Here is a 54,297-nt window from a genome sequence, read left to right as displayed (position 1 = left end):
GTCGTCGCCCCGGTCCTGGCAGCTGGCCGGACTGCTGTCCGCGCTGTCCACGGTCACCCTCCCGGTGGCCCGGGTGGTGCAGCAGGCCATGCTGCCCGGCTCGTCCCGCAGCGAACTGGCCGAGGTCTTCCTCGGCGGGATGCTGCACCGGGCCGAGGAGACGGCCGACGACACCGAACGCGGCGAGCCGCGCTTCGAGTTCACACCCGATGTCCGCGACGCGCTCCTCAACGCCCAGTACCACAGTGACGTGAGCAGGGTCCTGGAGCTGCTGCGCACTGTGGCGGCCCATCTGGAACCCCGGATCGGGCATCCGCACACGTTCGACGCGGCCCTGGTGGGGGTGCGCCGCGAGCAGGCGACCGTGGCCGTGGCCGGGGCGGCGTTCGCCGCGCCCTCGCCTGCGGGGGTGACACGGCTCGGGCACGTCCTGTCGCCCGCCGGGGACGAGAGGCCGGACGGTATCGCGCCTGCGCGCGTCCTGATCAGCCATGCGGGCAGGGACCGCGCTTGGGCCGAGTGGGCCGGCTGGCATGTGCAGGACGCGGGCTACGAGGTGGTGCTGGACGAGTGGGGGCAAGAGCCGGGGCACGACCTGGTGGGCCGGCTGCGGCACGAGCTGGAGCGGCCGGGGACACGGGTGGTCGCCCTGTTCTCACGGCACTATCCCGGCCCTGACCGGCCGCTCTTTCCGAAGGGCCTCGACTTTCTGACCCTGATCGGCGACGTGGTCCCGATCGGCCTCGACGACACCTCGTACCCTCCGCTCGGACGGCCCCTGCCGACCCTGTCCGGACTGGACGAGCGGGACGCCCGGGGGACCCTGCTGAATGCGGTGCGAAGTCCGTTCGGCGGCCGGACGGCATTCCTCCCCTCCGCCCGGCCGGGCCGGCTGAAGCGGGCGGGGGACGGCGGGCCCCGGCTGCCCGGGACGCCGCCGCGGGTGTCGAACCTGCCCGAGCGTGACTCCGGGTTCACCGGCCGGGAGAGCGAGCTCGCGGACATCCGGGTGCGGCTGGCCCAGGAGGGACGGGTCGCCGTCATCGCCCTGCACGAACGCGCGGGCGGCGGCAGGAGCCGGCTCGCCTTCGAGTACGCGCACCGCTTCAGCGGCGAGTACGACGTGGTCTGGTGGGTGTCGGCCGAGAACCTCGTACGGATCCCGGAACAGCTCGGGAAGCTGGCGCGGGCCATGGGCGTCGCCCGCGCCGGCACGTCTCCCGGGGCCGTCCTGCCCGCCCTGGCGGCCGAGCTGCGTTCCCGGCCGCGTTGGCTGCTCGTCTTCGACAGCGCCGACGACCCGGCCGTCGTGACCCACATTCCCGACGGGCCGGGGCACGTCCTGGTCACCTCCCGCGACCCGAACCTGCGGCTGAGCATCCCGGCCGTTTCCCTCGACGTGCTGTCCGTCAGGGCATCCGTGGCGCTGCTGCGCAGCCGCCGTCCGAAGCTGTCCCACGACGACGCCGTACGGCTGGCCGAGTCCCTGGGCCATCTCCCGCTGGCGTTGGAGATGGCCGGTGCTCTGCTCTCCACCATGAGCGTGGAGGTCTTTCTGCGGGGCCTGTCACGCGAGGTCGCGGGACTGCCCGGGTGGACGCCGCCCGTGGTCGCCGTGATCCGGCAGAGCGCCCTGCGTCTGCGCCGGCAGGACCCCGCGGCGGCCGACCTGCTCGACGCGTGTGCGCTGTTGCCGGCCGCCGAGCCCTTTCCCCTGTACGCCTGCGTCCCCGCCGGGAAGAACGCCTCGCGTCTGGGGCGGGCCCTGGCCGATCTGCGGGCCCGGCACCGGATCCTGAAGGAGGTGAGCGAGGTCGGGCTGGCCCGGGTGTCCGACGGCACCCTGCAACTGCACCAGCTCACCAAGGCCGTACTCCGGGGGGATCTGTCCGCCGAGGAGCGCCGGCGGGCCGCCGGGAACGCCGGTCGGCTGCTCACCTCGGCGTTCCCCAGTGGCGTGCCCGACCCCGCGATCAGGTCCCACTGGCCGGCGCTGCTGGCCCACCTGCTGGCCGTCGCACCCCGGGATCTCACGACGTCGGCCGCCCGGGACGCCGCGGGCGAGGCCTGCCGCTATCTGTACGACCGGGACGAGACCGAGATCGTCCTGCGGCGCCTGCGGGAGCTCCACGAAGGCTGGACGGCGTCGCTCGGGCCCGATCATCCGGACACCCTGCGGGCCGCCTCCCACCTCAGCGTGGTCCTGGCCGAGGCGGGGCGCCTGGAGGAGTCACGGGCCGTGGCCGAGGACACCTACGAGCGGCGGCGCCGGACACAGGGCGCCGACCACCCGCGCACCCTCGGCGCGGCTTCCCATCTCGCCGACCGCCTGGCACGTCTCGGCCGGTCCGAGAGGGCGTTGCGCCTGACCGAGGACACCTACCAGCGGCGGCGCCGGACACTCGGCGACGATCACCCGGACACCCTGCGCACGGCGTCCGTCCTCGCCAGGCGCCTGATCGACAGCCCGCGGCTGGGGGAGGCACGGGGAGTGGCCGAGGAGACGTACGGGCGACAGCAACGGGTCCTCGGTGCCGAGCACCCCGACACACGGCGTACCGAGTCCGTCCTTGCCGCGCTGAGGCATCGTGCGACGGGCGACGGTCAGCCCGAGGCCTGATGGCGGACGGTGGGGGCCGGTGGTGTGACCGGTTCGAGGGGCTCGGCCTCGCGCGGCGGGAGCAGGAGATCCTCGTACCGCCCCAACGCCAGCACCACACCAAGCATCAGAAGCGGGAGAAGCACGGCGAGCAGTGCCATGGCCTTGTCCTTCTTCCCCGGATCGTTCGTGGGGGGGGTGCCGGTCCGAGTGTCCGTTCTTCCGCAGTGCAAACCCTGTGTCGGCCCTCTCTCATCGGGTACGCGGACCGCAACCCCGAAGATCTGGAGGGAGTCATGCAGCGAGGCAGTGACCGGCTGAGCGTTCACCGCGACGACGAGATGAAGCACGAGCTCCAAGGGCTGCTGCGGTCCGGGCACCCCACGCGGACCGAGGAGTGGCACGATCCGGAGCCGTCCGCCGAGGACGATCCGCAGGTCGCGGGCGGTCCGGTGACGCCGGGGACGTCGGCGGCTTCCCTGGCGACGGTACGGCTGGAGCTGGCCCGGATCCTGGGTCGCAACGCCTTCCCGGCGAGCCCCCGGGAGCTGATCGGTGAGCTGCGGCGCGAGTACGCGCCCGATGCGCTGGTCGAGTCGTTGGAGCGGCTGCCGCGCTCGTCGCGCTATGCAAACGTCCAGGAGCTGGCCGAGGCCGTGACCGGGGGACGGCGGTCGCCCGGCGCCCGGCGGAGGAACACGTAACGGCCCGAGGCGGTGGCCGGCGGCCGAGCGGTCGGCCGCGGTACCCGTGTGCCGCGGCTGATGCGAGCGCAGGACGTCGGCGATGTCGCAGGGCCGCGGAAGGACGTTGAGGCACCATGCGTATCGCTTTTCTGACCGCCCCTGAGGGCGTCGAGCAGATCGAGCTCACCCGTCCCTGGCAGGCGGTGGTGGAGGCGGGGCACGAGCCGGTGCTCGTGTCGACGAAGCCCGGCACGATCCAGGCCTTCCACCATCTCGACAAGGCGGAGAAATTCCCCGTGCAGGCGGTCGTGGGCGAGACGTCGGCCGACTCCTTCGGCGCGCTGGTGCTGCCGGGCGGGGTCGCGAACCCGGACTATCTGCGGATGAACCGCAAGGCCGTCGCCTTCGTGCGGGACTTCTTCGAGCAGGGCCGGCCGGTCGCCGCGATCTGCCATGCCGCGTGGACGCTGGTGGAGGCGGACGTCGTGCGGGGGCGGGTGCTGACCTCGTGGCCGAGCCTGCGGACCGATGTCCGAAACGCGGGCGGCACCTGGGTCGACGAACAGGTGCGGATCTGTGACCAGGGCCCCAACACACTGGTCACCAGCCGCAGGCCGGACGACCTGAAGGCGTTCTGCGAGACGTTCCTCGAGGTGTTCGCGAGGGAGTCCAAGAGGGAGACCGTCTGATTCACCCAGGTGGGGTGGCAGGCGTCGGACTGCCCTGCCTCCGGTCGCGGGCGCCCTCCCGGGTTCGGCCCGCGGCCACCGTCCGGCGCGGATTGCGGCGAAGGTACTCGCCCTCCAGCTGCGCCATCCGATCGTTGTGGGCCCGTAGCGCGTCGTTCGAGCCGTACAGCAGCGTGTCGTGGCGCGTCCGGTGGATGTTCTCCAGCTCCTTCATGAGCTGCTGGTCATCCAGCCGGCTGGGGTCGACTCCGGTCATGGTGGTGCCCCGCTCGTCGTGTCCGACCATGCGGTCCCCGTACCCGCCCGTGGAGCGCAGAGCTCCCGAGGGGGTACGGGAGACAGCCATGGATCTCGCCTCTCTGCATCCACTGTACGAACACCAGGGCGCTCGGGCCTGCGAGCACCGGATGGGGAGCCTCGTCAGCGGGCCCGCTCCACCCTCCGCTCGTCCCACACCGGCTCCGGCGTCTCCCGTACCCGTCCGTCGCTGCCGAAGACGAGGTAGCGGTCGAAGGAGCGGGCGAACCAGCGGTCGTGGGTGACCGCCAGTACCGTGCCCTCGAAGGCCTCCAGCCCCTCCTGGAGGGCCTCGGCGGACTCCAGGTCGAGGTTGTCGGTCGGCTCGTCGAGGAGGAGGGCCGTGACGCCCTCCAGCTCCAGGAGGAGGATCTGGAAGCGGGCCTGCTGGCCGCCGGAGAGGCGGTCGAAGGTCTGCTCGGCCTGGTGGGTGAGTTCGTAGCGGCGAAGGCGGGACATCGCGGCGCCCCGGTCCTGGGCGTGCTCCTTCCACAGGATGTCGAGGAGGGTGCGGCCGATCAGCTCGGGGTGTGCGTGCGTCTGGGCGAAGTGCCCGGGCACGACCCGCGCGCCCAGCTTCCACTCCCCCGTGTGCGCCACGTCGTCCCCGGCCAGCAGGCGCAGGAAGTGCGACTTGCCGGAGCCGTTGGAGCCGAGGACGGCGACCCGCTCGCCGTAGAAGACCTCCAGCGAGAACGGCTTCATCAGACCCTTGAGCTCAAGGTTCTCGCAGGTCACGGCACGTACGCCGGTGCGTCCGCCCTTCAGCCGCATCCGGATGTCCTGCTCGCGCGGCGGCTCCGGCGGCGGCCCCGCCTCCTCGAACTTGCGCAGCCGGGTCTGGGCCGCACGGTAGCGGGAGGCCATGTCGGGGCTGTTCTCCGCCGCCTGCCGCAGTGCCAGTACGAGCTTCTTCAGCTGCGCGTGCTTCTCGTCCCAGCGTTTGCGCAGCTCCTCGAAGCGGGCGAACCGGGCCTGGCGGGCCTCGTGATACGTGCCGAAGCCACCGCCGTGCACCCAGGCGTCCGCACCGGCCGGCGAGGGCTCGACGGAGACGATCTTCTCGGCGGCGCGAGAAAGGAGTTCGCGGTCGTGGGAGACGAAGAGCACCGTCTTGCGGGTCTCCTTCAGACGCTCCTCCAGCCACCGCTTGCCGGGCACGTCGAGGTAGTTGTCGGGCTCGTCGAGCAGCAGCACCTGGTCGTTGCCGCGCAGCAGCGCCTCCAGGACCAGGCGTTTCTGCTCGCCTCCGGAGAGGGTCCGCACCTGGCGCCACTGCGCCTTGTCGTACGGCACTCCGAGCGCGGCCATGGTGCACATGTCCCACAGCGTCTCGGCCTCGTATCCGCGCACCTCGGCCCAGTCGGAGAGGGCCTGCGCGTACTTCAGCTGGGCGGCCTCGTCGTCGACGGTCATGATCGCGTGCTCGGCGGTGTCGACGGCCTGCGCGGCCGTGCGGATACGGGGCGGCGCGACCGACACCAGCAGATCGCGGACGGTCGTCTCGTCCCGTACGGATCCCACGAACTGCCGCATCACCCCGAGGCCGCCACTGACGGTGACGGTGCCGCCGTGCGGCTTCAGCTCGCCGGAGATCAGCCGCAGCAGGGTCGTCTTACCGGCGCCGTTGGGTCCGACCAGCGCCACCGCGGCGCCTTCGCCCACCCGGAAGGACACGTCGCCGAGCAACGCCCTCCCGTCGGGGAGGTAGTACTCGAGGTGCGCGGCTTCCAGATGTCCCATGGAGCCGAATTGTGCGGGGCACCGCGGAGCCCGGGCAAACCGTTATCCGCGCAGGCGGGCGAGGGACGGGCCCTCGGGGTCCTTCGGCCGCTACGGGAGGTCCTCTTCCACAGCCTGCCCGGCCGGTCCGCTCTCCCCTGTCGGCGCCACGACCGCGCCCGCCCACGACAGCGCCTTCCAGCCATCCGCCGGCGACCCCTCCAGGACCACCACACCGGTGTTGTCGAGCGGATGCGCGGCGGCGAAGGCGACATCGACGTTGGCGGCCCGAGCCGCCGTCCACATGCGGATCGCGGCGCCATGGCTGACCAGGGCCACCGCCGCGGCCCCGCTCCCGGCGGCCTCCGCGACCACGGCGTCGAAGCGCCCCAGCGCCTCAGCACCGCTCTCGCCGCCCGGCATCCGCAGCTCCGTGTCGCCCGCCGCCCAGGCGAACACCGTCCTCATGTAGACGTGCCCGGCCTCGGTGTCGCCCGGCAGCATCTCCAGGTCACCCGCGAACACCTCGCGGATGCCGGCGCGGACGATCACGTCGAGGCCGCGGGCGGCGGCCAGCGGGGCGGCCGTGAGCTGGGTGCGGATCAAGGTGGAGACGTAGATCGCCTCGATGTCCTCGCCGGCCAGCGCGGCGGGCAAGGCGGCCGCCTGCCGTTCGCCGAGCTCGGTCAGACCGGGGCCCGGGACTGCCGTGTCCAGGAGGTAGTCCACGTTGGTCGGGGTCTGGCCGTGGCGGACGAGGAGCAGGCGCATCTACGGGTTCCTCCGTGTGTCGGTCACCGCCGGCGGGACAGCAATCGGCCACTTCAGGGTACCCAGCCCTGTATGAGCCCAGACGTCGACCTCACCGTCCTCAAGCCCGGCCGGCACGCCCTGCGCGACCGGTTCCTCTCCCTCGACTCCCGGCTGTTCGAGTTCGCCGCCGATCAGCACTGGCCGTATGCCGAGCGGATCCTGCCTCGGCTGAGCCGGAGCGCGAACCACGGCCTGCTGTGGTTCGCGACGGGGGCCGTCATCGCCGCCAGCAGCACGCCGCGGGCCCGCCGGGCAGCGGTCCGGGGCCTCGCCTCGCTGAGCCTGGCCTCGCTGACCATCAACACGCTCGGCAAGCGGTCGGTGCGTCGCCCGCGCCCGGTGCTGGATCCCGTACCGCTGGTCCGGCAGCTGAAGCGGCAGCCGATCACCACCTCGTTCCCGTCCGGGCACGCCGCGTCGGCGGCCGCGTTCGCCACCGGTGTCGCCCTGGAGTCGCCCGCCTGGGGCCTGGTGGTGGCCCCGATCGCCTGGTCGGTCGCGCTGTCGCGGGTGTACACCGGCGTGCACTTCCCGAGCGACGTGCTGGCGGGCGCGGCGCTGGGGGCGGGTGCCGCGTTCGCCGTACGGGGCATGGTGCCGACGCGTGACCGGGTGGTCCCGGCCCGGCCGCGTACGGACGTGCCGGCGCTGACGGAGGGGGAGGGCCTGGTCGTGGTGGCCAACACGGGGGCGGGCACCGTCGACCGGGTGCATACCCTCCTCGACCTGTTGCCGCGCGCCGAGCTCGTCGAGTGCGAACCGGCCGATGTCCGGGCCGAGTTGGGCAAGGCGGCGGCCCGCGCCCGGGTGCTCGGGGTGTGCGGCGGCGACGGCACGGTGAACACGGCCGCCGAGGTGGCGCTGCGGCACGGGCTGCCGCTGGCGGTGCTGCCCGGCGGCACGCTGAACCACTTCGCCTACGACCTCGGCGTGACGGACGAACGGGATCTGAGCCGGGCCGTCCAGCGCGGCGAGGCGGTGCTCGTGGACGTGGGCCGGTTCAGCTCCGACGGACAGCAGGGGCTGTTCCTCAACACCTGCAGCCTCGGTGTGTATCCGCAGCTGGTGCGCGAGCGCGACCGGGTCTCGCCCCGGGTCGGCGCCTGGCCCGCCGGAGTGCTCGCGGCGCTGCGTGTCCTGCGCAGCGAACGCCACCCGCTGCACGCCGAAGTCGCGGGCCGCAAGCACCCGTTGTGGCTGCTGTTCGCCGGGAACGGCACCTACCACCGGATGGGCCTGGCCCCCGCCCGCCGGCTGAATCTCGCGGACGGGGTGCTCGACGTACGGGTCGTGCACGGCGGCCGGCGGCCCGCGCTGCGCCTGCTCGCGGCGGCCGTCGCGGGCCCGCTGACCCGCTCCCCGGCCCACGCGGCGGTCCAGGTCGGCCGGCTGCACCTGACGGGGGTCACACCGGGGGCACTGCTCGCCTACGACGGTGAAGTCACCGAGGTGGGGGGCGAGGTGACGCTGGAGAAGCTGCCGGAGGCGCTGACGGTCTATCGCCCCCTGTCGGGCTTCTGATCCCTCGTCAGTCCACATAATAAAACGCAGGTCTCACCATTCGACATGCGGGCGTACGGTGTCGCGTACCGCCCGGCGGGGTCACGTGCCCCGTGAGCCGGTACGACGAGACGAGGGGACAGCCATGTCGAAGGCCCAGGAGACCGCCGTCTACACGCACGGGCACCACGAGTCCGTGCTGCGTTCGCACACCTGGCGCACAGCCGCCAACTCTGCGGCCTACCTGCTCGACTCGCTGAAGCCGCACATGAGGATCCTGGACGTCGGCTGCGGCCCGGGCACGATCACCGCGGACCTGGCGGCCCTGGTTCCGGACGGGCATGTCACGGGCGTCGACCGGGAGCCCGGGATCCTGGAGCAGGCCCGGGCCACGGCCGCCGGGCGGGGCGTGCGCAACGTCGACTTCGCGGTCGCGGACGTGCACGCCCTGGACTTCCCGGACGAGACGTTCTGCGTGGTCCACGCCCACCAGGTGTTGCAGCATGTCGGCGATCCGGTGGGCGCGCTGCGCGAGATGGCACGGGTCACGAAGCCCGGCGGCTTCATCGCGGTCCGCGACTCGGACTACGCGGCGATGACCTGGTATCCGGCGTCCCAGGGCATGGACGACTGGCTGGACCTGTACCGCCGGGTCGCCCGCGCCAACGGCGGTGAGCCCGACGCCGGGCGCCGGCTGAAGTCCTGGGCGCTGCGGGCGGGGCTCACGGACGTCACGGCGACGTCGAGCACCTGGACCTTCTCGGCCGAGGAGGAGCGGATCTGGTGGAGCGGGCTGTGGGCGGATCGCACGCTGGCCTCGGCGTATGCCGAGCGGGCCACGGAGGGCGGGCACGCGAGCGCGGAGGAGTTGCGGGCCGTGTCGGAGGCCTGGCGGGAGTGGGGGCGGTGCGGCGACGGCTGGTTCAGCGTGCTGCACGGGGAGATTCTGTGCCGTAAAGAGGCCTGAATCGCGGATTATTGGAAACCCGCCGAGCAGGAGGTTGGACTATGATTCCTATTCTGCTCGTGCTGCTGCTGGCTCTGATTCTCTTCGGTGCCGGATTCGCGTTGAAGGCCCTTTGGTGGATTGCGGTCGTCGTTCTCATCGTGTGGCTTCTGGGATTCGTGATGCGTGGCACGACCACGGCGGGCGGCAGGGGACGCTGGTATCGGTGGTGAATTGATTTCACTCCCGGGGAAGCAGTGGTCCCAGCGGCCCGAGGTCCAGATTCAGGTCCTCGGGCCGCAGCCCGTAGCGCTCCCGCAGTTCGGTCATACGGTCGTCGAGCAGCATCAGCGTCAACCCGATCCGCTCCTCCTGCTCCTCGCTCAGGTCGCCCTCGTCGAAGCGGCGCAGCGCCTGGCGTTCCATGAGCTGGCGGAGCAACTCGACGACGGTCAGGACGAGTTTCACGAGGTCGCGTTCCACGGTGTCGGGGTCGAGGTCCATCCGGTTGCGATGTGACGTCATGTCAACTTCCCCCAGGGCGAAGGGACCTGCTCGTTGACAGAGCTGATCAGCGCGTTCAGGTCAATGCGTACGAGGTCCACGTCGGCGATGCGCAGGGTGATGTCCCCCGTGACGACGACCCCGCCGGCGAGCAGCCGGTCGAGCAGGTCCACGAGGGCGACCTGACGGCGTTCGATGACGGTCACCGCTCCACCTCCGACTCCTCGGCGAACTGCCCGGTGAAGGAATACGCCGCCCAGGGCCCGGTGAGTTCGACCCGAATTCCTGGTGCGTCATCCTTCTCCCGGTCCACCAGTTCCACGAATTCCTCGGAATTCGCGCGCGGCACCAGATAGGAGGCGTTCAGCACGTTCTGCCCGGACGCGCCGGAAAGCGTGGCACTCTGCGGGGCGTGCAGCCGGGCGTCCTCGGCGAAAGCGGAAAGCGTCTCGTGCAGCCGGCCGGCGAACTCGGCGGCCCGCTGCCACACGCCCTCGTGAGCGCGCGTCTGCAGACGGCGCCGGCGCAGATAGTCACGGCCCGACCCCGTCCCGTGCTCGGGCGGGCCGGGCTCCGAGGGCTCGGCGGCTTCCGTCGGCTCTGTCTCGACGTACACCTTGACGCCCCACTCCACCCGCCCCTCCAGCCGGTCGAGGACGCGCCGAAACTCCTCCTCGCGCGCCTCCATCATGGTCCGTAGGCCGCTGTCGTCCCGGAAGACGGTGGCGAGCCGCAGCGGCAGCGGGGTGGTGACGGCGGTGAGCGCGTCGATGACCTGCTGATGGGCGCGGGCGGTCACGGCGAGCCAGTCGAGGTCCTCCAGATGGGCGCGCAGCGGCGCCTCGGCGAAGTCCGCCTCCGGCACGGTACTGACGACGGCGACGAGGCCGTGGTGGGTCAGCTGTTTCGGCGGCGCCCCGGCGACCCCCGACAACTGGGCCTGGAGGGCGGAGCGAAAGGGGCGGCACACGGCATAGACGTAGCGCAGTCCGGTCATGGGGCCTCCTCCGGTTCCCGAGCCGGCTCGAGCTGGGCCAGGCGTTCGCGCAACTCCGCGTTCTCCCGGGCGAGTTCCTTGCGACGGGCCCCGGACGACAGCGCCGGATCGTCCTCCCACCAGTCGATGCCCATCTCCTTCGCCTTGTCCACCGAGGCGACGATGAGACGGAGCTTGATGGTGAGCAGTTCGATGTCGAGCAGGTTGATCCGGATGTCGCCCGCGATGACCACGCCCTTGTCGAGGACCCGTTCCAGGATGTCGGCGAGGCTGGAGCCGCTTTCATGGCCGTAGGGCTGGGGCAGCCGGCTGGAGGTCGTCATCGCCGGCTCCCTCCGGCGGTGTACTCGGCCTCGTCCTCGGATTCCTCCTCGGGCTCCTCATCGGCCTCGTACTCGTCCTCGGCCTCGTACTCGTCCTCCGGTTGCTCCGCGTCCTCCTCCGAGTACTCTCCGTTCTCGTCGCCTTCCTCGTCCTCCTCGGCGTAGGGCGCTCCCTCCTCTGTTTCCTCCTCCTCTCCTTCGTACGCCTCCTCGTCCTCCTCCGCGACCGCGTCCTCGTGGCTGCGGACGACCTCGCCGTCGCGGATCTCGCCGCGCCAGCTGTCCTCGGCCTCTCCCTTGAGGGTGATGAAGCGGACGTAGTTCTTGAGGTCGAGACGGGCGCGACGGCCCTGGGCGCGCCAGATGTTGCCGGTCTTCTCGAAAAAGCCCGCGGGGTAGTACTCGATCACCAGCAGGACGCGGGTGAGGTTGTCGGCGAGCCGGTGGAAGGAGACGACACCCTTCGTAGTGCCCTTGGCACCCTCCGAGGTCCAGGAGATCCGTTCGTCGGGCACCTGCTCCGTGGTCTGCGCCTTCCAGCTGCGGCTGGACCAGAGGACCTTCAGCTGCCAGTCGGAGGTCGTGTCGTCCGCGCGGCTCGCGCTCTTCACGCCCTTCGCGAAGGTGCTGAAGTCCTGGTACTGGGTCCACTGGTCGTACGCGGTGCGCAGCGGCACGCCGACGTCGACGTACTCCATGATGACGGTGGGCTTGTTGCCCGACTTGCCCTTGCGTTTGCTCTTGCCGCCGCCGATCTTCTTGAACGCGCCGACCACGCTGTCCTTGGCGCGTGAGGCGCCGAGCTCCAGGGCGCTGCGCAGCGGCCCCTTGCCCTCGGCGAGCCTGCGGCCGCCGTCGAGGGCGAGCTGGGCGAAGCCGGGGCTGTTGCCCTCGGCGATGTCGTTCAGCTTGCCGGTGGTCTCGCCGAGTTTGCGTCCGGCGCCGGTCAGCAGCCGCGTGGCCTGTACGGTGAGATACTCCCGCAGTTCGGCCTTCAGCCGCTCGGCCGCCTCGCTCTGGGCCACGCCACTGAGTGATCCCGTAGCTCCACGGGCCGCGGAGGTCGCGGAACCCGCTGCGGATCCGACTGTCTCGGTCATCGCTCACCACCGCCCTTCGACTGGCGGGCCCGCGCGCTGCGGGCGGCTCCCCGCGCGGCGGACGTCTTCTTGGCGGGCGGCTTGCCCGCCGACTTCTTGGCCGTCGCCTTCTTTGCCGTCGCCTTCTTGGCGGGCGCCTTCTTCGCCACCTTTCGACGCGGCCTCTCCTCGGGCTCGGGCTCGGGCTCGTCGGACTGCTCCTCATCGAAGTCCTCGGGCTCCTCGGGCCCCTCGGGCTCCTCGGGCTCCTCGGGCTCAGACCCCAGATCCGGCGCCTCTGGAACCACGCCCTCCAACTGGTCGCGCACCTCGGCGGTACGTCCGTGCAGCCGGTCGGCGAACGCGTCGAGCTGCCGCTCGACCATGGCGCCCGAAGCGGCCTGTCCCACACCCCGCAGGTCCTCGCGGAGCTGGTTCCCGATCTCCTTGAACTGCGGGTTGTCCTGCAGCTGTTGCGACACCAGGTCCGCGAGCGCCCGTGGGCTCAGGTGCATCCGCTTGCCGGCCACCAAGGTGCCGAGCGCGAACGCCAGTTTCATCTTCTTCGTACGTCCGAGGACGTAACCGGCCCCTACCGCGAGGCCAAGTCCCACTCGGTTCATAGTGCCGTTCCCTCGCTGTTTCCAGGCCCTGTCCCCAGGGCGGTCTCAAGCCGGTCCAACAGCTCGTCCTCCTGGCGATCGAACTCGTCCTCGTCGATCTCCCCCGCCGTCAACCGCTCCTCCAGCGCCGCCAGTTCGGCGCGCACGGTGGCGGGGTCGTAGTAGATGCGTTCCGCCTCGTCGACGACCTGTCTGAGCACCCATCCGGCCCCGCGCACCGGGGCGAACGGCAGCAGCAGTACCTCTCCGATCAGTCCCACGTCCTCACTCCTTCGCGCTCTGGGTGCCGCTCGTGGTGCCGGCGGGCTCGGCCGGGCCGGGCTCGACGAAGCTGTACGGCGGCAGCGGGCCGTTGACGCGCACCTCCAGGTGCGGATGGCCCTTGCGAAGCTGTTCCACCGCGGTGAGGAAGTTCTCGGCTCCGTCGCGCTCCACGAGGAAGGACACGTTGGCGAGCCAGCCGCTGGAGTCGGGGCCTACGCTGACGGCGTCCGCGGCCGGTTCCAGGGTGTGCTGCACGTCGGTCGCGTCCTCGGCCTCCTGGGCCTGGATGGCGGCGACCACCATCTCGCCAAGCCGGAGCCGCTCCTCATGACTGCCGCCGCCCGCCTGCCGGTTGGCCTCCGTCATGGCCCGCAGCTCCGTGTTCTCGGCCAGGACACGGTGCAGCACCGCCTCCTCGACATGGGAGGCCTTGACGTTGTACTCGACCCTGCCGTCCAGGGCCGTCAGGCGCTCCCGGTAGTGCTCGGCGCGCTCGGCGAGCACGGAGGTCACCGTGTCGTCGTCGGGGGCGACACTGCCGAACCGCATGGGCAGCACACAGCCGGCCGCGCCCGCCTCGGCGAGCACATGGGAGTGGGCGAGCAGTTCCCTGCGCTTGGGGCGCAGTCCTTCGGGTGCTTCGCTGACGAGAGCGGCCAGCTCACCCTGCTTCAGCACCCGCACCGGGCGGGCCGGGTCGCCGACGCCGCCCATGTCCTGCGGCAGCGCAGGATGGGAGCTCGCGGTGATGCCGTACACATAGGTGCTCACTCCTGCTCCTCCTTCCTGCGCGATGTCGTGGACTTACGGGCGCGCGGCCTGGGTTCGCGCTCGCCGTCGTCACGTCCCTGCTTGAAGGCGTCCGAGATGGTCTCGGCGGCACCCGACAGCGCCCCTTTGGACTTGCCGCGCGCTCCGGACTCGGTGATCTCGCCGACCAGGTCGGGCAGGCCCGGGTCCTTGCGCGGCCCGGCCTCGAGGTCGAGCCGGTTGCACGCCTCGGCGAAGCGGAGATAGGTGTCGACGCTGGCGACGACGACCCGGACGTCGATCTTCAGGATCTCGATGCCGACGAGGGAGACCCGTATGAACGCGTCAATCACGAGCCCCCTGTCGAGGACGAGCTCCAGGACGTCGTAGAGGCTGCTGCCGCCGCCTCCGCCGCCGGATTGCTGTGCTGGTACAACGGTCATGCCGGCCGATCCTCCTTGTCTGGGATTGGTGTTCCGGGCGTGCGCGGGCGGCCTAGCGGCCGCCGGGCCGATGTGCGTCGGACCGTCCTCGTTCGTAACGGCGGACGCGCCGGTAGCCGGTGAGCTGTCCCTCTGGATCGAGTTCGACCTGGTAGCTCGCCAGCAGGCTCATCGTGTCGGGGACGCGGGTCAGCTCCAGGACCTCGATCTCGAGCGTCCAGCCGTCCTCCGTCTGCTCGAAGGACGACACCGTCTCCGCTTCCATGCCGGTGAGCTCGGCGAGCTGGGTCCGTGCCTGACGCAGGATCTCCATGACGGTCGGCCGTTCCTCCGCCCGGCCCGTCGGCCGTCTGGATGATTTGCGCGTGTTCTGTGAATCATTCATGGGCTCCTCCGAAGCCGAGTGGCCGGGAAGGCGCCGCATCAAACCCGCAGCTCGGCTTCTTCCGCCGCGCGATTCCTGTCAGATTCGTCAGCCGCGCAGTGCGTGGACCTGCGCCGGGCCGGTCCGGGGGCGCCGGGCCGGGGGCGCGCACGCTGTAGGGCGCGAGGGTGGTCCGGGCGTAGGCGTTGCGGTGCACGTCGAGGTAGAGGCGCTCGCCGCGGTCCTTCTTGCGGGCGGCGGTGGTGAGCCGGTCCGGTTAGTACTCGGGGCTGTTCTTCTGCATGAACAGGGGCCCGCCGAGCCCGTCGGGGTGCCGCTCCAGCATCAGCGGGCGGCCGCCGGTCACCGTACGACCGCCTCCTCCACCAGCAGCTTCCCCGCGGCGGCGATGGACGCGGCGTCGATCCCGGCGGCGTGCAACTGCTCGTCCGGGGACGCCGAGCCCGGCATCCTGCGCACGGCGAGCCGCACCAGGCGCGGCACCGGGCGCCCGTCGAGGAAGGCCTCCAGGACGGCGTCGCCGAGGCCGCCCTCCTCGTGGTGGTCCTCGACGGTGAGCAGCAGGCCGGTCTCCTCGGCGGCCTGGCGCAGGGTGAAGTGGTCGACGGGCTTGACGGAGTACAGGTCGACGACCCTGATCCGGATGCCCTCGCGCTCCAGGACGTCGGCCGCGACGAGCGCCTCGTGCACGGTGACGCCGGCCGCGACGACGGTCAGCCGGTCGCGGTCACCGGCGCGCAGCACCTTGCTGCCGCCGACCGGGAACTCCTCGTCGGGGCCGTAGATCACCGGTCCGGGGCCGCGCGAGGTGCGCAGATAGCGCACGCCCTCCAGCCCGGCCATGGCGGTGACGAGCCTCGCGGTCTGGTTGGCGTCGCACGGGTACAGCACGGTCGAGCCGTGCACGGCCCGCATCATCGCCAGGTCCTCAAGGCCCATCTGGCTCGGCCCGTCCTGCCCGATGGCGACGCCGGCGTGCGAGCCGACGAGGTTGACGCCGATGCCGCTGACCGACGCCATGCGCACGAAGTCGTAGGCGCGGGTCAGGAAGGCGGCGAAGGTGGACGCGTACGGCACCCGGCCGCGCGTGGCGAGCCCCACCGCGGCGGCGACCATCTGCTGCTCGGCGATGTAGCACTCGAAGAACCGGTCGGGGTGTTCCTTGGCGAAGAACTCGGCGCGGGTGGAGTCGCTGACCTCGCCGTCGAGGGCGACTACGTCGGAGCGGGCGGTGCCGAGGGCGGCCAGCGCCTGGCCGTAGGCGTCGCGGGTGGCGACCTTCTCCCCCCTTTCCCAGCGCGGGAGTTCGAGGTTTTTGGTGGGCACGGAGTGCAGCGCGCGGGTCGCGGGCGGCTCGTGGACGCGCACGCGCAGGTCGCGCGGTCCGCCGAGTTCGGCGATGGCCGCGTCGGCGTCCGGCAGCGGCTTGCCGTGCAGTCCCTCGCGGTCCTGGACGTCGTGGACGCCCTTGCCCTTGAGGGTGCGGGCGAGGATGACGGTGGGCTGCCCGGTGGTGGACCGGGCCTCCCCGTACGCACGGTCCACGGCGTCCACGTCATGTCCGTCGACCTCGACGGTGTGCCAGCCGAAGGCCTGGAAGCGGCGCGCGTAGGCGTCGAGATGGTGCCCGTGCCGGGTCGGGCCGCGCTGGCCCAGCCGGTTCACGTCCACGATGGCGGTCAGATTGTCCAGGTGCTCGTACGCCGCGTGCTCGGCGGCCTCCCACACGGAACCCTCGGCGAGCTCGCTGTCCCCGCACAGCACCCACACCCGGTATCCGGCGCGGTCCAGCCGCTTCCCGGCCAGCGCGATGCCGACGCCGATCGGCAGTCCCTGTCCGAGCGAGCCGGTCGCGGTCTCCACCCAGGGCACGCGGCGCGGGGTGGGGTGCCCTTCGAGCCGGCTGCCGATCCGGCGGAAGGTGAGCAGTTCGCCGTCCTCGATGGCGCCCACAGCCTTGTAGGCGGAGTACAGCAGGGGCGTGGCATGCCCCTTGGACAGCACGAACCGGTCGTTGCCCGGGTGTGCGGGGCGCTCGAAGTCGTACCGCAGATGCCGCGCGAGCAACACGGCCATCAGATCGGCGGCGGACATCGACGACGTCGGATGCCCCGACCCCGCGGCGGCGGACGCCCTCACGCTGTCCACCCGCAACTGCTGGGCGAGCTCGGTGAGTTCGGCGGTGTTCATGAGTCCCCTTCCGGGAGGTTGCGGGAGGCGGGTTTCGGCGCGGGGGCCGTGGTGATGTCGGGGCGTCGCTTGTGGACCGCCGGTGCGTCGGGAGAGGTGGGGCCGGCGTCTGCCGCAGTGGCATGGCCCGGACCGCTGTCCGCTCGGGCGCCGGGCGCCGGCTCGTGGCCCTCCGGGAGGTCCGGCTGCCTTACGGGACCGGGTGGTTCGGGGTGCCTCGCGGCATCGGGGTCCTGGATGAGGTCGGGCGTTTCCGGTCCCCCGTCGGCGTCCGACCGGCCGGCTTCACGCGGGCCCGCGGACGGCTCTGCCCGGCCCTTCTGCGGCCCACCCGGCACCCGGGCCAGCTCCGGCGACGCCGTGTCCAGCGGTACCGACCCGGACCGGACGAGGCCCAGCTGCACGGCCTGACGGGGCAGTACGGCGTCCAGCAGCCAGTCGGCGGCCACGCGGACGCGGTTGCCGGGCAGCGCGGCGAGGTGGTAGCCACGGGTGACGGCGCCAGCCGCCACGCCGGACAGGTTGACGCCGAGCGGGTTGGCGGCCGCCTTGACGCCACCCAGGTCGACGACGAAGCCGAGGTCGCGGTGGCGGTAGGCGCGCCGCTCCCCCAGGCCCAAGGACGCGGCGACGTTGTGGGCCACGGCCTTGCCCTGCCGCCAGGCGTGCTGGGCGGTCATCGGCGTGTACGCGCCGGGCTTCTCCAGGTCGGGCACGGCGGCCGCGTCCCCGGCGGCGAACAGCCCCGGGCGGCCCGGCACCTGAAGGTACGGGTCGACGAGCAGACGGCCCCGTTCCAGGGGCAGTTCGAGCGACTCGGCGAGCGGATCGGGCCGCACGCCGACGCACCACACCAGCGTGCGGGTGCCGACGAACTCGCCGTCGGTCAGCAGCACCCCGCGGTGCGTGGCCTCCTTCACGGAGGTACCCATGCGCACCTCGACGCCCCGCTGCCGCAGCACCTGATCGGCCGTGTGCGACAGCCTCTCGTTCAGTTCGGGAAGGACGCGCTCGGCGATGTCGAGCAGCAGCCAGCGTGGCCGCAGGCCCGCCCGCAGGGGGTGCTTGCGGACCTGGGCGTCGGTGAAGAGCTTGCCCTGCGCGGCCACCTCGGTTCCGGTGTATCCGGCGCCGACCACGACGAAGGTGCAGCGTGCCGAGCAGGTCTCGGGGTCGTCGGCCGCGGCCGCCAGCTCCAGCTGGCGGGTCACGTGGTCCCGCAGGTACAGCGCCTCGGGCAGGCTGCGGAAGCCGTGCGCGTGCTCGGCGACGCCGGGGATGGGCAGCAGCTTGTTGACGCTGCCCGCGGCGAGGATCAGCCGGTCGAAGGACAGGGTCCCGCGGTCGCCCTCGGGGCCGACGTAGCGCACGGTGTGCCCGTCGAGGTCGACGGCGTCGGCCTCGCCCAGCACGAGCCGTACGTGGGGCAGGGTGCCGGAGAGCGAGACGGTCACCCTGCGTGGCTCCAGGATGCCCGCGGCGACCTGGGGCAGCAGGGGCAGATACAGGAAGTAGTCGGTCGGGTTGAGCAGGGTGATGTCGGCCTTGTGCCGGGTGATCCGGGACAGGGTGCGGGCCGCCCGGTACCCGGCGAATCCGGCGCCGACGATCACGATGCGGGGTCGACTCACGGTGCGCCTCCGACGCTGTCGCATACCTCGGGGGCCTTCCGCGTCCCCCGGGTCGGTTCCGCCAAACGTCCGCCGGGGCGGCCCCGGATTTCCGGGCGAGCCTGCGGGTACCCGGAGGCCGACCCGTCTCTTGCCGCCAGGGCGGCGGTCCCGGAGATGTCCCCATGCCGTCGTACGTCCGTCCCCGATGAAACTCCGGCTCCCCCTCGTCTCCGTCTCCGCCGTGCCCACCCTGACCTGGAACTCCACGCCGGTGGTGATCGCCGAAGTGCCCGCGGGCGACGCGACCGGGACCGGCTGGACGTACGGCCCGACGGCGGTCGGGGGCTTCCTGCGCAACCATCTCGCCCCGCTGGTGGAGGGCCGCGGCGCCCTGGACATCCCGGCCGCGCACGACGCGATGTGCCGCGCGGTGCGCAACGCCGGCAGGCCGGGTGTCGCCGCGTGCGCGATCTCGGCGCTGGACATCGCCCATGGCACGCCAAGTGATCGGCGCCGAGGCCGAGTTGATACGTGGACGCCGCGGCGCCTACACCCGCAAGCAGGCGGTCCGCGTGCGCCGGGTCATGCCCGGTGGTGCGGCTGATCGGGGTCGATGGCGTCAGGCCGCGGTGTACGCGTCCCGGTCGTGTCCGGCGGGCCGGGCGGCATCGGCGGGTACGGCATGCCGCGCCCGCTCGGCGGGGTGCCGGAGGTGCCCTCCTGCGCGGCCCCGGTTGCCGGTCCCTTCCGCGTCGGCCGTGCCGCGCCGCGCAGCAGGTATGCCAGCACGCCGAGGATCACCGCGGTGATCAGCGCGGCGGCCCAGTCCGGCAGCCCGGCGGCGAGGCCGAGCCCGAGGGCGAGCGCGAGGGCCGCGCCCGCGTACAGGGCGACGGCGCCGGACCCGGCGTAGAGCATGGCCCGGCGGCGCTGCCTGCGCGTCTGCTCGCGCAGTTCGTCGCGCACGGTCTCCCGCGCCACCTGCGCCAGCTCGTCGACCAGTTGCTTGTCCAGATGCTCAAGATGATCCAGGCGATCCATGGGCGCCGGGTACCCGTACGGGCATGCGCGTAACGGGGAGTGAGGGGATCGCGTGAAACGATCTCCCCGACCCGCCGGTCCCAACTAGGCTTTCCGCATGGACATTCTGGGAGCCACGCTGCGCGTATGCGTCGACGACCTGGAGACCGCGGTCCCCTTCTACGAACGCCTCGCGGGCGGCAGAGCGCTCCGCTTCGAACGCGGCGGTGTCCAGGTCGCCGCGGTCGGCTGCTTCCTGCTCATGAGCGGCCCCGAGGCCGAGCTGGAGGTGCTGCGCAAGGTCGCCGCGACGATCGCCGTCAAGGACGTCGACGAAGCCCACCAGGTGCTCAGCGAGCTGGGCGCGCGCATCATCGCCGGCCCGGTGCCGACACCCGTGGGCCGCAACCTGATCGCGATGCACCCGGACGGGGCGATCTACGAGTACGTGGACCGTCAGGCGTAGGGGGCGAGGGCCGCCACGTAGGAGTGGGAGCGTCGCGCGCGGCAATATTCCGGATGCGCGCCGTCCTCGCCGACGTAGGGTCGACCCTCCAGGCCGATGCGGGGAGCAGGAACATGAGTGAGCAGCACACCTACCGGGTGATCGTCCGTGGCACCTGGGACGGGCTCGCCGACGAGGCCCGGGCACGGCTGCTCGCGCAGGCCCCCGCGCACGGTCTGACCAGCATGCGGTTCACCGAGGAGGGGTCGCTGTCCTACGAGCCGTCCCCGCTCAAGCACTTCTCGATGCGCTATGTCGTGGTCTCCGACGCGGCGGACGGCGAGGAGATGGCCGGCGCGATCGCCGAGGACCGGGCCGAGAGCGCGCTGCGGGAGCTGGGCTACGGCTTCAGGGATCTGAGGTCGACGGTCACGGACCTCGACACGATGAAGATCAACCGGAAGCCCGCATCTCGGCGGTGATCGCCCACCGTTCGTGATCGCGCCAAGCCCCGTCGATGTAGAGCATGTTCGGCGAGAAGCCCTCAAGCCGGAAGCCGCAGGCGCGGGCGAGGGCGATGGAGGCGGTGTTGGCGGGCTGGACGTTGATCTCCAGCCGGTGCAGCCGCAGCGCGCCGAAGGCGTGTCCGACCACCAGGTCGAGGCCCTGGCGCATCAGGCCGCGGCCGGCCGCATGGGCGAAGGCGCCGTAGCCGAGGGCGCCACTCTTGAAGGCGCCCTCGACGATGTTGTTGATGTTGACGAACCCGGCGATCCCCCCGCCGTCGTCCTTCGCGCAGACCAGGAACCCCGCCTTGGTCGGATCCTCGATCAGCCGCCCGGCATAGCCGGCGTACGCGGCGCTGCCGTCCGGCGGGAAGAGCCACGGATGGTGCAGGTCCTTGCTCTCCCGGGCACGCCGGGTGAACTCGGCGGCGTCGTCGTGGCTGAAGTGACGTATGCCCACTCGGGGGCCTTCGGCGAGGTAGCGGGACGCTGGATGCGGCATTGCGCCAGCGTACGACCCGCTATCGGCGCCGTCGCATGAAATACGCCCCGAACAGCGCACCGATGAGGGCCATGGCCAGCAGCGCCAGCCACAGCGGTATCGTCACCAGGGGGATCAGCAGCCGGATCTCGGTCTCGTCGGTGTTCTCGAAGATGAAGATCAGGGCAAGGACGGCGAGCACCAGCATGGTGATCCGGCCAGGGGTCATCGCCCCGGCCAGGCCACCCCGCTTCCCGCCGGCCTTCGTGCCACTCTCCGACGTCTTCGCGGTCATACACCAAGGATGCTCCCGAGGACGCGATCACGCACGGTGAGCGGCCCGCCGGGAGGCGCTACCCGATCACCGGCAGCTGGAGCACCCCGGTGTCCTGGGATGCGCTGACCACCGTCACCGGCTTGATCCCCCGGTTCCCGAAGTACGCGTCGTCACTCGCCGCGATCACGAACCGCAGCCGGTGCCCCTTCTCGTACCGGTGCACGATCCCCGGCAGCGTCACGGTGAAGCTCCTGGTGACGTCGGGCACCCGCACCGGTGCGACGAGCCGGTGCACCAGCGTCCGCGTGCCGTCGGGGGCGATGTCGTACAGCTTGGCGAACAGGACGAGCTTGTCGGCGGCGTGCCCGGAGTGCTGGGTCCGCTCGGCCCTCGGGGAGACCACCTTCAGCGTGGCCCGGGGTGCGCCGACGACGTCGGTGGTGCGGGCGAGCGGCTCGCTGGTCCAGCCGAGGTAGGTGCCCGCGGTGTCGTACGGCGCCGGGTCCGGAAGGCCGATGAGTCCGGCGAGCGAGCTCTCCGAGTGGCTGGTGGGCACGAGCCAGTTGGTGTACGTACGACTGCCGCGCGCCACCTTGCGGCGGTTGTCGACGAGCTTGCCGTCGCCTGAGAGGTAGAGCGTCCGGCTGAGCGCGGGCACGCGGTCGGCGGTGGCGTAGGTGTGGTCCGGGTCGGTGATCCAGTCGCGGTAGTAGGCGAAGGCCGGTCCGGTGTCGACGTGGTGGCCGAGCAGATAGCGGTCGAACCAGGCGAGGATGCGCCGGCCGACGTAGCTGGTCTCCAGGTTGCCCTGGCCGAGGTTGAGTTCGCCGGAGGCCGGGTCGGTGAGGCCGCCGCTGTGGCCCCAGGACTGCCAGATCATCTTGGTCGGGGTGCCTTGGGACTTGAGCGTCCGGTACGTCGCCGTCGCCTCGTTGAGGTTGAAGAGGCTGTCGGCCTGGCCCTGGACGAGGAGGGTGGGTGCCTTGACGCGGTTCAGGTAGGACACCGGGGAGACGCTACGGGCGTAGGCGAGCAGCTCGGCGGTCTGCTTCGCCGGGTAGCGGCCGGAGTTGAGGGTGCGGATGGTGTCACAGGCCTTGGTGACGAAGTGCAGGCAGGCCATGGAGTTGATGCGGGAGGGGTCGAGGTTCGCCTCCAGCAGGGGCTGGCCCTCGCCGATGAGGTAGAAACCGTTGGCCCACTGCCATTTGAAGGCGCCGGGGACGTCGGCGGTGCCGACGGCGTTGTTCGGGTCGAGGGAGTAGGCGAGGTCGTTCCAGGTGATCATCGGCACCAGGGCGTCGAGGCGCCGGTCGACGGCGGCCGTGGCCAGCTGGACGGCGCCGCCGTAGGAGCCGCCGACCATGCCGACGCTCGGGTCGCCGGGGGCGTCGAGGGTGACGAAGTCGGCCTTGGTGCCGTCGTCGGCGGCGCGCCCGCCGCCCAGGAAGTCGATAAGACCGGAGGCGGCGACGCCGTCGATGGTGGGGTCGTCGAGCGAGATCAGACAGCCGGACCTGCCGAAGCCGAGCCCGGAGTAGACGAGGGAGACGTATCCGCGCTGGGCGAAGGCCTCGCCGACGACGTTGGTCGAGCCGTCGGACTTGCTGCCGCCGAAGCCGTTGGTGGCGAGGACGGCGGGTGCGCGGTGGGCGCGGTCCACACCCGCGGGCCGGTACAGATCGGCGTCGACGGTGCAGGTGCGGCCGCCCGCCTGGACGGTGAACTTCAGGGCGGTGACGGTGAACTGGCCGGTCGCGGCGGCGGCCGGAGCGGTGAGCGCGAGGGGGGCGGTGAGTGTGGCGCCGAGAACGAGAGCGAGTGGGGCCCGGAATCTGGGCACGCGACGGGACACGGAGACCTCCACACTGAGGCACGCTGGACAGCCCTGCATACCGACCAGTAAGTACTGGCCGGTTGTCATGGTGTGACACGTGTCAGGCGAGGTCAATCGCCGTGACGGAGGTTTCTTGACGGATATTCAGTGAACCCTGCTCAGCGCAGCGCGGGCTCGTCGAGGGTCAACGTCCCCGCCTCGGCGTCGAGTTCGGCACCCGCCCCGAACGGAATCGTCAACGCACCCTCACAGTGCCCGAACCCGAACTCCTCCACAACCGGCACACCGAGGCCACCCAGTCGGTCCACAAGCAGCGCACGCACCCGCTCGTACGGCTCGCACTCCTGCCACGACCCGAGCAGCACCCCGCGCACGCCGTCGAACAGACCTGCGCGCAGCAGCTGGGTGAGGTAGCGGTCGAGCCGGTACGTCTCCTCGCCCACGTCCTCCAGGCACAACAGACCGCCGCGTCCGGACGTCCGGGCATGCGGGGTGCCCATCTCCGCGGCGAGCAGGCAGAGACAGCCGCCGAGCGTGACGCCCCGCGCCCGGCCCGGGACCAGTGCGGAGCCGGCGGAGGTGATCGTGCGCACCGACTCCGGCTCGAACAGCGTGGCCCTCAAGTGCTCCTGCGCCCGCGCGTTCTTGATGAAGTCGACGCCCGCCGCCATCGGTCCGTACAGCGTGGCGAGGCCCAGCCGGGTGGCGAAGGCCTCGTGCAGCACGGTGATGTCGCTGAAGCCGACGAAGACCTTCGGCCCGGCCGCGGCCATCGCGTCCCAGTCGAGCAGGTCGATCATCCGCTGCACGCCGTAGCCGCCCCGGGCGCACAGCACGGCGTCCACGGACGGGTCGCACCAGGCCCGCTGGAGGTCGGCGGCGCGGTCGGCGTCCGTGCCCGCGAGGTAGTCGAACTCGCCGTGCCGGTCCAGCACATGGGGCGCCACCACCGGGTCGAGGTCCCAGCCGCGCAGCACGTCGAGCCCGGACTCCAGCCGGTCCTCGGGCACCGGTCCGCTGGGGGCGACGACGGCCACGCGGGCCCCGGGGGCGAGTCGGGACGGCCGCAGCAACGGCCGTACGGGCTCGGTCACTTGGCGAGCTCCAGCTTCGGGATCCCGGGCGGGTTGAGCCCGAAGACCTGGGCGTACAGGGAGAGTTCGGACTCCAGGACGCGGATCATCGTCTCCGCGCGCCGGAATCCGTGGCCCTCCCCCTCGAAGGCGATGTAGGCGTGCGGCACCCGGCGCCCCTCCATGCGGGCGAGGAACCGCTCGCACTGGGCGGGCGGGCAGATCACGTCGTCCAGGCCCTGAAGCAGCAGGAACGGCACCGTGAGGTGCTCGGCGTGCTCGGCGGGCGAGCGCTCCAGGTACCGTCCGGGCACCTCGGCGAGGGGTCCGACCAGGGACTCCAGGTACTGGGACTCGAAGTCGTGGGTCTCGCCCGTGCCCCAGCCGGCCAGGTCGAGAATCGGGTACAGGATCGTGCCGCACGCGTAGACGCCGGTCGTGGTGAGGGAGGCGGCCGTGGTCCAGCCACCCGCGCTGCCGCCCCGGACGGCGAGCCGGTCGCGGTCGGCGGTGCCCTCGTCGGCGAGGGCGAGCGCGACGGCCGCGCAGTCCTCGACGTCGGTCACGCCCCACTGCTCGCGCAGCCGGTTGCGGTACTCCCTGCCGTAGCCGCTGGAGCCGCCGTAGTCGACCTCCGCGACGCCGATGCCCCGGGAGGTGAAGTAGGCGATGGCCAGGTCGAGCACGAGGGGCGCCCGCGAGGTGGGGCCGCCGTGCGCCCAGACGACGTACGGCGGCGGGACGTCGCCGGGAGCCACGCAACCGGGGTTGTGCGGCGGGTAGATGTGCGCGTGGATGTCCTGTCCGGCGGGGCCGGTGAAGGTGCGGATCTGCGGCTCGGGGTAGTAGGCGGGGTCCACGGCGTCGTCGTGCGCGGCTCCGATCACCCGGGACCGGCCGGTCGTGGCGTCCAGCTCGACCACCTCGTAGGCGCTGCGCGGACTGGCGCCGACGGCGACGATCCGCTCGCCGTACGCCGTGAGGGTGGGCGCGAACTCGGTCCAGGGGCCGGCCGCGTCGACGATCTCGCCGCTCTCCGGGTCGAGCACGCCCAGGGCCGTCGCCCCGCGGCCGTGCACGACCGCCACGAGCCCGCTCTCCAGCGGGGCGAACCAGCGCAGGCCGAGCTGCCACAGCGGTCCGCCGAACTCCTCCTCGCGCGGGCACAGGGGTTCGCCGTCGCGGTAGAGGTTCCACCAGCCGCTGCGGTCGCTGACGTACAGCAGCCGGCCGTCGGCCGACCAGTCGGCCTGGGCGATCGACTCCTCGGGGCCGCCCGCCACGGTCCGCGGGCTGCCGAGCGTGCCGTCGGCCCCGACGTCGGCGACCAGCAGTTCCGTGCCGTCCCACGGCATGTGCGGATGGTCCCAGGCGAGCCACGCCGCCCGCCGCCCGTCGGGCGAGATCCGCGCTCCGGTGACGAACCGGCGCCGGTCGTCGGTCAGTTCGCGTACGGCGCCCCGGTCCCCGGCCGCCGAGCCGTCCAGCGGGACGGCGGCCAGGACACGCCGCACATCGGTGGGTCCGGAGCCGGTGAACTCCTCCAGCACGCACCACACCTCACCGAGGTCGAGCCGCAGCCGCGGCTCCACCCAGCGCAGTCCACCGCCCACGTCGGACACGGGGGTGAGCGGACGCGGCTCGCCGCCCTCCTCGTAGCGGTAGAGCCGCTGGTCGGCGAAGTTGACGAAGACGACGAGCGGCCGGCCGTCGGCCACGGCGCCGGCCCACGGCTGTCCGCCGTACTCGATGACCCGGCTGCGCACGTTCCACGGAGCGGGCAGCACCGACTCCTCGTGGCCGTCGGCCCGTCTGCGAACCAGCGTGCGCCGTCCGCCTTCCGTGGGCCGGGCTTCGGTCCACCACGCCTCCTCCCCCACGAACCCCACGAAGTCCGGCCGCCCCTCGTGCGCCGCGGCGACGGCCGCGTCGATGGGCGAGGGCCAGGAACCGTACGCCAGCGTCCGCACTGTCTCCCCCAAGTCGCCTAGGCCGTACGCAGAAAACGGTCGAGCACACGGACGCCGAAGTGCAGCGCCTCGACGGGCACGCGTTCGTCGACGCCGTGGAACATGGCCCCGTAGTCGTAGCCCTCCGGCAGCTTCAGCGGCGAGAAGCCGTAGCCGGTGATGCCGAGCCGGGAGAACTGCTTGGCGTCGGTGCCGCCGGGCATGCAGTACGGCACGACGTGTCCCTCGGGCGCGAACTCCTCGACGGCCGCGCGCATACGGGCGTACGTCGGCGAGTCCACCGGCGACTGCAGGGCCACCTCGTGATGGTGGAACTCCCAGTCCACGTCGGGCCCGGTGAGCTCGTCGAGGGTGGTCCGGAACTCGTCCTCGAAGCCCGGGAGATAGCGGCCGTCGACGTAGGCCACGGCCTGCCCCGGGATGACGTTGACCTTGTAACCGGCCTCCAGCATCGTCGGGTTGGCGCTGTTGCGGACGGTCGCCTCGACCAGCCTGGCCGCCGGGCCGAGCTTCTGGAGCAGGCCGTCCACGTCGTCCAGGTCGGCGTCGAGGCCGTACAGCGCGGCGAGTTCGACGAGGGCGGCGCGGACGGTCGGGGTGAGCCGGAGCGGCCACTCGTGGGCGCCGATCCGGGTGACGGCCGCGGCGAGGCGGGTGACCGCGTTCTCCCGGTTGGGCCGGGAGCCGTGCGCGGCCCGCCCGCGTGCCGTGAGCTTCAGCCAGCCGGTACCGCGCTCCCCGGCCGCGAGGGGGTAGATCTGCCGGCCGCTGCCGTCGTGGACGGTGAACGCGCCGGACTCGCCGATGCCCTCGGTGCAGCCCTCGAACAGTGCGGCGTGCCGGTCCGCGAGGAAGCCGGAGCCGTCCTCGGCGCTCGCCTCCTCGTCGGCGGTGAACGCGATCACCACGTCCCGGCGGGGCCGTACGCCCTCGCGGGCCCAGGACCGCACGACGGCGAGGATCATCGCGTCCATGTTCTTCATGTCGACGGCGCCCCGGCCCCAGACGACGCCGTCGCGGATCTCCCCGGAGAAGGGGTGCACGCTCCACTCGTCGGCCTGCGCGGGCACCACGTCCAGATGACCGTGGACGAGCAGCGCGTCCGCCGACGGGTCGCTGCCCTCGATACGGGCGACGACGTTCGTACGGCCCTCGGCGCGCTCCAGCAGCGTCGGTTCCAGACCCGCCTCGGTCAGCCGCGCGGCGGCGTACTCGGCGGCGGGGCGCTCCCGGCAGTCGCCGCCGCCGCGGTTGGTCGTATCGATACGGATGAGGTCGGAGGTGAACGTGACGACCTCGTCCAGTGCCTGCCCGTCAGCCATACTGCTCCTCCACCGCGGCCGAGGCGATCGTGGTGACCGCCTTGAAGGTACGGATTCCCTCGTACATTCGCTCGCTGGTGTACGCCACCTTGCGCTCGCCGATACGTTCGACGCCGGGGACGACGGTGACGGCCATCGCGAGGTGCTCGGCGTCGAACTCGACCGCGACGGTGAACGGGCCGCCGTGCACGGGTTCGTGACGGACCGCCAGCCCGGCGGCCTGACCGGCCGCGGCGCGGATGTCGGCGGCGGTCCTGGCCGGCGTACGGCACACGGCGGCGTACCGCGAGACATGGTCCTTCACGGCGACTTTCAGCGCCTCGGGCGCGTAGCCGAGCGCGTCCTCGCAGGCCAGGTCGTCGCCGGTGACGAGCACCACCGGTACGCCGTACTCGGCGACGACATGCGCGTTCAGCAGGCCCTCACTGGCCCGTACGTCGTTCAGCCACACCCCGGTGATGGAGTTCGGGAGGTAGGTGTGTGCGAAGACGCCCTCCATGCCGGCGCCCGTGTGGTAGCCGACGAAGGCGACGCCGTCGATGTCGCCGTGCTGCACGCCCTCCACCATGGAGAGCTCCTTGTGCCGGCCGGTGAGCATCTGGGCGCGCTCGTCGAGCCGTTCGAGCAGCAGATTGCGCATGGACCAGTGCGCCTCGTTGATGACGACGGCGTCGGCACCGCCGTCGAAGAAACCCAGCACGGCGGCATCGACGTCCGAGGTGAACATCCCCCGGCACCTTTCCCACTGCGGCGTCCCGGGAAGCACGTCGCCCGGCCAGGTCACCCCGGTGGCGCCCTCCATGTCGGCGCTGATGAGGATCTTCATGGTCCGTCACGTTACGCGCCCGCGCGTGAACCCGCCACGAAGCGGACGAACGCCGCTTTCACGCCCCCTGGGCGCGCTTGTCAGTCACCGTGTGCGGGCACTACTGTCACCACGCCTTGGTGAACGGGAAATCCGGTGTGATGCCGGTGCGGCCCTCGCCACTGTGAATCGGGAAGTCCGGCTCCGGCCCTCACGGGCAGCCACTGGGTTCTTCGGGACCCGGGAAGGCGGAGCACGGGCGGTGTCACCCGTCAGCCAGGAGACCGGCCAAGGCGCGTCAACCATCCACGAGGTGCTGGAGAGGGTCTGCTGAGCCATGCACATAGCCGAGGGTTTCCTCCCGCCGGCGCACGCGGTCGCCTGGTGCGTCGCGTCCGCACCGTTCGTCGTCCACGGAGTCCGGTCACTCACCCGTGAGGTCAGGGAGAATCCCGAGAGCACACTGCTGCTCGGCGCCTCCGGGGCCTTCACGTTCGTCCTGTCCGCGCTGAAGCTGCCCTCGGTGACCGGCAGCTGCTCCCATCCCACCGGCACGGGCCTGGGCGCCATCCTGTTCCGGCCGCCGATCATGGCGGTCCTGGGCACGATCACGCTGCTCTTCCAGGCGCTGCTGCTCGCGCACGGCGGCCTGACCACGCTCGGCGCCAACGTCTTCTCGATGGCGATCGTCGGGCCCTGGGCCGGGTACGCGATCTACAAGCTGCTGCGGCGCTATGACGTGCCGCTGATGGTCGCCGTCTTCTTCGGCGCGTTCGTCGCCGACCTGTCCACCTACTGCGTGACCAGCGTCCAGCTGGCGCTCGCCTTCCCCGACCCGAGCAGCGGATTCCTGGGCGCGCTCGGGAAGTTCGGTTCCATCTTCGCCATCACCCAGATCCCGCTCGCCGTGAGCGAGGGCCTGCTGACGGTGCTCGTGATGCGGCTGCTGGTGCAGTCCAGCAAGGGCGAACTGACCCGGCTGGGCGTACTCCTCGCCAAGAAGCAGTCCCGGACCGAGACGGAGGCGGTGGCCCGATGAGCAGGAACACGAAGATCAACATTCTGCTGCTGGCCGTCGTGGCCGCGCTCGCCGTGCTGCCGCTGGCCCTCGGCCTCGGTGACCACAAGGAGGAGCCGTTCACCGGCGCGGACGGCGAGGCGGAGACGGCGATCACCGAGATCGAGCCGGACTACGAGCCGTGGTTCTCGCCGCTGTACGAGCCGCCGTCCGGCGAGATCGAGTCGGCGCTCTTCTCCCTCCAGGCGGCCCTCGGCGCAGGTGTCCTCGCCTACTACTTCGGCCTGCACCGGGGACGGAAGCAGGGTGAGCAGCGGGCGCTGGAGCGGGAGAGCGCCATCGAGGAGTCCCCGGCAGAGAGGGCCTGAGCCCGCGTGCTGCCGATCGACGCGGCGGCGCACAGCAGTCGCTGGCGCCGCCGTCATCCCGTGGACAAGGCCGTGCTCGGGCTCGGCCTCACCCTGCTCGCGATCTCCCTGCCGCCCTGGCCGGGTGCCGCGCTGGTCCTGGTCACCGCCCTCGCCGTGCTGCTGGGGCCGGCCGGTGTGCCGGGGCGGCGGCTGTGGCGCGCCTATCGTGTGCCGCTCGGCTTCTGTGTGACCGGTGCGGCCACGCTGCTCGTCCAGGTCGGCGGGCCTCAGGGCTTGGTGTCCCTCGCCGACGACGGTCCGCTGCGGGCCGGTGAGCTGCTGCTGCGTACGTCGGCCGCCTCCCTCGGGGTGCTGTTGTTCGCGTTCACCACACCGATGTCGGACCTGCTGCCCCGGCTGGTGAAGGCCGGGGTGCCCGCGCCCGTCGTGGACGTCGCGCTGGTGACGTACCGGATGAGCTTTCTGCTGCTCGACTCGGTGCGCCGGATCCGGGACGCGCAGGCCGCACGGCTCGGGCACACCAGCCGGGCCGCGGAGTGGCGTTCGCTGGCCGGGCTCGGCGCCACCGCGTTCGTGCGGTCCTTCGACCGGGCCACCCGACTCCAGGCCGGGCTCGCCGGGCGCGGCTACGACGGCACCCTGCGCGTCCTGGTGCCCGAGGCGAAGGTCTCCGTCCGCTTCACCGCCGGGAGTTGCGCGCTCCTCGTCACGCTGGCCGCCCTCACCCTCGTACTGGAAAGGGCCCTGCCATGAGCGAGCCCACCGCTCTCGTCGCCCTGCGCGGCGCGTCCTACGCCTACGAGGACGGCCCCGTCGTGCTCAGCGGCCTCGACTTCGACGTGCGCGAGGGGCGCGCGCTCGCGCTGCTGGGCCGTAACGGCAGCGGCAAGACCACGCTGATGCGGATGCTCAGCGGCGGACTCAAGCCGCACGACGGCCGGCTGACGGTGGACGGCGCGCCGGTCACGTACGACCGCAAGGGGCTGACCCGGCTGCGGACGACGGTCCAGTTGGTGGTGCAGGACCCCGACGACCAGCTGTTCGCCGCGTCCGTCGCCCAGGACGTCTCCTTCGGCCCGCTGAACCTCGGCCTGCCCGACCCCGAGGTGCGGGCACGGGTCGACGAGGCGCTCGCCGCCCTCGACATCACCGCGCTGGCCGACCGGCCGACGCATCTGCTGTCGTACGGGCAGCGCAAGCGCACCGCCATCGCCGGCGCGGTCGCGATGCGGCCCCGTGTGCTGATCCTCGACGAGCCGACGGCCGGGCTCGACCCGGACGGCCAGGAGCGTCTGCTCGCCACCCTCGACGGGCTCCGCGCGAGCGGCACGACGGTCGTCATGGCCACCCACGACGTCGACCTCGCCCTGCGCTGGGCCGACGACGCGGCGCTGCTGACCCCGTCCGGCGTACGGACCGGCCCGGCACCAGAGATGCTGGCCCGCACCGACCTGCTCCGGCAGGCCGGTCTGCGGCTGCCCTGGGGTGTCGCGGCGACCCGGCTGCTGCGCGCGCAGGGGCTGCTGGACGACACGGCACCCGGGCCGCGTGACGCGGCGGAGCTGGCCGCGCTGGCTCCGGCGCCCGCCAACCCCACGATTGCGGCCGACGGCTGACGCGTCCCTGCGCTGGGCACACGGGTGATACATCCGCCGACCGGACACCAAAGCCCCGGCAGGCCCCACGCTTCCCTGTTTCATGAGGTCACGCGCGACCGAAGTGAGGCAGCATGGCCGAAGGCACCATGGACACCCGCCCGCCCGAGGGGCTGAAGGCGGATGCGATCGGGTTCGTCGACGCACTCGTCATCGGCCTCAACGCCACCTCGCCCGCGTACTCGCTGGCCGCGGCCATCGGCCCGGTCGTGGCCCTCGTGGGCGTCTACGCCCCCGGCGTCATGCTCGCGTCGTTCGTGCCGATGCTGCTGATCGCCTCGGCGTTCTACTACCTCAACAAGGTCGACCAGGACTGCGGGACGACCTTCTCGTGGGTCACCCGGGCGATGGGCCCGTGGGCCGGCTGGCTCGGCGGCTGGGCCATCACGATGACCGGCGTCCTGGTGATCGGCTCGCTCGCGGACGTCGCGGTGACGTTCGCGCTGCTGGCCTTCGGGCTCGACAGCTGGGCCGACAACGAGTTCGTACGCCAGCTGCTCACGGTGCTGCTCATCATCGTGATGACGGCGGTGTGCGTCATCGGCACCGAGGTGTCGGCCCGGGTGCAGAACGTCCTCATCCTCGCCCAGGTCGCCTGCCTGCTCGCCTTCGCCGTGGTGGCCCTCTACCGGGTCTACGCCGACACCGGCACGCTCGACTCCGTCGATCCGGCGTTCAGCTGGCTGAATCCCTTCGGTGCGGGAGGCGCCGATCTGACGGCGGCTCTGCTGCTGGGCGTGTTCATCTACTGGGGGTGGGAGTCGGCGGTCAACCTCACCGAGGAGGTCGAGAACTCCGCCACCGCTCCCGGCGAGGCGGGCGTGTGGTCGACGGTCATCCTGCTGGTGACGTACGTCTCGGTCGCCTACGCGGTGGTGGCCTACGCCGGGCCGGCGTTCCTGTCCGAGAACGCGGCGGAGGAGGAGTTCATCTTCGCCCTGCTCGCCGACGAGGCGATGGGCGGCTGGGACTGGGTCGTGCTGCTGGCGGTCTCGACCTCGGGGCTGGCGTCGACACAGACGACGATCATCCCCGCCTCACGCACGGCGCTGTCCATGGCACGCCGGCAAGCGCTGCCGGCCCCCTTCGGGCACATCAGCCCACGGTTCCGCACGCCCGACGTGAGCACCTGGTGGGTCGCGGGCATCGCCATCGCCTGGTACCTCGTCGTCCGCCAGATCAGCGAGAACGCCCTGTTCGACTCGCTCACCGCGCTGTCCCTGCTCATCGCGTTCTACTACGCGCTCACCGGCATCGCCTGCGCGGTCTACTACCGCCGTCACCTGACGGAGAGCCTGCACAACTTCCTGCTCATCGGCCTCGGCCCGCTGGTCGGCGCCGGACTGCTGGTCTGGCTGCTGGTCGAGTCGATCAGCGACATGTCCGATCCCGCCAACTCCTACAGCGGCGTCTCGTGGTTCGGGCTCGGCCCGCCGCTGGTCATCGGCATCGGCATCACCCTCGCCGGGGTGGTCCTCATGGTCGTGTGGCGGCTGATGGCCCCCGCCTTCTGGTCGGAGCGCCCGGAGGTCGCCGACCCGGAACTCGTGCACGGCGACAAGGAGTCCTGAGATGACGGTCGTTCTCGGATACGACGAGTCCCCGGGCGCGGTCCGCGCGCTGCACGTCGCCGTCGAGGTGTCGGCCGCGTTCGACGAACCGCTCGTGCTGGTCTACGGCGCGGCGGCGCCCGGCGCCCTCGGCGAGGAGTACGCCGCTCACCGCGACGCCGTCCAGGAGGTCGGGCGCACCACGCTCTCGCACGCCGTCCAGGTGGCCGACGAGGCCGGGGTGCGCACCACGGTGGAGGTCATCGACCGGAAGCCTGCGGAGGCTCTGATCGACGCCGCGACCCGCCATGCGGCGCGGGTCATCGTGGTCGGCAGCTGGGGTGAGAGCCCGCTGCGCGGGGCCCTGTTGGGCTCCACACCCCACAAACTGCTGCATCTGGCGCGCACTCCGGTGCTGTGCGTGCCCACCGAACCGTGAGGCCCCCGCGGCTGCGGTCCGCGGCTCAGCTCGCGGTCGCCGCTGCCGCCGCCCGCCCCGCCGCGCGGCCGGAGAAGAGGCAGCCGCCGAGGAAGGTGCCCTCCAGCGAGCGGTAGCCATGGACGCCGCCTCCGCCGAAGCCGGCGACCTCACCGGCCGCGTACAGCCCGGAAACCGGGGTGCCGGAGGCGTCCAGGACACGGCCGGAGAGGTCGGTCTGGAGGCCGCCGAGGGTCTTGCGGGTGAGGATGTTGAGGCGTACGGCGATGAGGGGTCCGGCGCTCGTGTCCAGGATCTGACCGTGTCCGACGACGATGGCCTCCGCGTCCGACGCGGCAGGGGGCGACGAGTTCTCCTCATGTCTGGTGGATGCGATCCACCAGGATGTCGATCACCAACGGCGTTCGGGGCCCGTACCCGAGGAGGACCCCGTCCTCCATGTCCACCACCCGGCGGTTCATCCCGGCCGGCGTCTGGCCGACGCCGGGAATCTGGACCAGGCCGTCGATGCCGCCGACGGAGTCCAGGCCCTTGGTCATCATGAGGATGACGTCCGGCTGGGCCCGCACCAGGGCCTCGCTGGTGATCGGCGTGAACGGCTTGTCCAGGCCGGCGTCCTTGCCCGCGTCCACCGCCCCGGCGGCCTCGATCAGGGAGTCGGCGCCGGAGCCCTTGCCGCCGATGAGGTAGACGGCCGCGCTGCCGCGCATGTACAGGAAGGCGACCTTGGGCTTGCTGCCGTCGGGCACCGCGGCCCGGGCGGCGGCGAGTTCGTCGCTCATGCGCCGGTTGAGGGCCTTGCCCGCCGCGGGGACACCGAGAGCCTCGGCGATCCGGGCGGTCCGGGCGGTGACGTCGGCCAGTTCCGTGGCGGGGTCGAGGACGACGACGGGGACGCCGGCGTCGCGGATCTGGTCGATGGCCTCCTGCGGGCCGGTGTCGGTGTCGGCCAGCACGACCGTCGGCCGCAGTGAGAGCACGCTCTCCGCACTCACGTCGTGCGCCTTGGTGACCTGCGGAAGCTTCTTCGCCTCGGCGAAGGTGGCGGTGATGTCCCGGCCGACGACGCGATCGCCGAGACCGAGCGTGAACACGATCTCCGCGACACCGCCGTTGAGCGGCAGGATGCGCGAGGCGTCCTCGACGGTCACCTTGCGCCCGTCCGAGGAGTCGACGGTGACCGGCAACCGCGGGGTGGGCGGCTCGCCTTCGAGCGGGACGAGGGTGTTCTTCGCGAGTTGCCGCTCGGCCGCCGCGGCCCGCTCGCTCGCGGAGGCCGGTGACGCGTCCGCCGTCGAGGAACCGCCACTCCCGCCCCCGCAGGCGCCCGTCAGCAACACCAGCGCCAGCGCGAGGGGCACGAGGCCCCGGCGCCCCGCGGGTCGCACCCTCCCCGTCGCCGGTCGGGGCATTCCGGCCAGTCGGCGGGGTCTTCCGGTCATTCGCATCGCGCGGCCCTCCGGCCTCTCGTCTCGCACCCTGTTGATCAATAGCTTAGGTTAGGTTTACCTTATTAATTCCTGGTGGGGGTGCGACGTGAAATCGCCATGTGGCCTGCGTGACAGGCGAGTTGGCCGTACGACCGCACCGGTGGCCGCGGCCGCCGGCGTCCTCCTGACGCTTTGCACCGCCGCCCCGGCGGTCGCGGCGGGCGGTTCGGCGACCGGTCCGGAAGGCCAGAAACTCACGGTCTCCCAGGCCTCCGGCCTCGCCCCGGACGGCGAGACGGTGACGGTGACCGGGTCCGGCTACAACACCGAGAAGGGCATCTACGTCGCCTTCTGCGTGAACAACGGCGCGGGCAGGACCCCGACGCCCTGCGTGGGCGGAGTGGACATGTCCGGCGAGTCCGGGGCGTCCGCGTGGATCTCCTCCAACCCCCCGTCGTACGGCGAGGGACTGGCGAAACCGTACGAGGGCAGCGGCCACAAGGGCTCGTTCAGCGTGCGGCTCAAGGTGCGGGCCAAGGACGCGAACACCGACTGCGCCAAGTCCGGCGTGAAATGCGCCGTCATCACCCGCAACGACCACACCCGGGGCGGCGACCAGAGCCAGACGGTCCGAGTCCCGGTGACCTTCGGCGGCAGCGGCAGCGGCGCGGGCGACGGCGCCTCGGCGGCCCCGACCGCTGCGGCCGGCGCGAGCACGACCGGCGGCGGTACGGGCGGTTCGGCCGGCGGCGGCGAGAAGGCGTCCGACGGTCCGCTCGCGAGCACCGGTTCCGTCGCCCTGACGGCGGGGGCGACAGCGGCGGGCCTCGTCGCGGCCGGCACCGGGGTGTGGTTCTGGGCGCGCAGGCGCCGTGCGTCGAACGCGGGCTGACCCCGCACCCGACCTCATATCCCAGAGGGAGACTTGAAGATGACGAAGAGACCCGGCGCCGCCGCCGTGACGGGCGGCGCCCTGCTGGCACTGCTGTGCCCGGCCGCGGGGTCGGCGGTCGCCCAGGACACGGAGACATTCCCGCGCGCGGTGTCCGACGGGTACGCGACCTGGAACACGGCCGACGCCGAGCCGGCCGACCACGGCCTGTCGGTCGACGTCACCGAACCCGCCGTACGGGGATCCGCGGACCGCGCCTCGTTCCCGGCCACGAGCGGCAGCACGGACCTCGAAACCGGCGCCGTGGACGTCGAGTTGGGAGGTGCGGCCCGGTTCGTCCCGGAGGCCGGCCCGGTTCAGCCGTTGACGCTCGGCGGCCTGCGGCTGCGGTTGACCGACGGCGACGACGGCACCCTCCACGCCCGTACGGTCGTCGACGGACGGGCACGGGAGCTGACGCTGGCGGACGTGACGGCGAGTGGCGGCGGACCTGCCCTACGCGCGGGCGGAGTGACGTGGACCGGTCTGCGGGCGTCACTCACGGACGAGGGCGCGAAACTGCTGTCGACGTGGAGCGGGGCCCCCTTCGCGCGGGGTGACGCACTGGGCCGGCTCGACGTGACGGTCGGCACCGCGAGCGCGACCCCGGCGGAGCCCGCCGACTCGGCAACACCGTCGCCGAGCACCACGGCCCCGCAGCAACCGAAACAGACCGTCCCCGACGCATCGCCCTCGGCCCGCGTGACGGTCCAGGAGCTGACCGCGGGTGGCCAACAGACCGTCGACGGCACGGGATTCGAACCGGGCGAGATCATCCTCGTGGCGATCGACGGCGACACCCGCTACCAGGCGGTGGCCGACGAACAGGGCCGCGCCGCACGGACGTTCCCGGTGTACGACACCGCCGCCGAGGGCGCGCACACCGTCGAGCTGTACACGGTGACCGGCGGCCGCAGTGCCGTCGCGGAGTTCGCCGTGCGCCTCAACTCCGGTTCCTGAAGAGGTCGTTGGCGCCTCTTTGTCTTCCATTGACAAACACCACTGATCAATACTTAGGTTAGCCTTACCTAAGTCAACCGAACTTGGGTTCCCTGCAGAGAGGTCCCGCTCCCCATGAGAGCCATCCCCGCCGCCCGCGCGGCCCTCACCGTCGTCGCCGCCGGTGCCCTGACCCTGGGCCTGGCCACGTCGGCGTCCGCCGCGACCTCGACCCGCACGGTCACCGACGGCGCCGCGACGTACAACCTGCTCCTCACCGCCCCCGCCACGGCCACGGCCGCGGGCCAGGTCATCACGGTCTCCGGCTCCGGCTACAACACGAGCCAGGGCATCTACGTCAGCCTGTGCGTGGTCGACGGGGCGCAGGGCGCGAACAAGCCCACCCCGTGCCTGGGCGGCCAGGACGAGAGCGGCTCCACCGGTGCCTCGCACTGGGTCAACAACACCTTCGGCGGCATGTTCGCCAACAGCTCCAAGTTCGCCGCCGGCGGCACCTTCAGCGTGCAGATCTACGTCAAGGCCACCCTCGACGACGGCAGCGTCTGCGGCGAGGACGTCGAGTGCGCGGTCGTGACGCGCGCGGACCACTTCGACAGCGGGGACCGCAAGTACGACGTCCACGTGCCGATCACCTTCCAGTGACCGGAGGAACCCCCATGCAGTACAGACGACCGGCGGCGCTCCTGGGCGCCGCCGCGCTCGTGGCCGCGGCCGTCACGTTCGGCTCCGCCGCACAGGCCTCCGACACACCGAAGACGGCCCTCGGCAAGGACGGCCAGAAACTCACCGTCTCCGCCTCCGCGAACCTCGACCCCGACGGCGAGACACTCCGCGTCACCGGCTCCGGTTACGACGCCACGAAGGCCGTCTACGTCGCCCTGTGCAAGGACAACGGCGACAACCGCGTCCCCACTCCGTGCCTCGGCGGCGCCGACCAGAGCGGCACCGGGAGCTCCTCGCAGTGGATCGTCCCCGAGGGCGACGAGTACGCGGGCGACCTGGCCGTGAACTGGGGCACGGGCGGCACCTTCGACGTCGAGATCGCGGTCAGGGCCAAGGACGCGAGCCTCGACTGCGCCAAGGTCACCTGCTCGGTCGTCACCCGCGTCGACCACCGCAATCCCGGCGACCGCTCCCAGGACGTCCGCATCCCCGTCGGCTTCGAGGGCCAAGGCCCCGGCGACGGCGGTGACGGTGTGGACGTGCCCGCCGGCACGGTCAGCTATGTCAGGGCGGCCGAGTTCACGGCGGCCGGCGAGGTGAAGGACCTGCTGCTGCACCCCGACTCGGGGAAGCTGTACGCCGGTTCGGAGGACTACGTCGACACCGGCGACGTCAACGAGCGCGGCCTGTACGCCCTCGACGCCAAGGACGGCAAGGTCCTCACCCACGTCAGCCAGGCCCCCGGCACGGGCGGCGCCATGGCGGCCCGCAACGTCGCCCTGATCGCCGCGCCGCTCCCCGGTGACGGCGTCGTCTTCCACTACCCGCTGCGCGGCATCGGCACCGCCAAGGACGGCGACACGACAGCGGCCGGCGTATGGCTGACGGGCGCCAGGGTCACCGGAGCCGGTCCCGGCGCCGAGCCCGGCACCACCTTGGTCGCACAGGGCGCAGCGCTCTCCGAGATCGCGACGGCCACGGGCACCGCAGGCCGGACCCTCACCCTCGACGGCGGCTCCCAGCTCGGCGTCGACACCGCGCACGACGCGGCCTGGGTCGCATCGGCCGCGGGCGGACAGCTGCGCCGCGTCGACACGAAGACCTTCACGGTCACCGCCGACATCGAACTGCCCGCCGCCTCCGTCGGGTTCGTCGAGGCCGATCCGACCACGGGCAACGTGTGGGTGGGCAGCGGCAGCTCCGTGCTCGTGTACGACAAGGATGCGAAGCTCCTGACGACACTGAGCGGGCCGGACGAGACGACCGACGTGGCCTTCGACACGGGCACCGGGCGTGCCTTCGTCGTCCGTCAGGACAACGGCGACAGCGGCAACGGCGACGACATCAGCTCGCTGGCGGTGTACGACACCAACACCTTCGAGGAGGCCGCGAAGCCGACCGAGCTCGTGGGCAATCACTCCCAGTTCGGCGAGGCCGCGGTCGCCGTCGCCCCCGGCGGCACCTCCGTCTACGTCAGCAGCCCGGTCGAAGGCAAGATCGTCAAGCTGGACCGGCGGATGTCCCCGAAGGTCGTCCAGTCCCCCACGGACCAGTCGGCCGCGCCGGGCGACGAGGTCACCTTCGTCGCGGCGGCCGAGGGCGCTCCGCAGCCCACGGTCCGCTGGCAGGTGAGCGCCGACGCCGGCCAGACGTGGTCGGCCGTCGAGGGGGCGAGCGGCACCACGTACGCCTTCACCGCGAAGGCCGCGCACGACGGCCACCGCTATCGCGCCGAGTTCACCAACTCGGCGGGCACGACCCGCACTTCGCCGATCACCCTCACGGTCACCGAGCCCGGTGACGGCGGCAACGGCGGTGGAGGCGACGGCGAGGACACCGAACCGTCGGGCACCAGGACGGTCACCGGCCCGGGCGGCCAGAAACTCACCGTCACCCCGGTCAACAACCTCGCCACCGAGGACCAGACCCTGAAGATCACCGGCTCCGGCTACGACACGAGGAAGGGCATCTACGTCGCCCTGTGCGTCGACAACGGCGACGGCGAACTGCCCACCCCGTGCGTCGGCGGCGTCGACATGACCGGCGGCTCGCACTCCTCGGCGTGGATCTCCTCCAACCCGCCGGACTACGGCGAGGAGTTGGCGGTCCCGTACGGCGCGGGCGGCACGTTCAAGGTGGAGCTGACGGTGGCCGCCAAGGACGAGTACACCGACTGCTTCAAGGCCACGTGCGTCCTTGCGACACGGGGCGACCACACCCTCTCCGGCGACCGCTCCCAGGACGTCAAGGTCCCGGTCAGCTTCGTCGGGCAGGACCCGGTGGACACGGACGACGACAGCGGCACCGGTGGCACGGGCGGCGACGACGGCTCGGGGACCGGCACGACGGGCGGCGGCGCGAGCGGCACGGGTGCGGCTTCCGCAGCGGGTGGATCCGCCGGCGCCGGCACCTCCACCGCGGGCGGCAGTCTCGCCTCGACCGGCGTGACCGTGCTTTCCGTCGCGGCACTGGCGGCCGCGCTGCTCGCCGCGGGCTGGGTGGCGTACCGCAAGGGCCGTACCGTGAACTGATAGGCGGATACGGTGAGTTGGCCCTCCGGGTGGCACGGACCACCGGGAGGGCCGTCGCCGCCTACGCCGTCCGGCCCGCCACCGCCCACTTCGACGGCAGTTCGATCCGGGTGCCGTCGGGCGCGTACTCCGTGGTGATCAGCGGCAGTTCACCGCTCGCGATGACCGAGAGACCGGCCGCGCGCAGATACTCGGGCACTGAGGCGTCGGCGACCTCGCCGGGCGCGATGCCGTGCCGGAAGATCGGCGCGAGCTTCGGCGGAGGTCCCGAAGGGCTCTGCGCGAGACCGACGAGGATCGGCTTGGCCGACTCGGAGAGTTCGACGAGGAAGACCCGGCCGCGCTCACCGACCAGCGTGGCGATCCCGTTCACCATCAGCTGCCGGTCGTCCGGCTCGGCCTGGTGCAGCACGCCCCGCATATAGATGTTGGCGTCACCGAACTCGGCGTGCAGCGTCTCCGCCTCGGCCTTCTCCACGGCGTCGAACAACCGGTACGTCGCCTGCCCGGCGGGGTCGGCCAGCCGGGCGTGGTCGAGGGCGGCGGCGGACAGTTCGGCGCCGATCACGCGCGGGAAGCGGTCGGCGAGGAAACGGGTCTGGGTGCCGTTGCCGCAGCCCAGGTCGACCATCGGCAGGCCCGGATCGGTCAGGTGCGGCTCGAAGAGGGCCACATGGCGTCCGGCGGTCAGGGACGGCTCCGCGTCCCAGAACACCGCCCCCTGTTCAGCCGGGGCTTCACGCCAGAACCCCTCCCAGGCCTCCCGGTACCGACTCGTCACGCTCATGACCGACTCCCCAGGTAGCGACGGCGACCCGTCGTGAAGGCACGGGCGAGTACGGTCTATCGCGGCGTGGTTTCGGCCACAAGCGCGCGGCGCATACCTTCACCCGGCATTCGATACCGGTACGCCGTCGTACACCGGTACGCCGTCGTACGCCCCCCCCGGGCGCGGGCGGTCAGCGGCGCGGGATCGTGAGTTCGAACCAGACGGTCTTGCCGGCGTTCGTCCGGCTCGCGCCCCACTCGCGCGCGAGGGTGCTCACCACCCGAAGCCCCCGCCCGTGGTCGTCGCAGGAGCCGGCGTGGAGCAGGGTCGGCAGCTCGTGATCGTCGTCGTCCACCTCGCACAGCAGCGTGTCGCCGCGCACGAGACGCAGTTCGACGGGGCGGCCGTGGGAGTGCCGTACGGCATTGGTGACCAGCTCGCTGACCAGCTGCTCGGCAGTGGACGCGAGGCGGGACAGGCCCCAGTCGTGCAACTGCTCGCGGACGACGGCGCGGGCCCGGCCGACCTCCACCGGGTCCAGGGCGATGCGCCATGCGGCGACGTCCTCGGAACCGATGCCGTTCAGGCGGGCCAGCAGCAGGGCCACGTCGTCCTTGCGGCCGCCGCGGGTGTTGAGAGCGCGGATGATGGTGTCGCAGGCGTCGTCCATGGACGCGGCCGGGTGGGCGGCGGACTCGGAGAGGGTCGCGAGCCCGACACCGATGTCCTCGCCGCGCACCTCGACCAGGCCGTCGGTGCACATCACGAGCCGGTCGCCGGGCTCCACGCGCACGCGTACCGCCTCGAAGGGCACCCCGCCGACGCCGATCGGGGCACCCGTGGGCAGGTCGAGCAGCTCACTGCGCCCGTCGTCGGCTCGGACCAGGACGGGCGGGATGTGACCGGCGTTGGCGATGTGCAGTTCGCCCGCGATGGGGTCGTAGACGGCGTACAGGCAGGTCGCGAGGTAGGTGTCGCCGAGGCGCTGGGCGAGGTCGTCGAGATTGCGCAGGAGCTGGGCGGGCGGCAGGTCCAGGGCGGCCATGGTCTGCACGGCCGTGCGCAACTGGCCCATCATGGCGGCGGAGTTGAGGCCGTGGCCCATGACGTCGCCGACGACGAGGGCGGTGCGGGCGCCGGGCAGTTTGACGGAGTCGAACCAGTCGCCGCCGATGCGGCCGAGCAGCGTGCCGGGGAGGTAGCGGGTGGCGATGTCGCAGCCCGCCATGCGCGGCGGGATGTGCGGCAGCATGCTGTCCTGGAGGGTCTCGGCGACGCTCTCCTGGTAGGTGTACATGCGCGCGTTGTCGAGCACGAGGCCCGCGCGGGCGGCGAGTTCGGCGCCGGTGACACGGTCCATGTCGTTGAACTCGACGCGCTCGGGGTGGCGCAGCAGGATCATGAAGCCGAGCACGACGGTGCGTGCCTTCAGCGGCACGACCAGCATGGAACGGCCGGTGATGAGCGGCCGGATGTCCCGCTTCTCGAACTGCGAGGCGATGGCGTGGCCCATCTCCTCGCTGATCCGCGGCACGAGCACCGGTTCACCGCTGGTCATGCACTGGAAGAACGGGGTGTGCGCCGGAAAGGGCATGGCCTCGCCGACCGGCACGACGTCGTCCCAGCGGCCCGGTTCGTCGGTGTGCTCGACGGCGACCCGGTGCCACATGGTGGTCGTGTCCGGCGCGCCGTCGGGGAATCCCTCGCCGGCGACGACCTGTTCGCGCAGATAGGTGCCGGCGACGTCGGTGAAGCGGGGCACGACGGCTCTGCTGACCTCGATGATGGTCCGGGACAGATCGAGGGAGGTGCCGATGCGGCCGCTGACCTCGTTCAGGAACTCCAAGCGTTCACGGACGGCGACGTACTCGAGGTCCTCGCCCTCCTCGGAGTACTCCTGTGGGAGGGGTAAGCCCTGGGCGGCGGCCCGGGCGGCGCGCTCGCGGCGGGCCCTGCGCTCGACCCGCCGGGGCACGCCCCAGTCGGGGGTGACGGGCACGCGGTCGTTCTGGCTGAACTCCAGGACGGGGTAGCCCAGTTCGAGGATCTGCCCGACGATGCGGGCGCTCTCCTCGACGCTCATGCTGGGGAGGATCTCGGGGAGCTTGTGCGCGAGTTCCTCGGCGCCGGGGAAGTCGGTGTGCAGGGCGAAGGCGGGCGCGACGCGCTCGAAGCCGGGGTCGTCGTCCGGGTCCTCCTGCCGGAGCCGGCCCACGTCGGCGCCGAGCACGAGGAGCCGCTCCGGTCCGGGGCCCACCAGCGGGTAGGCCCACCACAGCACGTCGACACGGTCCCGCTCGGGCACGGTGAGGCGGGCGCGGCCCGCGGCCGGGTAGTACAGGCGCCCGTCGAGGGAGGTTTCGAGATCGTGGCCGAGACCGTCGTACGCCCCGTAGGCGCCGTACGGGGAAGGGTCGTCGTCATCCGGCAGGGCGCCGGAGACCGGCAGCAGATCGACGGCGGGGCGGCCGAGTGCCTCCTCCTTGGCGGCGCCGAACAGACGGCGTGCGCCGGAGCTCCAGTGGGAGACCAGGCCTTCGCGGTCCACCACGACCACGGCCAGTGGGATGCGTCCGGACGCGGCGTGTTCCGTCACCGCGCCGTCCCTCTCGGTGCCACGGTCCATGGCCCAGGCCCTCTCTCCCCAAGGCTTCGCAAGATCTGCGCGCCCCCACCACCGTACGGCTCCGGCGCTCGGCGGTGTGCGGCAATACGGGAATTGGTGCGCCGGGATCGCCACGGCGACACGGGGTGGCGAGGTGTCCGCCCGTGCCGCGTCCGCGCAGGACAGGCCGGGTGCGGGGCTCCTGGCTCAGTCCTCGTGTCCGAGCTGAAGATCGCGTTCCGTTCGGCCTCCTCCGGCGATCTGGAGCACGGTGGCGACCGGCGGGTAACCCGCGGCGATGACGGTGTACTCGCCCGTGGACAGGTCGACGAACCGGAACGTGCCGTCGGGGCCCGTGGTGAGGGTGTCCACGACATTGCCGGCCGCGTCCAGGAGCGTCACGCGCGCGTCCTCGACGGGCCTGCCCCACCCTTCGGCCGGGGGGACCCCCATCGCGCTTCGCTCGCCGCCCGCCCGCACGGTGCCGCGCAGCAGGGCGCCGCCGGCGAGTTCGATGTCCTGGCGGGTCTCGCGGGCCGCCTTGACGGTGACGGGGACGGCGGCCGGGCTGAAGGCGGGGGCGCTCGCGGCGAGGGTGTACTCGCCGGCGACCAGCTCGGTGATGACGTAGCCGCCCTCGCGCCCGGAGCGGGTGGTGGCGACGACCTCGCCCCGGACGTTGGTGAGGGTGACGGTGGCGTCCACGGTGGTGCCGTCCGGGGTGATCACGGTCCCGGCGAGACGTCCGGCGCCGCCCAGGACGATGTCCACTTCGACGGGGAGCTCGCCGACGGTCACGGTGACGGCCTGCGGCTGGTGGCCGCCGGCCGCGGCGATCATGACGTAGGCCCCCGCGCCCGGTGCCACCAGCGCGTACCGCCCGTCCTGTCCGCTCGCGCCGCGTCCGACCTGCTGCCCGGCGACATCGATGAGCGTGAGCGCCGCGTGCGGTACGACGGTCCCGTCGGGGTGCTGCACGCCGCCGCACACGGGGATCACCAACGTCCGGGGCGAGGTCGTCGCCACCACCCGCTCCGGGCGCGAGGGCGGCTACGTCATCACCGAGCTGGTCGCCGGCGAGTACACCCTCGCCGCGAGCGCCCCCGCCTTCAGCCCGGCCGCCGTCCCCGTCACCGTCAAGGCGGCCCGCGAGACCTCGGGGGCGGGGGCGTCGTGGGACGCTGCGCTGTTCACGAGGGGGGTCTCCTTGAGGAAACAGGCGATGAGCAGACCGAGCACGAGCACCGGCACGAGGTAGAGGAAGATCCTCGGCATGGCGTCGGCGTAGGCCTGGATGTAGGCGTCGCGCAGCGCCGGGGGCAGGGCGTGGACGAGCTGCGGGGTGATGGACTCCGGGTCGGGCAGGCCGGCGCCCGCGTGTGCGGGGAGTCGTTCGGCGAGGGCGTCGGCGAGCCGGCCGGCGAACAGGGTGCCGAAGATCGCCGCGCCGACACTGCCGCCGATCTGCCGGAAGTAGTTGTTGGCGCTGGTGGCGGTGCCGAGGTCGGCGGGGCGCACGGAGTTCTGCACGGCGAGGATCAGGACGGGCATCACCATGCCGATGCCGGCGCCGAGCACGGCCATCCAGATGCTGTAGTGCAGCCGGGGTGTGTCGATCTCCAGGCGGGACAGCAGCCACATGCCGAGGACCGACAGGGCGCTGCCGAGCACGGGGTAGATCCGGTAGTGCCCGGTGTGGCTGATGAGTTGGCCGCAGACGATCGAGGCGCCGACGATGCCGCCCATCATCGGCAGCATCAGCAGGCCCGACTCGGTGGCGGTGGCGCCGTCGACCATCTGCAGGAAGGTCGGCAGATAGCTGGCGGCGCCGAACAGGGCGACGSCGATCACGAGGCCCACCAGGCCGGTGATGTTGAAGACGGAGTCCCTGAACAGCCTCAGTGGGATGAGGGGTTCGGCGGCGAAGTGCTCGGCGATGAGGAAGAGCACGGTGGCGACGGCGGCGCCCGCGCCGAGGCCGAGGATGACCCGTGAGTTCCAGGCGTACTCGGTGCCGCCCCAGCTGGTCAGCAGGACCAGGCAGGTGGAGGCGGCGGCGAGCAGCAGGGAGCCGAGGATGTCGAGCCGTGCCTTGGCCTCGGGCTTCGGCAGCTTCAGCACGACGGCGACGACGGCGAGGGTGAGCAGGCCGAAGGGGACGTTGATGTAGAAGCACCAGCGCCAGGTGAGGTGGTCGGTGAAGTAGCCGCCCAGAAGGGGCCCGGCGACGGAGGCAAGGCCGAACGCGGCGCCGATCAGGCCCATGAAGCGGCCTCGGTCGCGGGGCGGCACGATGTCCGCGATGATCGCCTGGACGCCGATCATGAGCCCGCCCGCGCCGACGCCCTGCACGGCGCGGTAGGCGATCAGCTGGTCCATCGTCTCGGCCCGGCCGGCGAGCGCGGAGCCGACGACAAAGACGACGATCGCGAACTGGAAGACGCCCTTGCGGCCGAGGAGGTCGCCGAGCTTGCCGTAGACCGGCAGGCCGATGGTCGCGGTGAGCAGGTAGGCGGTGATCGCCCAGGACATCCTGTCCAGGCCGTGCAGCTCGCCGACGATCTTCGGCAGCGCGGTGGCGACGATCATCTGCTCCAGCGCGGCCAGCAGCAGCGCGAGCATCAGCCCGATGAAGACCAACCGCACCCGGCGCGGGCTCAGTTGGGTCTCGACGCCTCGGGGCGGGGCCTGCGGAGGTGGTGCGGTGACGATTTCATCCTGCACCAAGGTCGTGCCGCCCACGTACCGCTCCCCTCGCCGTACCTGCTCACATTTCCCGCATTAGGCGACAACTACGAGCAAGCACGGCGAGTTACGGCGGCGCCCCGGACACGGCGGAGATCCACTCGATCCGGTGAGGAGGCCAAGGGCCCCCAGGCACCCGGGACTTAACTCTCGACCTCGGTGGCGAGCCTGGCGAGCTGCGCGTCGTAGATCCGGCCGAGCCCCTTGGGCGCGAAGGTCTTCTCGAAGAAGCCGCCGATGCCGCCGGCGCCCTGCCAGGTGGTGGTGACGACGACCCGGGACTTGCCCTCGCCGGCCGGGGTGACCCGCCAGGTGGTGACCATGGAGGAGTTGCGGTCCTTCTCGACGAGCTCGCCGTCGGTGGGCTCGCTGACCTCCAGGAGGCAGTCGCGCACGCGCTTGCTGGTGGCCTGGAGCTTCCAGTGGACGAGGGTGCCCTCGCCGTCGCCGCCCTCACGCACCTCGTACTCGCTGAAGTGCTCCGTCAGCAGATTCTGCCGGGTGCCGGTGTAGTCGGCGAGGGCGTCGAACACCTTCTCCGCGTCCGCCGCGACGACCCGCTCAGTAGTGGCCTCGACCTGCGCCATTGACTTCCTCCAGGACCAGAATTCTCGGGGGTTGGAGCAAGCCAACCACCCCGCTCCCGGACCGCCCAAATCGGGGTCCCGAACTCGTCCCCGAAGCGGTCGCACAGTGATCGAAAACGAAGCCAGGGTATAGGTCGCACGATCAAGGGAACATGTGTTCTATTCTGTGGGCAGTGCTACCGAGGAGGCCTCATGCGCTGGGAGAACCTCACCCTGGAGTCCGACCACAGCCGTGCCGACTCCGCGCTGTTCGGCGCGGACGCGGTGGTCACCCGTACCTTCGACACGCCCGAGTTCGCCGGGATCACGTTCCATGAGATCCGGGCCCGCTCGATCCTCAACCGGGTGCCGGGCGCCTCGCGCATGCCCTTCGAGTGGACGGTCAACCCCTATCGGGGCTGCTCGCACGCGTGCGTGTACTGCTTCGCCCGCAAGACCCACAGCTATCTGGACCTGGACACGGGCCTCGGCTTCGACTCCCAGATCGTGGTCAAGGTGAACGCGCCCGAACTGCTGCGCCGCCAGCTCGGCTCGCGCCGCTGGCAGGGCGATCACATAGCGATGGGCACGAACGTCGACTGCTACCAGCGCGCGGAGGGCCGCTACCGCCTGATGCCGGGGATCCTCGCCGCCCTGCGCGACCACGCCAACCCGTACTCGATCCTCACCAAGGGCACGCTGATCCTGCGCGACCTGGAGCTGCTGAAGCAGTCCGCGCAGGTGACGGACGTCGGCGTCTGCGTGTCGGTCGGCTTCACCGACCCCGAGCTGTGGCGCACCGTGGAGCCGGGCACACCCGCCCCGGAGCGGCGCCTGGACGTCGTACGGACCCTGACCGAGCACGGGCTCGGATGCGGGGTGCTGATGGCGCCGGTGATTCCGTTCCTGAGCGACCACCCGGCCCAACTGCGGGCCACCGTGCGGGCGATCGCGGCCTCCGGGGCCACCTCCGTCACGCCCCTGGTGCTGCATCTGCGGCCCGGGGCGCGCGAGTGGTTCATGGCCTGGCTGGCCCGGGAGCACCCGTATCTGGTGCGCCGCTACGAGCGGCTGTACGCGGACGGTGCGTACGCGCCGAAGTGGTACCAGCGCCGGATCACCCGTCAGGTGCACGACCTGGCGCAGGAGTACGGCATCGGGCCCGCACGGACGGGGATGCCCCGGCGGATCCACGAGCCCGAGCCCGCGATCACCGAGCCGACCCAACTCTCGCTCATCTGAGAGCATTGGAGGGCATCCCTCGACCCAATCGGGTCAAGTCTTGCCAGAACGAGTTCTTTCGGGCGCCCTCGCCGGGACGATGCGGCCAGGACCGTGACACCCGCGGTCCGCGACCCTCCGCCCCGGGAGGACCCCATGGGAACACGCGCAGCCGTGCTGTGCGCCGCCGCCGTCCTCCTGGCCGCGGCCGTGACGGCCGTCCCCGCCCAGGCGCAGGCCGCGCCGCTGACCTGGAAGAAGTGCGGCACCGAGAAGTACCCGACGCTCCAGTGCGCGTCCCTGGAGGTACCGCTCGATCACGCCGCTCCGCACGGGCGCCGGATCACCCTCGCGCTGTCCCGCGTCCCGCACACGGCGAAGACGTACCAGGGCCCCCTGCTCGTCAACCCCGGCGGCCCCGGAGGCAGCGGGCTCGCCCTCGCCGCCTTCGTCGCCTCCGCCCTGCCCAAAGCGGTCGCGGCCCAGTACGACGTCATCGGCTTCGACCCGCGCGGGGTCGGCAGGAGCAGGCCCGCCCTCGACTGCAAGCCGGGCCACTTCGCCCCGGTACGCGCCGACTCCGTGCCGAGCACCCCGCAGACAGAGCATGCGAACCTCCTGCGCGCTCAGTCCTTCGCGCGGGCCTGCGCCAAGAAGTACGGCGACGTGCTCCCGTACATCGACACCGTCAGCGCCGTGCGCGACATGGACCGGATCCGTACGGCACTGRGCGCGAAGCAGATCAACTACTTCGGTTACTCGTACGGCACCTACCTCGGCGCGGTCTACGCCAAGCTCTTCCCGGAGCGGGTGCGCCGGGCGGCCCTGGACTCGGTCGTCGACCCGACCGGTGTCTGGTACGACGACAACCTCGCGCAGGACGTCGCCTTCGACGACCGCCACCGCGCCTTCCTGGCCTGGGTCGCCAAGCACCACGCGAGGTACCGGCTCGGCACCGACCCGGCGCGGGTCGAGGCCAAGTGGTACGCGATGCGGGCGGCGCTGGCCAAGAAGCCGGCCGGCGCCAAGGTGGGCGCCACCGAACTGGAGGACACCTTCGTCCCGGGCGGCTACTACAACGGCTACTGGCCCTACCTCGCCGAGGCGTTCGCGGCGTACGTGAACGACAGGAACGCCGACCCGCTGGTCGATGCGTACAAGAAATTCGGCGCGTCCGGCGCCTCCACCGACAACAGCTACAGCGTCTACGCCGCGGTGCAGTGCCGGGACGCGTCCTGGCCGCGTGACTGGCAGCGGTGGCGGGCCGACAACCGGGCCGTGCACGCGAAGGCGCCGTTCATGACCTGGAACAACGCCTGGTACAACGCGCCGTGCGCGTTCTGGCCGACGAGCTCGCTGCGCGCGGTGGACATCGCCAACAAGAAGCTGCCGCCGATGCTGCTGTTCCAGGCGACCGGCGACGCCGCCACTCCGTACCAGGGCGCCGTCACGGTCCACGAGCGGCTGGCCCGTTCCAGCCTCGTGGTCGAGCGGGGCGGCGGCAACCACGGCATCACGCTGGGCGGGAACGCCTGCCTGGACAAGCACCTCGCGGCCTATCTGACCGACGGCACGGTGCCGCGCGGCAAGGGCACGGTCGACGCGGTGTGCAAGGCGCAGCCCGACCCGAAGCCGCTGCGCGCCAAGGCCGAGGCGTCGGCGTCGCGCGGCGCCGAACTGCACGGGCTGCTCGGGTTCCGGCACTGAGCAACGGAGGTCCGTCGGGGGTGTTGTCAGACCCGTGGTCCAGGATGGACGCATGAGTGAGCTGACCAGGATTCCCGCCCCGGACGGGGTCGCCCCCGCCGCCCAGTACTCGCATGTCGTGCTCGGCAGGGGCCGTTTCGTCGCCGTCTCCGGCCAGCTCGCCCTGGACGAGGACGGCCGGATCGTCGGCGAGGGCGACCCGGCGGCACAGGCCCGCCAGGTCTTCGAGAACCTGCGGCGCTGCCTTGCCGCGGCCGGGGCGGGTTTCGACGACGTCGTCAAACTCACCTACTTCGTCACGGACATGGCCCATATGCCCGCCATCCGTGCGGCCCGCGCCGAGCACATACCCGACGACCGGTTGCCGGCCGCGTCGGCGGTGCAGGTCGCCGGGCTGGTGCGTCCGGAGTTCCTGATGGAGGTGGAGGCGTTCGCGGTGCTCCCGGGCTAGCGGTGCTCCCGAGCTAGCGGTGCTCCCGGGTTAGCGGTGTCCCCGGGGCAATGGAGCGCCGACGCGGCGGGCGGCATCTAGGGTCCCCTCATGGACGACGACGGCATACGGATCCGCCCCATGACCCCGGCCGACTGCGACCGCGTCGCCGCGATCCGGATCGGCGGCTGGCGGAGCGCCTACCGGGGCCTGATACCGCAGTCGTACCTGGACGCCCTGGACGTGACACAGGACGCCGAACGCCGCCGCGGATACTTCGCGCAGGCCGACGGCAGCGTGGTCGACCTGGTCGCCGAGCGGCACGGGGAGATCGTGGGCTGGGCCTGCCACGGGCCGTACCGCGACGGCGAAGTGCGCACCGAGGACGCCGAGTTGTACGCCATCTATGTCGACCCGGGTCGGTACGGCACGGGCGTGGGCCGCGCCCTGCTCCAGGAGTCGGTGCGGCTGTGCACGGCCGCCGGCCACACGCGGATGCTCCTGTGGGTACTCAAGGACAACACCCGGGCCCGCCGCTTCTACGAGCGGGCGGGCTTCCGGGCGGACGGCGCCGAGGAGCCCTTCGAGGCGGACGGGGTGGCGGTGCCGGAGGTGCGGTATGCGCGGGAGCTGGCGGCGCCCCGTTGAGCGACGCACCGTGGGCGGCTCAGCGCTGATGCGGGATCCGTGCCAGCGCGCGTACCGCCGCCTCCGCCAGGGTCGGGTGGGCCAGGGCCTCGTTCAGTACCTGTCTGGCCCGGGTGTCGCCCAGCTCGCCGAGGCCCTCCACGCAGGCGAGGGCCACGCGGCGGTAGGGGTCGTGCGGGCGCAGGCGTCGTTCGAGGGTGGTGATCAGGGCGGGGACGGCTTCGGGGGCGCGCAGTTCGACCAGGAGCCGGACGGGATGCAGGGCGTAGGCGACGCGGAGTTCGTTGGTGGCGAGGGCGGCAGCGGCGCGGGCCGTGCGCGGGTCGCCGAGGCGGGCGAGGGCGTGGGCGGCGCAGACACAGCGCTCCGGGTCGCGGTGGTTCAGCAACAGGACGAGCGACTCGAAGGCCCGCGGGTCCCGGGCGAGGCCCAGCCGGAACGCGGCCAACTCCCGTGCCCACAACGGCTGTCCGGGCGCGGTGAGCACACCGGCCAGTTCGTCGAGGTCCTCGGTCGCCACGAGGCGGTCGTACGCGGCCGTCGCTCCGGACTCCTGCCGTAAGCGCTCCGTGAGTGATCGCAACTCTTCGTCCATGAAGCCGAGCGTATGCAAGCGGCCCGCCGCGCGGGACCTACATCACAAACACGGGGGCTGGCGTGCTCGTTACCCACCGGTTAAGCTCATACGAGCGAGTCACCCACTCGCATTTCTGCTTGCAGCGGCCTGGTGACGCAGCCGCCGCGAGTGCTGGTCGGTTCGGTACCTCGTGTACCTCAGTACGACTCGGCCCCGGGACAGGGCCGGTCGGATCCCGTTCCCTCAGGGCGTGTGCGCGCCCTGGGCGACGGCACCGGGCGTGTGCGCCAGTAGCCCGGCAAAACACCCGCACTCACTCCTTTCCGCACCCGGTGCGCTCACAGTTCGGCCTCAGTTGAGCCGGGCTCCGGCGCACCCGGGCGCGCTCCCAGTCGTCACCCTCATTCCTGGAGTCCCGCGATGGCCACTCCCCTGTCCGACACCCCTCAGTCCCCGCTCAAGACCGTTGCCGTCGTCGGCCTCGGCACCATGGGCACCGGCATCGCCGAGGTCCTGGCCAAGGCCGGTCGCGAGGTCATCGGCATCGACATCAGCGAGGCCGCGACCGCCAAGGCCGTCGCCGCCCTGGAGTCCTCGACCGCCCGTGCCGTCGCACGCGGCAAGCTCACCGAGGACGAGCGCGCGGACGCCCTCGCCCGCGTCCGCACCTTCACCGACCTGCGGGCCGCGGCCGACGCGGACCTGGTCATCGAGGTGGCTCCGGAGTCGTACGAGATCAAGCAGCAGATCTTCCGTGAGCTGGACGGGATCGTGCGCCCCGAGACGATCCTCGCGACCGGCACCAACGCCCTGTCGGTGACCCGGCTGGCAGCCGACTCGTCCCGCCCCGAGCGGGTGCTCGGTCTGCACTTCTTCAACCCGGCGCCGGCGATGCGGCTGGTCGAGGTCGTCTCCTCGGTGCTGACCGCGCCCACGGCCGTCTCCGCGGTCACCAACCTCGCACTGGACCTCGGCAAGGAGCCCGTCGCGGTCGGCGACCGGCCCGGTTTCGTCGCCGACGGGCTGCTGTTCGGCTACCTGAACCAGGCGGCCGCGATGTACGAGGCGAAGTACGCCTCCCGTGAGGACATCGACGCCGCGATGCGGCTGGGCTGCGGGCTGCCCATGGGCCCGCTGGCGCTGCTCGACCTGATCGGCATCGACACCGCGCGCCGGGTCCTGGAGGCCATGTACGCCGAGTCCCGCGACCGGCTGCACGCCCCCGCGCCGATCCTCAAGCAGCTCAGCGAGGCGGGCCTGACGGGCCGTAAGTCGGGCCGCGGCTTCTACACGTACGAGGCTCCCGGCAGCGCCGTCGTCGTGCGGGACGCGCTGACGCCGCTGGAGGGCGCCGACACGGCCCCCGGCCGGACGGTCCGCTCCGTCGGTGTCGCGGGCTCCGGCACCATGGCGTCCGGCATCGCGGAGGTCTTCGCCAAGGCCGGGTACGAGGTCGTGCTGGCCGCCCGCAGCGAGGAGAAGGCGCAGGTCGCGAAGGCCCGTATCGGCAAGTCGCTCGCCCGCTCCGTCGACAAGGGCCGGATGACCGCCGAGGCCGCCGCGCAGACCCTGGACCGGATCACCGCGGCGGGTACCTACGAGGCGTTCGCCGACGTCGATCTGGCCGTCGAGGCCGTCGCCGAGGACCTGGAGATCAAGCAGCAGCTGTTCGCGACGCTGGACAAGGTCTGCAAGCCGGGCGCGGTGCTGGCCACCACCACCTCCTCGCTGCCCGTCGTCGCCTGTGCCCGCGCCACCTCGCGTCCGCAGGACGTGATCGGCATGCACTTCTTCAACCCGGCGCCGGCGATGAAGCTGGTCGAGGTCGTCCGCACGGTGCTGACCGGTGACGACGTCCACGCGACGGTCCGCGAGGTCTGCGGCAGAATCAAGAAGCACGCCGTGGACTGCGGTGACCGGGCCGGATTCATCGTGAACGCGCTCCTGTTCCCGTACCTGAACAACGCGATCAAGATGGTGCAGGAGCACTACGCGACGCTGGACGACATCGACGCGGCGATGAAGCTGGGCGGCGGCTACCCGATGGGCCCGTTCGAGCTCCTGGACGTCGTCGGGCTGGACGTGTCCCTCGCGATCGAGAAGGTCCTGCACCGCGAGTTCCGCGACCCGGGCCTGGCTCCGGCGCCGCTCCTGGAGCACCTGGTGGCCGCGGGCTGCCTCGGCCGCAAGACGGGCCGCGGCTTCCGCGAATATGCCCGGCGCTAAGGGGCGTCCCGGCGACTGGTTCAGAGACGGTCAGGAGTGGGGCGGGCTGCTGGACCCCGGCAGCCCTCCTCCGGCCGTCCGGCGCGGCCCGACCGCACCCGCCGAACCCGGCACTCCCCCGCCCTCCGTGGGCGGGGGAAACCCTGTACATGCGCATCAAGCTGCGCACATGCAGTACGTTCGGGTCATGTCCCAGCCCGCCAAGTCCTCACGTACACCAGCCACGCCCGACGCGCCGGAAAGTGCCGCAGGCAGTCGCGCGGCCGCCCAGCGGCTCAAGATGCGCCGCGAACTGGCGGCCGCGGCGATGGAGCTGTTCGCGACCAAGGGGTACGAGGCGACCACCGTCGACGAGATCGCGGCCGCGGCCGGGGTCGCGCGCCGCACGTTCTTCCGCCACTTCCGTTCCAAGGAAGAGGCGATCTTCCCGGACCACGACGACACGCTGATCCGCGCCGAGGCGGTCCTCAACGCCGCCCCCGCCCACGAGCACCCGCTCGACACGGTGTGCCGTGGCATCAAGGAGGTCATGCGGATGTACGCGGCACGGCCGGAGATCTCGGTCGCCCGCTACAAGCTCACGCGCGAGGTGCCCACCCTGCGTGAGGCGGAAATCGCGTCGGTGGCCCGCTACGAGCGCCTGTTCACCCGCTATCTCCTCGGCCACTTCGACGAGCACGCACACGACGACGACGCCAACGACGACCCGCTGCTGGCGGAGGTCGCCGCGTCGGCCGTGGTCACGGCGCACAACCACGTCCTGCGGCGCTGGCTGCGCGCGGGCGGCCAGGGCGATGTGGAGACGCAGCTCGACCATGCCTTCGCGATCGTGCGCAGGACGTTCGGGTCGGGGATCGGTGCGGGCCGTGAGACCGCGCCGCGTACGGCGCCGGCGTCCGTGGCCGCGCAGGGCGAGGTACTGGTGACGGTGGCCAGGACGGACGCGCCGCTGGACGAGGTGATGCGGACGATCGAGCAGGCCCTGAAGGAGCGGGCCTGAACCTCGCCGCGGGAAACGTCGCCCGGGAAGCGTCGCCTTGGGACTTTCCGCGGGAACCTTCGCGTTGAGTGATCCGTCTTTCATTTCGAAGCCGGA

At 71.9% G+C, this 54,297-nt stretch carries 55 protein-coding genes, 4 pseudogenes and 1 riboswitch (1 of these 60 running past the window's edge); of the genes and pseudogenes, 26 read left to right on the top strand and 33 right to left on the bottom strand.

Annotated elements, in window-relative coordinates; all coding sequences use genetic code 11:
- Positions 1–2,620 carry the 3' portion of an FxSxx-COOH system tetratricopeptide repeat protein gene (gene fxsT, locus EAO75_RS17145; protein WP_147995910.1) on the top strand. It extends 1,148 nt beyond the left edge of the window, so only the last 2,620 of its 3,768 coding nucleotides appear in the window; its start codon lies off the left edge, out of view; the stop codon is at positions 2,618–2,620.
- Here the strand turns inward: fxsT and EAO75_RS45900 are convergent.
- Entirely contained in the window at positions 2,605–2,760 is a 156-nt protein-coding gene (locus EAO75_RS45900) for a hypothetical protein (RefSeq protein WP_187284473.1), read from the bottom strand. The genes fxsT and EAO75_RS45900 overlap by 16 nt on opposite strands.
- Before the next feature lie 135 nt (positions 2,761–2,895).
- Here EAO75_RS45900 and EAO75_RS17140 point away from each other — a divergent pair, with 135 nt between their 5' ends.
- On the top strand, positions 2,896–3,303 hold the full coding sequence (locus EAO75_RS17140; RefSeq protein ID WP_147995909.1) for a DUF2795 domain-containing protein: 408 nt from the start codon (positions 2,896–2,898) through the stop codon (positions 3,301–3,303).
- A gap of 116 nt (positions 3,304–3,419) precedes the next feature.
- Positions 3,420–3,974 (top strand): type 1 glutamine amidotransferase domain-containing protein, encoded by a 555-nt coding sequence (locus EAO75_RS17135; RefSeq protein ID WP_147995908.1) that lies wholly within the window; start codon positions 3,420–3,422, stop codon positions 3,972–3,974.
- Position 3,975: 1 nt separating this feature from the next.
- Here EAO75_RS17135 and EAO75_RS17130 read toward each other — a convergent pair whose 3' ends face one another.
- From EAO75_RS17130 to EAO75_RS17120, 3 genes are all read right to left on the bottom strand, one after another.
- The gene (locus EAO75_RS17130) at positions 3,976–4,260 is read right to left on the bottom strand and encodes a DUF6158 family protein (protein WP_147996053.1); all 285 of its coding nucleotides are present in this window, start codon (positions 4,258–4,260) and stop codon (positions 3,976–3,978) included.
- 134 nt (positions 4,261–4,394) lie between these two features.
- Positions 4,395–6,014, bottom strand: a complete 1,620-nt coding sequence (locus EAO75_RS17125) for an ABC-F family ATP-binding cassette domain-containing protein (protein ID WP_147995907.1) — start codon at positions 6,012–6,014, stop codon at positions 4,395–4,397.
- Between the two features lie 90 nt (positions 6,015–6,104).
- Positions 6,105–6,764: a histidine phosphatase family protein gene (locus tag EAO75_RS17120; protein WP_147995906.1), complete on the bottom strand. Its 660-nt coding sequence runs from the start codon at positions 6,762–6,764 to the stop codon at positions 6,105–6,107.
- Between the two features lie 72 nt (positions 6,765–6,836).
- Between EAO75_RS17120 and EAO75_RS17115 the strand changes: the two genes are divergently transcribed.
- From EAO75_RS17115 to EAO75_RS17105, 3 genes are all read left to right on the top strand, one after another.
- A complete protein-coding gene (locus EAO75_RS17115; protein ID WP_147995905.1) occupies positions 6,837–8,327 on the top strand; it encodes a bifunctional phosphatase PAP2/diacylglycerol kinase family protein in 1,491 nt (496 codons plus the stop codon).
- A 124-nt stretch (positions 8,328–8,451) separates the two neighbouring features.
- Complete coding sequence (locus EAO75_RS17110; RefSeq protein ID WP_147995904.1) at positions 8,452–9,273, top strand: methyltransferase domain-containing protein; 822 nt, start codon at positions 8,452–8,454, stop codon at positions 9,271–9,273.
- A gap of 41 nt (positions 9,274–9,314) precedes the next feature.
- Positions 9,315–9,485, top strand: coding sequence for a hydrophobic protein (locus tag EAO75_RS17105; RefSeq protein ID WP_147995903.1), 171 nt, complete (start codon positions 9,315–9,317; stop codon positions 9,483–9,485).
- A 7-nt stretch (positions 9,486–9,492) separates the two neighbouring features.
- Here the strand turns inward: EAO75_RS17105 and EAO75_RS17100 are convergent, their stop codons facing one another.
- The 13 genes and pseudogenes from EAO75_RS17100 to EAO75_RS17040 all read right to left on the bottom strand — a co-directional run bounded on the left by EAO75_RS17100 (position 9,493) and on the right by EAO75_RS17040 (position 18,465).
- Complete coding sequence (locus EAO75_RS17100; RefSeq protein ID WP_147995902.1) at positions 9,493–9,777, bottom strand: gas vesicle protein K; 285 nt, start codon at positions 9,775–9,777, stop codon at positions 9,493–9,495.
- Complete coding sequence (locus EAO75_RS17095; protein ID WP_147995901.1) at positions 9,774–9,962, bottom strand: gas vesicle protein; 189 nt, start codon at positions 9,960–9,962, stop codon at positions 9,774–9,776. The genes EAO75_RS17100 and EAO75_RS17095 overlap by 4 nt, the downstream gene beginning before the upstream one ends.
- Complete coding sequence (locus tag EAO75_RS17090) at positions 9,959–10,753, bottom strand: GvpL/GvpF family gas vesicle protein (RefSeq protein WP_147995900.1); 795 nt, start codon at positions 10,751–10,753, stop codon at positions 9,959–9,961. Before EAO75_RS17090 ends, EAO75_RS17095 begins: the two co-directional genes overlap by 4 nt.
- The gene (locus tag EAO75_RS17085) at positions 10,750–11,076 is read right to left on the bottom strand and encodes a gas vesicle protein (RefSeq protein ID WP_147995899.1); all 327 of its coding nucleotides are present in this window, start codon (positions 11,074–11,076) and stop codon (positions 10,750–10,752) included. Before EAO75_RS17085 ends, EAO75_RS17090 begins: the two co-directional genes overlap by 4 nt.
- The gene (locus EAO75_RS17080; RefSeq protein ID WP_147995898.1) at positions 11,073–12,176 is read right to left on the bottom strand and encodes an SRPBCC family protein; all 1,104 of its coding nucleotides are present in this window, start codon (positions 12,174–12,176) and stop codon (positions 11,073–11,075) included. Before EAO75_RS17080 ends, EAO75_RS17085 begins: the two co-directional genes overlap by 4 nt.
- Positions 12,173–12,778 (bottom strand): DNA primase, encoded by a 606-nt coding sequence (locus tag EAO75_RS17075; protein ID WP_147995897.1) that lies wholly within the window; start codon positions 12,776–12,778, stop codon positions 12,173–12,175. Before EAO75_RS17075 ends, EAO75_RS17080 begins: the two co-directional genes overlap by 4 nt.
- On the bottom strand, positions 12,775–13,038 hold the full coding sequence (locus EAO75_RS17070) for a gas vesicle protein GvpG (protein WP_147995896.1): 264 nt from the start codon (positions 13,036–13,038) through the stop codon (positions 12,775–12,777). The genes EAO75_RS17075 and EAO75_RS17070 overlap by 4 nt, the downstream gene beginning before the upstream one ends.
- Positions 13,039–13,042: 4 nt before the next feature.
- On the bottom strand, positions 13,043–13,813 hold the full coding sequence (locus EAO75_RS17065) for a GvpL/GvpF family gas vesicle protein (protein WP_147995895.1): 771 nt from the start codon (positions 13,811–13,813) through the stop codon (positions 13,043–13,045).
- Complete coding sequence (locus EAO75_RS17060) at positions 13,810–14,235, bottom strand: gas vesicle structural protein GvpA (protein ID WP_147995894.1); 426 nt, start codon at positions 14,233–14,235, stop codon at positions 13,810–13,812. Before EAO75_RS17060 ends, EAO75_RS17065 begins: the two co-directional genes overlap by 4 nt.
- A gap of 52 nt (positions 14,236–14,287) precedes the next feature.
- A complete protein-coding gene (locus tag EAO75_RS17055; protein ID WP_147995893.1) occupies positions 14,288–14,620 on the bottom strand; it encodes a gas vesicle protein in 333 nt (110 codons plus the stop codon).
- Between the two features lie 115 nt (positions 14,621–14,735).
- A pseudogene (locus EAO75_RS47425) lies at positions 14,736–14,876 on the bottom strand (ATP-dependent DNA ligase); the annotation flags it as partial.
- Between the two features lie 86 nt (positions 14,877–14,962).
- The gene (locus tag EAO75_RS17045) at positions 14,963–16,810 is read right to left on the bottom strand and encodes a transketolase (RefSeq protein WP_147995892.1); all 1,848 of its coding nucleotides are present in this window, start codon (positions 16,808–16,810) and stop codon (positions 14,963–14,965) included.
- Positions 16,807–18,465, bottom strand: a complete 1,659-nt coding sequence (locus EAO75_RS17040) for an NAD(P)/FAD-dependent oxidoreductase (protein WP_187284472.1) — start codon at positions 18,463–18,465, stop codon at positions 16,807–16,809. The genes EAO75_RS17045 and EAO75_RS17040 overlap by 4 nt, the downstream gene beginning before the upstream one ends.
- Positions 18,466–18,628: 163 nt before the next feature.
- Between EAO75_RS17040 and EAO75_RS17035 the strand changes: the two genes are divergently transcribed.
- Positions 18,629–19,027: a hypothetical protein gene (locus tag EAO75_RS17035; protein WP_315987122.1), complete on the top strand. Its 399-nt coding sequence runs from the start codon at positions 18,629–18,631 to the stop codon at positions 19,025–19,027.
- Here the strand turns inward: EAO75_RS17035 and EAO75_RS17030 are convergent.
- Positions 19,006–19,464 (bottom strand): phage holin family protein, encoded by a 459-nt coding sequence (locus tag EAO75_RS17030; protein ID WP_147995890.1) that lies wholly within the window; start codon positions 19,462–19,464, stop codon positions 19,006–19,008. The genes EAO75_RS17035 and EAO75_RS17030 overlap by 22 nt on opposite strands.
- A 97-nt stretch (positions 19,465–19,561) precedes the next feature.
- Here EAO75_RS17030 and EAO75_RS17025 point away from each other — a divergent pair, with 97 nt between their 5' ends.
- Both EAO75_RS17025 and EAO75_RS17020 read left to right on the top strand, forming a co-directional pair.
- Positions 19,562–19,909, top strand: coding sequence for a VOC family protein (locus EAO75_RS17025; protein ID WP_147995889.1), 348 nt, complete (start codon positions 19,562–19,564; stop codon positions 19,907–19,909).
- Between the two features lie 113 nt (positions 19,910–20,022).
- A complete protein-coding gene (locus EAO75_RS17020) occupies positions 20,023–20,370 on the top strand; it encodes a DUF6204 family protein (protein WP_147995888.1) in 348 nt (115 codons plus the stop codon).
- Here the strand turns inward: EAO75_RS17020 and EAO75_RS17015 are convergent.
- The 7 genes from EAO75_RS17015 to EAO75_RS16985 form a co-directional block, all read right to left on the bottom strand.
- Positions 20,342–20,896 carry a GNAT family N-acetyltransferase gene (locus EAO75_RS17015; RefSeq protein ID WP_147995887.1) on the bottom strand — a complete coding sequence of 185 codons (555 nt, stop codon included), beginning with the start codon at positions 20,894–20,896 and terminating at the stop codon, positions 20,342–20,344. The two genes, EAO75_RS17020 and EAO75_RS17015, sit on opposite strands and share 29 nt — an antisense overlap.
- 19 nt (positions 20,897–20,915) lie before the next feature.
- Positions 20,916–21,170 (bottom strand): lipopolysaccharide assembly protein LapA domain-containing protein, encoded by a 255-nt coding sequence (locus EAO75_RS17010; protein WP_147995886.1) that lies wholly within the window; start codon positions 21,168–21,170, stop codon positions 20,916–20,918.
- Positions 21,171–21,228: 58 nt separating this feature from the next.
- Positions 21,229–23,046 (bottom strand): CocE/NonD family hydrolase, encoded by a 1,818-nt coding sequence (locus EAO75_RS17005; RefSeq protein ID WP_410092409.1) that lies wholly within the window; start codon positions 23,044–23,046, stop codon positions 21,229–21,231.
- Positions 23,047–23,147: 101 nt separating this feature from the next.
- Entirely contained in the window at positions 23,148–24,083 is a 936-nt protein-coding gene (locus EAO75_RS17000) for an LD-carboxypeptidase (protein WP_147995884.1), read from the bottom strand.
- Positions 24,080–26,044, bottom strand: coding sequence for an LpqB family beta-propeller domain-containing protein (locus EAO75_RS16995; RefSeq protein ID WP_147995883.1), 1,965 nt, complete (start codon positions 26,042–26,044; stop codon positions 24,080–24,082). The genes EAO75_RS17000 and EAO75_RS16995 overlap by 4 nt, the downstream gene beginning before the upstream one ends.
- A 5-nt stretch (positions 26,045–26,049) precedes the next feature.
- Positions 26,050–27,354, bottom strand: coding sequence for a M20/M25/M40 family metallo-hydrolase (locus EAO75_RS16990; protein ID WP_147995882.1), 1,305 nt, complete (start codon positions 27,352–27,354; stop codon positions 26,050–26,052).
- On the bottom strand, positions 27,347–28,180 hold the full coding sequence (locus tag EAO75_RS16985) for a M55 family metallopeptidase (protein WP_147995881.1): 834 nt from the start codon (positions 28,178–28,180) through the stop codon (positions 27,347–27,349). The genes EAO75_RS16990 and EAO75_RS16985 overlap by 8 nt, the downstream gene beginning before the upstream one ends.
- A gap of 100 nt (positions 28,181–28,280) precedes the next feature.
- Positions 28,281–28,467: riboswitch (cobalamin riboswitch) on the top strand.
- 29 nt (positions 28,468–28,496) lie between these two features.
- Between EAO75_RS16985 and EAO75_RS16980 the strand changes: the two genes are divergently transcribed.
- From EAO75_RS16980 to EAO75_RS16955, 6 genes are all read left to right on the top strand, one after another.
- Complete coding sequence (locus EAO75_RS16980) at positions 28,497–29,198, top strand: energy-coupling factor ABC transporter permease (RefSeq protein ID WP_147995880.1); 702 nt, start codon at positions 28,497–28,499, stop codon at positions 29,196–29,198.
- Positions 29,195–29,545 (top strand): energy-coupling factor ABC transporter substrate-binding protein, encoded by a 351-nt coding sequence (locus tag EAO75_RS16975; protein ID WP_147995879.1) that lies wholly within the window; start codon positions 29,195–29,197, stop codon positions 29,543–29,545. Before EAO75_RS16980 ends, EAO75_RS16975 begins: the two co-directional genes overlap by 4 nt.
- Positions 29,546–29,551: 6 nt before the next feature.
- Positions 29,552–30,301, top strand: coding sequence for a cobalt ECF transporter T component CbiQ (cbiQ, locus tag EAO75_RS16970; RefSeq protein WP_147995878.1), 750 nt, complete (start codon positions 29,552–29,554; stop codon positions 30,299–30,301).
- Complete coding sequence (locus EAO75_RS16965) at positions 30,298–31,164, top strand: energy-coupling factor ABC transporter ATP-binding protein (RefSeq protein WP_147995877.1); 867 nt, start codon at positions 30,298–30,300, stop codon at positions 31,162–31,164. Before cbiQ ends, EAO75_RS16965 begins: the two co-directional genes overlap by 4 nt.
- A gap of 113 nt (positions 31,165–31,277) precedes the next feature.
- A complete protein-coding gene (locus EAO75_RS16960; RefSeq protein ID WP_147995876.1) occupies positions 31,278–32,774 on the top strand; it encodes an APC family permease in 1,497 nt (498 codons plus the stop codon).
- 1 nt (position 32,775) lies between these two features.
- Positions 32,776–33,192, top strand: coding sequence for a universal stress protein (locus EAO75_RS16955; protein ID WP_147995875.1), 417 nt, complete (start codon positions 32,776–32,778; stop codon positions 33,190–33,192).
- Positions 33,193–33,217: 25 nt separating this feature from the next.
- Here the strand turns inward: EAO75_RS16955 and EAO75_RS16950 are convergent.
- Positions 33,218–33,490, bottom strand: a pseudogene (locus tag EAO75_RS16950) (FAD-binding protein); the annotation flags it as partial.
- A 58-nt stretch (positions 33,491–33,548) separates the two neighbouring features.
- Complete coding sequence (locus EAO75_RS16945) at positions 33,549–34,640, bottom strand: hemin ABC transporter substrate-binding protein (protein WP_410092382.1); 1,092 nt, start codon at positions 34,638–34,640, stop codon at positions 33,549–33,551.
- 142 nt (positions 34,641–34,782) lie between these two features.
- Here EAO75_RS16945 and EAO75_RS16940 point away from each other — a divergent pair, with 142 nt between their 5' ends.
- From EAO75_RS16940 to EAO75_RS16925, 4 genes are all read left to right on the top strand, one after another.
- A complete protein-coding gene (locus tag EAO75_RS16940; protein WP_261989323.1) occupies positions 34,783–35,514 on the top strand; it encodes a hypothetical protein in 732 nt (243 codons plus the stop codon).
- A gap of 39 nt (positions 35,515–35,553) precedes the next feature.
- On the top strand, positions 35,554–36,513 hold the full coding sequence (locus EAO75_RS16935; protein ID WP_147995872.1) for an HtaA domain-containing protein: 960 nt from the start codon (positions 35,554–35,556) through the stop codon (positions 36,511–36,513).
- Positions 36,514–36,627: 114 nt separating this feature from the next.
- Positions 36,628–37,155, top strand: a complete 528-nt coding sequence (locus EAO75_RS16930; protein WP_147995871.1) for a hypothetical protein — start codon at positions 36,628–36,630, stop codon at positions 37,153–37,155.
- A 14-nt stretch (positions 37,156–37,169) separates the two neighbouring features.
- A complete protein-coding gene (locus tag EAO75_RS16925) occupies positions 37,170–39,707 on the top strand; it encodes an immunoglobulin domain-containing protein (RefSeq protein WP_147995870.1) in 2,538 nt (845 codons plus the stop codon).
- Positions 39,708–39,768: 61 nt separating this feature from the next.
- Here EAO75_RS16925 and EAO75_RS16920 read toward each other — a convergent pair whose 3' ends face one another.
- From EAO75_RS16920 to EAO75_RS47420, 3 genes and pseudogenes are all read right to left on the bottom strand, one after another.
- A complete protein-coding gene (locus tag EAO75_RS16920) occupies positions 39,769–40,494 on the bottom strand; it encodes a class I SAM-dependent methyltransferase (RefSeq protein WP_147995869.1) in 726 nt (241 codons plus the stop codon).
- A 172-nt stretch (positions 40,495–40,666) separates the two neighbouring features.
- Positions 40,667–43,102 (bottom strand): SpoIIE family protein phosphatase, encoded by a 2,436-nt coding sequence (locus EAO75_RS16915; protein WP_147995868.1) that lies wholly within the window; start codon positions 43,100–43,102, stop codon positions 40,667–40,669.
- A gap of 186 nt (positions 43,103–43,288) precedes the next feature.
- Positions 43,289–44,077: pseudogene (locus EAO75_RS47420) on the bottom strand (collagen binding domain-containing protein); the annotation flags it as partial.
- Between EAO75_RS47420 and EAO75_RS48595 the strand changes: the two are divergent.
- Positions 44,010–44,339: a carboxypeptidase regulatory-like domain-containing protein gene (locus EAO75_RS48595; RefSeq protein WP_410092380.1), complete on the top strand. Its 330-nt coding sequence runs from the start codon at positions 44,010–44,012 to the stop codon at positions 44,337–44,339. The pseudogene EAO75_RS47420 and the gene EAO75_RS48595 overlap by 68 nt on opposite strands.
- Here EAO75_RS48595 and EAO75_RS47410 read toward each other — a convergent pair.
- Positions 44,240–45,823, bottom strand: a pseudogene (locus EAO75_RS47410) (MDR family MFS transporter); the annotation flags it as partial. The gene EAO75_RS48595 and the pseudogene EAO75_RS47410 overlap by 100 nt on opposite strands.
- A 146-nt stretch (positions 45,824–45,969) precedes the next feature.
- The gene (locus EAO75_RS16905) at positions 45,970–46,413 is read right to left on the bottom strand and encodes an SRPBCC family protein (RefSeq protein ID WP_147995867.1); all 444 of its coding nucleotides are present in this window, start codon (positions 46,411–46,413) and stop codon (positions 45,970–45,972) included.
- A gap of 192 nt (positions 46,414–46,605) precedes the next feature.
- On the opposite strand from EAO75_RS16905, the gene EAO75_RS16900 reads away from it, so the two are divergent.
- The 4 genes from EAO75_RS16900 to EAO75_RS16885 all read left to right on the top strand — a co-directional run bounded on the left by EAO75_RS16900 (position 46,606) and on the right by EAO75_RS16885 (position 50,398).
- Entirely contained in the window at positions 46,606–47,634 is a 1,029-nt protein-coding gene (locus EAO75_RS16900; RefSeq protein ID WP_147995866.1) for an Rv2578c family radical SAM protein, read from the top strand.
- Between the two features lie 135 nt (positions 47,635–47,769).
- The gene (locus tag EAO75_RS16895; protein WP_147995865.1) at positions 47,770–49,320 is read left to right on the top strand and encodes an alpha/beta hydrolase; all 1,551 of its coding nucleotides are present in this window, start codon (positions 47,770–47,772) and stop codon (positions 49,318–49,320) included.
- A 52-nt stretch (positions 49,321–49,372) separates the two neighbouring features.
- Positions 49,373–49,771, top strand: coding sequence for a RidA family protein (locus tag EAO75_RS16890; RefSeq protein ID WP_147995864.1), 399 nt, complete (start codon positions 49,373–49,375; stop codon positions 49,769–49,771).
- 90 nt (positions 49,772–49,861) lie between these two features.
- Positions 49,862–50,398 (top strand): GNAT family N-acetyltransferase, encoded by a 537-nt coding sequence (locus EAO75_RS16885; RefSeq protein WP_147995863.1) that lies wholly within the window; start codon positions 49,862–49,864, stop codon positions 50,396–50,398.
- Positions 50,399–50,417: 19 nt separating this feature from the next.
- On the opposite strand, the gene EAO75_RS16880 is transcribed toward EAO75_RS16885, so the two are convergent.
- Complete coding sequence (locus EAO75_RS16880) at positions 50,418–50,993, bottom strand: adenylosuccinate lyase (RefSeq protein WP_147995862.1); 576 nt, start codon at positions 50,991–50,993, stop codon at positions 50,418–50,420.
- 402 nt (positions 50,994–51,395) lie between these two features.
- Between EAO75_RS16880 and EAO75_RS16875 the strand changes: the two genes are divergently transcribed.
- Together EAO75_RS16875 and EAO75_RS16870 are read left to right on the top strand one after the other, a co-directional pair.
- Complete coding sequence (locus EAO75_RS16875) at positions 51,396–53,201, top strand: 3-hydroxyacyl-CoA dehydrogenase family protein (protein WP_147995861.1); 1,806 nt, start codon at positions 51,396–51,398, stop codon at positions 53,199–53,201.
- A 187-nt stretch (positions 53,202–53,388) separates the two neighbouring features.
- Positions 53,389–54,201: a TetR family transcriptional regulator gene (locus EAO75_RS16870; protein ID WP_187284470.1), complete on the top strand. Its 813-nt coding sequence runs from the start codon at positions 53,389–53,391 to the stop codon at positions 54,199–54,201.
- Positions 54,202–54,297: the final 96 nt, after the last annotated feature.

Origin of the sequence: Streptomyces sp. UW30 (assembly GCF_008042075.1) — a bacterium.
Classification (GTDB): Bacteria; Actinomycetota; Actinomycetes; order Streptomycetales; family Streptomycetaceae; genus Streptomyces.
This window is presented reverse-complemented; position numbering and strand designations above follow the sequence as displayed.

Bases quoted from the DNA above. Each gene is read 5' to 3' on its own strand.
- EAO75_RS45900 (WP_187284473.1), bottom strand. From the start codon at position 2,760: ATGGCACTGCTCGCCGTGCTTCTCCCGCTTCTGATGCTTGGTGTGGTG.
- EAO75_RS17140 (WP_147995909.1), top strand. From the start codon at position 2,896: ATGCAGCGAGGCAGTGACCGGCTGAGCGTTCACCGCGACGACGAGATG.
- EAO75_RS17135 (WP_147995908.1), top strand. From the start codon at position 3,420: ATGCGTATCGCTTTTCTGACCGCCCCTGAGGGCGTCGAGCAGATCGAG.
- EAO75_RS17130 (WP_147996053.1), bottom strand. From the start codon at position 4,260: ATGGTCGGACACGACGAGCGGGGCACCACCATGACCGGAGTCGACCCC.
- EAO75_RS17125 (WP_147995907.1), bottom strand. From the start codon at position 6,014: ATGGGACATCTGGAAGCCGCGCACCTCGAGTACTACCTCCCCGACGGG.
- EAO75_RS17120 (WP_147995906.1), bottom strand. From the start codon at position 6,764: ATGCGCCTGCTCCTCGTCCGCCACGGCCAGACCCCGACCAACGTGGAC.
- EAO75_RS17115 (WP_147995905.1), top strand. From the start codon at position 6,837: ATGAGCCCAGACGTCGACCTCACCGTCCTCAAGCCCGGCCGGCACGCC.
- EAO75_RS17110 (WP_147995904.1), top strand. From the start codon at position 8,452: ATGTCGAAGGCCCAGGAGACCGCCGTCTACACGCACGGGCACCACGAG.
- EAO75_RS17105 (WP_147995903.1), top strand. From the start codon at position 9,315: ATGATTCCTATTCTGCTCGTGCTGCTGCTGGCTCTGATTCTCTTCGGT.
- EAO75_RS17100 (WP_147995902.1), bottom strand. From the start codon at position 9,777: ATGACGTCACATCGCAACCGGATGGACCTCGACCCCGACACCGTGGAA.
- EAO75_RS17090 (WP_147995900.1), bottom strand. From the start codon at position 10,753: ATGACCGGACTGCGCTACGTCTATGCCGTGTGCCGCCCCTTTCGCTCC.
- EAO75_RS17085 (WP_147995899.1), bottom strand. From the start codon at position 11,076: ATGACGACCTCCAGCCGGCTGCCCCAGCCCTACGGCCATGAAAGCGGC.
- EAO75_RS17080 (WP_147995898.1), bottom strand. From the start codon at position 12,176: ATGACCGAGACAGTCGGATCCGCAGCGGGTTCCGCGACCTCCGCGGCC.
- EAO75_RS17075 (WP_147995897.1), bottom strand. From the start codon at position 12,778: ATGAACCGAGTGGGACTTGGCCTCGCGGTAGGGGCCGGTTACGTCCTC.
- EAO75_RS17060 (WP_147995894.1), bottom strand. From the start codon at position 14,235: ATGACCGTTGTACCAGCACAGCAATCCGGCGGCGGAGGCGGCGGCAGC.
- EAO75_RS17055 (WP_147995893.1), bottom strand. From the start codon at position 14,620: ATGAATGATTCACAGAACACGCGCAAATCATCCAGACGGCCGACGGGC.
- EAO75_RS17045 (WP_147995892.1), bottom strand. From the start codon at position 16,810: ATGAACACCGCCGAACTCACCGAGCTCGCCCAGCAGTTGCGGGTGGAC.
- EAO75_RS17040 (WP_187284472.1), bottom strand. From the start codon at position 18,465: ATGCGACAGCGTCGGAGGCGCACCGTGAGTCGACCCCGCATCGTGATC.
- EAO75_RS17035 (WP_315987122.1), top strand. From the start codon at position 18,629: ATGAAACTCCGGCTCCCCCTCGTCTCCGTCTCCGCCGTGCCCACCCTG.
- EAO75_RS17030 (WP_147995890.1), bottom strand. From the start codon at position 19,464: ATGGATCGCCTGGATCATCTTGAGCATCTGGACAAGCAACTGGTCGAC.
- EAO75_RS17025 (WP_147995889.1), top strand. From the start codon at position 19,562: ATGGACATTCTGGGAGCCACGCTGCGCGTATGCGTCGACGACCTGGAG.
- EAO75_RS17020 (WP_147995888.1), top strand. From the start codon at position 20,023: ATGAGTGAGCAGCACACCTACCGGGTGATCGTCCGTGGCACCTGGGAC.
- EAO75_RS17015 (WP_147995887.1), bottom strand. From the start codon at position 20,896: ATGCCGCATCCAGCGTCCCGCTACCTCGCCGAAGGCCCCCGAGTGGGC.
- EAO75_RS17010 (WP_147995886.1), bottom strand. From the start codon at position 21,170: ATGACCGCGAAGACGTCGGAGAGTGGCACGAAGGCCGGCGGGAAGCGG.
- EAO75_RS17005 (WP_410092409.1), bottom strand. From the start codon at position 23,046: ATGCAGGGCTGTCCAGCGTGCCTCAGTGTGGAGGTCTCCGTGTCCCGT.
- EAO75_RS16990 (WP_147995882.1), bottom strand. From the start codon at position 27,354: ATGGCTGACGGGCAGGCACTGGACGAGGTCGTCACGTTCACCTCCGAC.
- EAO75_RS16985 (WP_147995881.1), bottom strand. From the start codon at position 28,180: ATGAAGATCCTCATCAGCGCCGACATGGAGGGCGCCACCGGGGTGACC.
- EAO75_RS16980 (WP_147995880.1), top strand. From the start codon at position 28,497: ATGCACATAGCCGAGGGTTTCCTCCCGCCGGCGCACGCGGTCGCCTGG.
- EAO75_RS16975 (WP_147995879.1), top strand. From the start codon at position 29,195: ATGAGCAGGAACACGAAGATCAACATTCTGCTGCTGGCCGTCGTGGCC.
- EAO75_RS16965 (WP_147995877.1), top strand. From the start codon at position 30,298: ATGAGCGAGCCCACCGCTCTCGTCGCCCTGCGCGGCGCGTCCTACGCC.
- EAO75_RS16960 (WP_147995876.1), top strand. From the start codon at position 31,278: ATGGCCGAAGGCACCATGGACACCCGCCCGCCCGAGGGGCTGAAGGCG.
- EAO75_RS16955 (WP_147995875.1), top strand. From the start codon at position 32,776: ATGACGGTCGTTCTCGGATACGACGAGTCCCCGGGCGCGGTCCGCGCG.
- EAO75_RS16945 (WP_410092382.1), bottom strand. From the start codon at position 34,640: ATGCGAATGACCGGAAGACCCCGCCGACTGGCCGGAATGCCCCGACCG.
- EAO75_RS16935 (WP_147995872.1), top strand. From the start codon at position 35,554: ATGACGAAGAGACCCGGCGCCGCCGCCGTGACGGGCGGCGCCCTGCTG.
- EAO75_RS16930 (WP_147995871.1), top strand. From the start codon at position 36,628: ATGAGAGCCATCCCCGCCGCCCGCGCGGCCCTCACCGTCGTCGCCGCC.
- EAO75_RS16925 (WP_147995870.1), top strand. From the start codon at position 37,170: ATGCAGTACAGACGACCGGCGGCGCTCCTGGGCGCCGCCGCGCTCGTG.
- EAO75_RS16920 (WP_147995869.1), bottom strand. From the start codon at position 40,494: ATGAGCGTGACGAGTCGGTACCGGGAGGCCTGGGAGGGGTTCTGGCGT.
- EAO75_RS16915 (WP_147995868.1), bottom strand. From the start codon at position 43,102: ATGGACCGTGGCACCGAGAGGGACGGCGCGGTGACGGAACACGCCGCG.
- EAO75_RS48595 (WP_410092380.1), top strand. From the start codon at position 44,010: ATGAGCGTGAGCGCCGCGTGCGGTACGACGGTCCCGTCGGGGTGCTGC.
- EAO75_RS16905 (WP_147995867.1), bottom strand. From the start codon at position 46,413: ATGGCGCAGGTCGAGGCCACTACTGAGCGGGTCGTCGCGGCGGACGCG.
- EAO75_RS16900 (WP_147995866.1), top strand. From the start codon at position 46,606: ATGCGCTGGGAGAACCTCACCCTGGAGTCCGACCACAGCCGTGCCGAC.
- EAO75_RS16890 (WP_147995864.1), top strand. From the start codon at position 49,373: ATGAGTGAGCTGACCAGGATTCCCGCCCCGGACGGGGTCGCCCCCGCC.
- EAO75_RS16885 (WP_147995863.1), top strand. From the start codon at position 49,862: ATGGACGACGACGGCATACGGATCCGCCCCATGACCCCGGCCGACTGC.
- EAO75_RS16880 (WP_147995862.1), bottom strand. From the start codon at position 50,993: ATGGACGAAGAGTTGCGATCACTCACGGAGCGCTTACGGCAGGAGTCC.
- EAO75_RS16875 (WP_147995861.1), top strand. From the start codon at position 51,396: ATGGCCACTCCCCTGTCCGACACCCCTCAGTCCCCGCTCAAGACCGTT.
- EAO75_RS16870 (WP_187284470.1), top strand. From the start codon at position 53,389: ATGTCCCAGCCCGCCAAGTCCTCACGTACACCAGCCACGCCCGACGCG.